The 57,671-nt window shown below is 72.7% G+C and carries 48 protein-coding genes and 1 rRNA gene (1 of these 49 running past the window's edge); 37 read left to right on the top strand and 12 right to left on the bottom strand.

The window, feature by feature from the left end:
• Positions 1-93 (top strand): 5S ribosomal RNA (gene rrf / locus DFQ13_RS20970); the annotation flags it as partial.
• 300 nt (positions 94-393) lie between these two features.
• Here rrf and DFQ13_RS34000 read toward each other — a convergent pair.
• Positions 394-2,403, bottom strand: coding sequence for a hypothetical protein (locus DFQ13_RS34000; RefSeq protein ID WP_181400108.1), 2,010 nt, complete (start codon positions 2,401-2,403; stop codon positions 394-396).
• A gap of 12 nt (positions 2,404-2,415) precedes the next feature.
• Between DFQ13_RS34000 and DFQ13_RS35170 the strand changes: the two genes are divergently transcribed.
• The 11 genes from DFQ13_RS35170 to DFQ13_RS21025 all read left to right on the top strand — a co-directional run bounded on the left by DFQ13_RS35170 (position 2,416) and on the right by DFQ13_RS21025 (position 14,547).
• Positions 2,416-3,507, top strand: a complete 1,092-nt coding sequence (locus DFQ13_RS35170; RefSeq protein WP_181400109.1) for a tetratricopeptide repeat protein — start codon at positions 2,416-2,418, stop codon at positions 3,505-3,507.
• Entirely contained in the window at positions 3,504-4,502 is a 999-nt protein-coding gene (locus tag DFQ13_RS20980; RefSeq protein WP_110081043.1) for an HAD-IIA family hydrolase, read from the top strand. Before DFQ13_RS35170 ends, DFQ13_RS20980 begins: the two co-directional genes overlap by 4 nt.
• A gap of 10 nt (positions 4,503-4,512) precedes the next feature.
• Positions 4,513-4,692 carry a hypothetical protein gene (locus tag DFQ13_RS20985; RefSeq protein ID WP_110081044.1) on the top strand — a complete coding sequence of 60 codons (180 nt, stop codon included), beginning with the start codon at positions 4,513-4,515 and terminating at the stop codon, positions 4,690-4,692.
• A 4-nt stretch (positions 4,693-4,696) separates the two neighbouring features.
• Positions 4,697-5,503, top strand: coding sequence for a TlyA family RNA methyltransferase (locus DFQ13_RS20990; RefSeq protein ID WP_110081045.1), 807 nt, complete (start codon positions 4,697-4,699; stop codon positions 5,501-5,503).
• The gene (locus DFQ13_RS20995) at positions 5,500-6,390 is read left to right on the top strand and encodes an NAD kinase (protein ID WP_110081046.1); all 891 of its coding nucleotides are present in this window, start codon (positions 5,500-5,502) and stop codon (positions 6,388-6,390) included. The genes DFQ13_RS20990 and DFQ13_RS20995 overlap by 4 nt, the downstream gene beginning before the upstream one ends.
• A 99-nt stretch (positions 6,391-6,489) precedes the next feature.
• A complete protein-coding gene (gene recN, locus DFQ13_RS21000; RefSeq protein WP_110081047.1) occupies positions 6,490-8,271 on the top strand; it encodes a DNA repair protein RecN in 1,782 nt (593 codons plus the stop codon).
• Positions 8,272-9,093: 822 nt separating this feature from the next.
• Positions 9,094-10,278: a putative cytokinetic ring protein SteA gene (gene steA, locus DFQ13_RS21005; protein WP_110081048.1), complete on the top strand. Its 1,185-nt coding sequence runs from the start codon at positions 9,094-9,096 to the stop codon at positions 10,276-10,278.
• Positions 10,275-11,216, top strand: a complete 942-nt coding sequence (locus tag DFQ13_RS21010; protein ID WP_110081049.1) for a copper transporter — start codon at positions 10,275-10,277, stop codon at positions 11,214-11,216. Before steA ends, DFQ13_RS21010 begins: the two co-directional genes overlap by 4 nt.
• A 176-nt stretch (positions 11,217-11,392) precedes the next feature.
• A complete protein-coding gene (locus DFQ13_RS21015) occupies positions 11,393-12,040 on the top strand; it encodes a hypothetical protein (RefSeq protein ID WP_110081050.1) in 648 nt (215 codons plus the stop codon).
• Between the two features lie 162 nt (positions 12,041-12,202).
• Positions 12,203-13,900, top strand: a complete 1,698-nt coding sequence (locus tag DFQ13_RS21020) for a CTP synthase (RefSeq protein ID WP_110081051.1) — start codon at positions 12,203-12,205, stop codon at positions 13,898-13,900.
• Positions 13,897-14,547, top strand: coding sequence for an NUDIX domain-containing protein (locus DFQ13_RS21025; protein ID WP_407643186.1), 651 nt, complete (start codon positions 13,897-13,899; stop codon positions 14,545-14,547). The genes DFQ13_RS21020 and DFQ13_RS21025 overlap by 4 nt, the downstream gene beginning before the upstream one ends.
• Before the next feature lie 69 nt (positions 14,548-14,616).
• Here DFQ13_RS21025 and DFQ13_RS21030 read toward each other — a convergent pair whose 3' ends face one another.
• Positions 14,617-15,126 (bottom strand): DUF1707 domain-containing protein, encoded by a 510-nt coding sequence (locus tag DFQ13_RS21030; RefSeq protein WP_035286071.1) that lies wholly within the window; start codon positions 15,124-15,126, stop codon positions 14,617-14,619.
• A 92-nt stretch (positions 15,127-15,218) separates the two neighbouring features.
• Between DFQ13_RS21030 and xerD the strand changes: the two genes are divergently transcribed.
• The 10 genes from xerD (at position 15,219) to DFQ13_RS21080 (ending at position 23,358) form a co-directional block, all read left to right on the top strand.
• The gene (gene xerD, locus DFQ13_RS21035; protein WP_035286077.1) at positions 15,219-16,142 is read left to right on the top strand and encodes a site-specific tyrosine recombinase XerD; all 924 of its coding nucleotides are present in this window, start codon (positions 15,219-15,221) and stop codon (positions 16,140-16,142) included.
• A 16-nt stretch (positions 16,143-16,158) separates the two neighbouring features.
• Positions 16,159-17,196, top strand: a complete 1,038-nt coding sequence (locus tag DFQ13_RS21040; RefSeq protein WP_110081052.1) for a Gfo/Idh/MocA family protein — start codon at positions 16,159-16,161, stop codon at positions 17,194-17,196.
• Between the two features lie 37 nt (positions 17,197-17,233).
• Complete coding sequence (locus DFQ13_RS21045) at positions 17,234-17,581, top strand: ArsR/SmtB family transcription factor (RefSeq protein ID WP_324608979.1); 348 nt, start codon at positions 17,234-17,236, stop codon at positions 17,579-17,581.
• Positions 17,582-17,670: 89 nt separating this feature from the next.
• Positions 17,671-18,597 (top strand): ParA family protein, encoded by a 927-nt coding sequence (locus DFQ13_RS21050; RefSeq protein ID WP_035286070.1) that lies wholly within the window; start codon positions 17,671-17,673, stop codon positions 18,595-18,597.
• Positions 18,594-18,962 (top strand): hypothetical protein, encoded by a 369-nt coding sequence (locus DFQ13_RS21055; protein ID WP_035286069.1) that lies wholly within the window; start codon positions 18,594-18,596, stop codon positions 18,960-18,962. Before DFQ13_RS21050 ends, DFQ13_RS21055 begins: the two co-directional genes overlap by 4 nt.
• Positions 18,959-19,798, top strand: coding sequence for a segregation and condensation protein A (locus DFQ13_RS21060; RefSeq protein ID WP_110081053.1), 840 nt, complete (start codon positions 18,959-18,961; stop codon positions 19,796-19,798). Before DFQ13_RS21055 ends, DFQ13_RS21060 begins: the two co-directional genes overlap by 4 nt.
• A 932-nt stretch (positions 19,799-20,730) precedes the next feature.
• Entirely contained in the window at positions 20,731-21,405 is a 675-nt protein-coding gene (scpB, locus tag DFQ13_RS21065; protein ID WP_110081184.1) for an SMC-Scp complex subunit ScpB, read from the top strand.
• Positions 21,395-22,150, top strand: a complete 756-nt coding sequence (locus DFQ13_RS21070) for a pseudouridine synthase (RefSeq protein WP_052020920.1) — start codon at positions 21,395-21,397, stop codon at positions 22,148-22,150. The genes scpB and DFQ13_RS21070 overlap by 11 nt, the downstream gene beginning before the upstream one ends.
• Before the next feature lie 228 nt (positions 22,151-22,378).
• On the top strand, positions 22,379-22,936 hold the full coding sequence (locus DFQ13_RS21075; RefSeq protein ID WP_146241315.1) for a hypothetical protein: 558 nt from the start codon (positions 22,379-22,381) through the stop codon (positions 22,934-22,936).
• Complete coding sequence (locus DFQ13_RS21080; protein WP_181400089.1) at positions 22,933-23,358, top strand: Imm1 family immunity protein; 426 nt, start codon at positions 22,933-22,935, stop codon at positions 23,356-23,358. Before DFQ13_RS21075 ends, DFQ13_RS21080 begins: the two co-directional genes overlap by 4 nt.
• Before the next feature lie 106 nt (positions 23,359-23,464).
• Here DFQ13_RS21080 and DFQ13_RS21085 read toward each other — a convergent pair whose 3' ends face one another.
• The 4 genes from DFQ13_RS21085 to DFQ13_RS21100 form a co-directional block, all read right to left on the bottom strand.
• Complete coding sequence (locus DFQ13_RS21085; protein ID WP_110081056.1) at positions 23,465-24,088, bottom strand: class I SAM-dependent methyltransferase; 624 nt, start codon at positions 24,086-24,088, stop codon at positions 23,465-23,467.
• A 66-nt stretch (positions 24,089-24,154) separates the two neighbouring features.
• Complete coding sequence (locus tag DFQ13_RS21090) at positions 24,155-25,336, bottom strand: cation:proton antiporter (protein ID WP_110081057.1); 1,182 nt, start codon at positions 25,334-25,336, stop codon at positions 24,155-24,157.
• Between the two features lie 22 nt (positions 25,337-25,358).
• The gene (locus tag DFQ13_RS21095) at positions 25,359-25,841 is read right to left on the bottom strand and encodes a cation:proton antiporter regulatory subunit (RefSeq protein ID WP_035280458.1); all 483 of its coding nucleotides are present in this window, start codon (positions 25,839-25,841) and stop codon (positions 25,359-25,361) included.
• A gap of 58 nt (positions 25,842-25,899) precedes the next feature.
• On the bottom strand, positions 25,900-26,454 hold the full coding sequence (locus DFQ13_RS21100) for a DUF4240 domain-containing protein (RefSeq protein WP_052020919.1): 555 nt from the start codon (positions 26,452-26,454) through the stop codon (positions 25,900-25,902).
• 91 nt (positions 26,455-26,545) lie between these two features.
• Here DFQ13_RS21100 and DFQ13_RS21105 point away from each other — a divergent pair, with 91 nt between their 5' ends.
• From DFQ13_RS21105 to DFQ13_RS21115, 3 genes are all read left to right on the top strand, one after another.
• The gene (locus DFQ13_RS21105) at positions 26,546-27,322 is read left to right on the top strand and encodes a tryptophan 2,3-dioxygenase (protein ID WP_233427487.1); all 777 of its coding nucleotides are present in this window, start codon (positions 26,546-26,548) and stop codon (positions 27,320-27,322) included.
• Complete coding sequence (locus tag DFQ13_RS21110) at positions 27,319-28,494, top strand: aminotransferase class V-fold PLP-dependent enzyme (RefSeq protein WP_233438510.1); 1,176 nt, start codon at positions 27,319-27,321, stop codon at positions 28,492-28,494. Before DFQ13_RS21105 ends, DFQ13_RS21110 begins: the two co-directional genes overlap by 4 nt.
• A 329-nt stretch (positions 28,495-28,823) precedes the next feature.
• Entirely contained in the window at positions 28,824-29,879 is a 1,056-nt protein-coding gene (locus tag DFQ13_RS21115; RefSeq protein WP_110081058.1) for a cation diffusion facilitator family transporter, read from the top strand.
• Here the strand turns inward: DFQ13_RS21115 and DFQ13_RS21120 are convergent.
• Entirely contained in the window at positions 29,856-30,497 is a 642-nt protein-coding gene (locus DFQ13_RS21120; protein ID WP_110081059.1) for a class I SAM-dependent methyltransferase, read from the bottom strand. The genes DFQ13_RS21115 and DFQ13_RS21120 overlap by 24 nt on opposite strands.
• A gap of 250 nt (positions 30,498-30,747) precedes the next feature.
• Here DFQ13_RS21120 and DFQ13_RS34010 point away from each other — a divergent pair, with 250 nt between their 5' ends.
• Positions 30,748-30,897 carry a hypothetical protein gene (locus tag DFQ13_RS34010; RefSeq protein WP_161784403.1) on the top strand — a complete coding sequence of 50 codons (150 nt, stop codon included), beginning with the start codon at positions 30,748-30,750 and terminating at the stop codon, positions 30,895-30,897.
• A 42-nt stretch (positions 30,898-30,939) separates the two neighbouring features.
• Here DFQ13_RS34010 and DFQ13_RS21125 read toward each other — a convergent pair whose 3' ends face one another.
• Positions 30,940-32,208, bottom strand: coding sequence for a DUF3089 domain-containing protein (locus DFQ13_RS21125; protein ID WP_110081060.1), 1,269 nt, complete (start codon positions 32,206-32,208; stop codon positions 30,940-30,942).
• 31 nt (positions 32,209-32,239) lie between these two features.
• A complete protein-coding gene (locus tag DFQ13_RS21130) occupies positions 32,240-33,826 on the bottom strand; it encodes a carboxylesterase/lipase family protein (RefSeq protein ID WP_035277964.1) in 1,587 nt (528 codons plus the stop codon).
• A 285-nt stretch (positions 33,827-34,111) separates the two neighbouring features.
• On the opposite strand from DFQ13_RS21130, the gene DFQ13_RS21135 reads away from it, so the two are divergent.
• From DFQ13_RS21135 to DFQ13_RS21150, 4 genes are all read left to right on the top strand, one after another.
• Positions 34,112-34,825 carry a hypothetical protein gene (locus DFQ13_RS21135; RefSeq protein WP_110081061.1) on the top strand — a complete coding sequence of 238 codons (714 nt, stop codon included), beginning with the start codon at positions 34,112-34,114 and terminating at the stop codon, positions 34,823-34,825.
• 121 nt (positions 34,826-34,946) lie between these two features.
• A complete protein-coding gene (locus tag DFQ13_RS21140) occupies positions 34,947-35,645 on the top strand; it encodes a helix-turn-helix domain-containing protein (RefSeq protein WP_181400090.1) in 699 nt (232 codons plus the stop codon).
• Positions 35,646-36,260: 615 nt separating this feature from the next.
• Positions 36,261-39,176 carry a M28 family peptidase gene (locus tag DFQ13_RS21145; protein WP_110081063.1) on the top strand — a complete coding sequence of 972 codons (2,916 nt, stop codon included), beginning with the start codon at positions 36,261-36,263 and terminating at the stop codon, positions 39,174-39,176.
• A 157-nt stretch (positions 39,177-39,333) separates the two neighbouring features.
• Positions 39,334-39,942 (top strand): TetR/AcrR family transcriptional regulator, encoded by a 609-nt coding sequence (locus DFQ13_RS21150; RefSeq protein ID WP_035281822.1) that lies wholly within the window; start codon positions 39,334-39,336, stop codon positions 39,940-39,942.
• Positions 39,943-40,091: 149 nt separating this feature from the next.
• Here DFQ13_RS21150 and DFQ13_RS21155 read toward each other — a convergent pair whose 3' ends face one another.
• Positions 40,092-40,373: a hypothetical protein gene (locus tag DFQ13_RS21155; protein WP_052021076.1), complete on the bottom strand. Its 282-nt coding sequence runs from the start codon at positions 40,371-40,373 to the stop codon at positions 40,092-40,094.
• Between the two features lie 518 nt (positions 40,374-40,891).
• Here DFQ13_RS21155 and DFQ13_RS21160 point away from each other — a divergent pair.
• The 7 genes from DFQ13_RS21160 (at position 40,892) to DFQ13_RS21190 (ending at position 56,339) form a co-directional block, all read left to right on the top strand.
• The gene (locus tag DFQ13_RS21160; protein WP_035281819.1) at positions 40,892-42,511 is read left to right on the top strand and encodes a CocE/NonD family hydrolase; all 1,620 of its coding nucleotides are present in this window, start codon (positions 40,892-40,894) and stop codon (positions 42,509-42,511) included.
• Positions 42,512-42,623: 112 nt separating this feature from the next.
• Positions 42,624-43,520 carry a R2-like ligand-binding oxidase gene (locus DFQ13_RS21165; protein WP_052021079.1) on the top strand — a complete coding sequence of 299 codons (897 nt, stop codon included), beginning with the start codon at positions 42,624-42,626 and terminating at the stop codon, positions 43,518-43,520.
• Between the two features lie 351 nt (positions 43,521-43,871).
• Positions 43,872-45,665, top strand: coding sequence for a fatty acyl-AMP ligase (locus DFQ13_RS21170; RefSeq protein ID WP_110081064.1), 1,794 nt, complete (start codon positions 43,872-43,874; stop codon positions 45,663-45,665).
• The gene (locus DFQ13_RS21175) at positions 45,662-52,219 is read left to right on the top strand and encodes a type I polyketide synthase (RefSeq protein WP_110081065.1); all 6,558 of its coding nucleotides are present in this window, start codon (positions 45,662-45,664) and stop codon (positions 52,217-52,219) included. Before DFQ13_RS21170 ends, DFQ13_RS21175 begins: the two co-directional genes overlap by 4 nt.
• 60 nt (positions 52,220-52,279) lie before the next feature.
• Positions 52,280-53,881 (top strand): acyl-CoA carboxylase subunit beta, encoded by a 1,602-nt coding sequence (locus DFQ13_RS21180; protein WP_052021074.1) that lies wholly within the window; start codon positions 52,280-52,282, stop codon positions 53,879-53,881.
• Between the two features lie 54 nt (positions 53,882-53,935).
• Positions 53,936-55,012 (top strand): alpha/beta hydrolase, encoded by a 1,077-nt coding sequence (locus DFQ13_RS21185; RefSeq protein ID WP_233427544.1) that lies wholly within the window; start codon positions 53,936-53,938, stop codon positions 55,010-55,012.
• Between the two features lie 322 nt (positions 55,013-55,334).
• The gene (locus DFQ13_RS21190) at positions 55,335-56,339 is read left to right on the top strand and encodes a TerC family protein (RefSeq protein ID WP_110081066.1); all 1,005 of its coding nucleotides are present in this window, start codon (positions 55,335-55,337) and stop codon (positions 56,337-56,339) included.
• A gap of 36 nt (positions 56,340-56,375) precedes the next feature.
• On the opposite strand, the gene DFQ13_RS21195 is transcribed toward DFQ13_RS21190, so the two are convergent.
• Together DFQ13_RS21195 and DFQ13_RS21200 are read right to left on the bottom strand one after the other, a co-directional pair.
• On the bottom strand, positions 56,376-57,119 hold the full coding sequence (locus DFQ13_RS21195; protein ID WP_110081067.1) for an amino acid ABC transporter ATP-binding protein: 744 nt from the start codon (positions 57,117-57,119) through the stop codon (positions 56,376-56,378).
• On the bottom strand, positions 57,116-57,671 hold the 3' portion of the coding sequence (locus DFQ13_RS21200) for an amino acid ABC transporter permease (protein WP_219994570.1). Its footprint extends 275 nt past the window's final position; 556 of the gene's 831 nt are visible here — the last part of the coding sequence; its start codon lies beyond the right edge, outside the window — the gene reads right to left on this strand; the stop codon is at positions 57,116-57,118. The genes DFQ13_RS21195 and DFQ13_RS21200 overlap by 4 nt, the downstream gene beginning before the upstream one ends.

Consider the following 57,671-nt stretch of genomic DNA (forward strand, 5'->3'; position numbering starts at 1 on the left):
ACGCCCGGTCCCATCCCGAACCCGGAAGCTAAGCCTGCCAGCGCCGATGGTACTGCACTCGTGAGGGTGTGGGAGAGTAGGACGCCGCCGGACTATCATTCCCGAAGGGGCCTGTGATGGAACACGTGAAGATCCGTGTTTCCACCGCAGGTCCCTTCGGTTTTTTCATGAGCATGGAGGATCAGGGTGTCGGAGTTCGGGCGTCGTGGCGGTACCGATGGCGGGGATCGGCGGGACGACCGGCGACCAGGGTCGGACCGCAAGGCAGGCAGTGGGGGTGGCCCTCGTCGGGACAGCGGTGCGGGAGCGTCGACCTGGCGCCGTGACGGCCAGGACGGCGGTCGCCCCAACGACCGCAAGTCCCCCCAGGACCGAGGCGGCTACCGCCCCACCTCAACCGACCGCGACCGAGGCGGCTTCAAGTCCGGCGGCGACCGCGACCGAGGCGCCCCCCGAGGCACCTCCGGCGACCGCGATTCCCGCAGCGGCGGCTACCGAGGCAACTCGGGTGACCGCGATTCCCGTGGTGGTTACCGGGGCAACTCGAGTGACGGCGACTCCCGCGGCGGCGGCTACCGGGGCAGCTCTGGTGACCGGGATTCCCGCGGCGGGGGCTACCGAGGAACGTCGAACGACCGCGACTCTCGCGGCGGGGGTTACCGGGGCGGTTCGAGCGACCGTGATTCCCGCTCCGGTGGCTACAGCGGCAGTGCCGGTGACCGGGACTCCCGGGGTGGCGGCTACCGGGGCAACTCGGGTGATCGCGATTCCCGTCCCAGTGGCGGCTACCGGGGCAACTCCTCGGACCGCGACTCGCGCGGCGGCAATTCCACCGATCGCGGCACCCGCAGTGGCGGCTACGGCGGCAATTCGAGCGACCGCGACTCCCGCAGCAGCGGTTACCGGGGCAACTCGAGCGATCGCGACTCCCGGCCCGGCGGCGGGTACCGGGGCAACTCGGGCGACCGGGATTCCCGTTCCGGCGGTTACGGCGGCACCTCGGGCGACCGCGATTCCCGCAGCGGGGGCTACCGGGGCGGTTCGAGCGACCGTGATTCCCGCTCCGGCGGTTACAGCGGCACCTCCGGCGACCGCGACTCCCGCAGCGGCGGGTACCGGGGCAACTCGGGCGACCGCGATTCCCGTGGCGGCGGCTTCCGCGGCGGTTCGAGTGACCGGGGTTCCGGCGGTGGATACCGCGGCGGCTCGGGTGACCGCGACTCGCGCGGTGGCGGTTACCAGGGCAAGTCCTCCGACCGCGATTCCCGTGGTGGCGGCTACCGCTCGGGCGACCGCGGCGGCTACCAGGGCCGCGACGACCGAGGCTCCCGCCCCACCGGCACCCACCCGCACCGCGACAACGACCGCCGCGATGACCGCGACGGCTTCGCCCGCCGCGACAGCAAGCCCCGCGACAACGACCGCGGCGGCCACCAGAACCGCGACGACCGGGGCTCCCGCCCCACGGGCGGCGGTTACCCCCGTCGCGACGACCGCACGACCTCCCGCGACAGCGACCGCACCCCGCGCCGCGACGACCGCCCCCAGTCCGGTGGCTACCCCCGTCGCGACGACCGCGACAACGACCGCGGTTCCCGCTCGACGGGCGGCTACCCGCGCCGTGACAACGACCGCGGTTCCTTCCGCGATGACCGCACCCCGAAGCGCGACGACAACCGCGGCTTCACCCGTGACGACCGCGGCCCCAAGCGCGACAGCGACCGCGGCTTCTCCGGCGACCACCGTGGTCCGAAGCGCGACGACGACCGCGGTTTCCGCCGTGACGACGATCGCGGCCCCAAGCGCGACAATGACCGCGGCTTCACCCGTGACGACCGTGGCCCCAAGCGCGACGACGACCGCAGCTTCTCCCGTGACGATCGTGGTCCGAAGCGCGACGACCGCAGCTTCTCCCGCGACGACCGCGACTCGAAGCGCGACGGCGACCATGGCTCCTCCCGCGAGGACAGCCGCGACTTCCGTACCCCGTCCGGCGATGACCGCGCTCCCCAGCGCGACACCGGCACCTCCCCGCGCGACGACGACCGCGACTCGAAGCCCGAAGCGGACCTCCACCGTCAGGACAACCTCGAACCCCAGCGCACCTCCGACGCCGACTCCCCGCGCGGGGACGACACCGTTGACGGTGAGCCGGGTGGTGGGCGCGCGGACCGCCAGGGCGACTCCGCTGCGACCACCGACGAGCGCGCCGCCGCGCAGGGTGAACGAACCTTTGGTGAGAACGAGGGCGCATCCGCTTCCGGTGCGGTGAGTGGCGCGTCCACAACGGACAGCCGCGATCGCTTCGCCGACCGGGAAAGCCGTCCGCGCAAGGAGTTCGACAAGCCGCGCTCCGGTGACCGGCGTGCTACCCGCAAGGACGACGATGTCGCCCCCGTCCACAACGGACCGGCGGTGCCGGAGGGTGCCGACTACTCGCAACTGGACGTCGAGGCCCGGGCCGGGCTGCGCAGCCTGCCCAAGTCGCTGGCCGAGATGGTCGGCAGGCACCTGGTGGCGGCGGGCATGCTGATCGACGAGGACCCCGCGCGGGCCCTGGTGCACGCCCGCTACGCCCGGGAGCGCGCTTCCCGGGTCGCCATCGTGCGGGAGGCGGCGGGGTTGACCGCCTACCACGCGGGGGAGTGGGCCGAGGCCCTGTCCGAGTTGCGCGCGGTGCGGCGGATGAGCGGCGGCAACACGCACGTCGCCGTCATGGCGGACTGCGAGCGGGCGCTGGGCAGGCCGGAGCGGGCGCTGGAGCTGGCCAAGGAGGCGGGCACCGACCTGGACCCGGAGGTGGCCGTGGAGCTGCGCATCGTCAGCGCGGGCGCCCGCCGGGACATGGGCCAGTTGGACGCGGCCGTGGTCGCCCTGCAGGGCCCCGACCTCGACGTCAAGGTGCGCAAGCCGTGGAGCGCGCGCCTGTTCTACGCCTACGCCGACAACCTGGAGGCCGCGGGCCGCGACCAGGACGCCATCCGCTGGTTCCTCAACGCCGCCCAGGCCGACGACGACGAGGACACCGACGCCGCCGAGCGCGCCTTCGCCCTCGGTGCCGACGAGTCCGAGATCGCCGCCGCCCTCCCGGGTGAAACCGTCGAGATCGAGGACGACGCCGACGACGCCCCCGTGGCCACCGACCGCACCGGCCACACGATCGAGGACGCCGTCCTCCCCGACAGCACCGCCTCCGACAGCACCGCACCGAATGGCAGTGCCCCCGATGGCGGCGCTTTCGACGGTGGCGCTCCGGACGGCACCGCCTCCGGCAGCGGCGCTGTCGAGCGCGGCCCTTCCGAGGGAGATGTTCCCGACAGCGGCGGTCCGGGCAGCGACGCCTCCCCCGCGACCGCTGATCTCCCGAACGGGAGCGACCTCCCGGCGGAAGACGACCTGCCCCGGGGCAGCGACCTCCTCGACGGCGACGACCGCCCCCGGGTCGACAGCCCCGAGGGTCCCGAGGGCGCCGAGGACCGGACCGCGGGTCAGCCGGAGAACCGATGAGCGACGGCCTGCTCGACCGCTACGACGCCCTGCTGTTCGACCTCGACGGCACCGTCTACCGCGGCGGGCAGGCCCTGCCCGCCGCGGCCGAGGTCGTGGACCGCGCGCACGCGGCGGGCGTCGCCGTCCGGTTCGTGACGAACAACGCCTCCCGGGCCCCGGAGACCGTCGCCGAGCACCTGCGGGGCATGGCGGTGCGGGCGGACGCCGCCGAGGTGTCCACCAGCGCGCAGGCGGCGGCCGCGGTGCTGCGGGGCCGGTTGGCGCCCGGTGACCACGTGCTGGTCCTGGGCACCGACGCCCTCGCCGACGAGGTCACCGCCGTGGGCCTCACGCCCGTGCGCGGGTTCTCCGCCGACGTCAAGGGCGTCTGCCAGGGCCTTTCGCCCAAGATGACCTGGGAGGACCTGGCCGAGGGGGCGCTGGCGATCCGGGCGGGCGCGTTCTGGGTGGCGTGCAACGTCGACCGCACGCTCCCGACCGACCGCGGTCTGCTGCCCGGCAACGGTTCGCTGGTGCACGCCCTGCGCGTGGCGACCGACCAGGAGCCGGAGGTGGCGGGCAAACCGGCCACCCCGCTGATGGACCAGTCGATCCGCTCCGCGGGTGCCGCGCGCCCGCTGGTGGTCGGCGACCGGCTCGACACCGACATCGAGGGCGCGGTCAGCGCCGGGGTCGACTCGCTGCTGGTCCTCACCGGGGTCGCCACCGCCGCGGACCTCCTGGCTGCCGGGCCGCACGAGCGCCCCACCTACGTCGCGGCCGACCTGACCGCGTTCGACCGGCCCGCGGACGAGCTGGCTATCCGGGCCCGGCCCGGGTGGGCCGTGGCCGTCGACGGCGGCCGGGCCACCATCACCGGCGACGGTGATCCGCTCGACCTCCTGCGCACCCTCTGCGCCGCCTGCTGGGCGGCGGGCGACGACGCGCGGGCGCTGCACCCGGACCCCGCCGCGGCCGCCGCCCTCACCACCCTCGGCTTCCGCATCGGCTAGCGTGGAGCCCGTGCACCCAGCTCCACTCCCCGGCCCTCCCGGGCCCCCGCCGGTCAGCGACGAGGCGATCGCCGACGCCGTGGCCGGGCTCGACGGGCTCGACCGGTTGCCGGTCGACGAGCACGTGGCCCGGTTCGACGCCGTGCACGTGGCGCTGACCGCCGCGCTCGCCTCCATCGACAAGGTCTGAGCCGGTGCCCAGGAGGGCGCGACTGGACGCCGAGCTGGTCCGCCGCGGGCTGGCCCGCTCCCGTGACCACGCGTCGCAGTTGATCGCCGACGGCCGGGTGACCGTGCACGGGACCGTGGCCACCAAACCCGCCACCGGTGTCGAGACCGGTGCCGCGCTGGTCGTGCGCGAGGTGGTGGACGACCCGAACTGGGCCTCGCGCGGCGCGCACAAGCTCATCGGCGCGCTGGACGCGTTCGACCTGTCCCCGGACGGCAAGCGCTGCCTGGACGCGGGTGCCTCCACCGGCGGGTTCACCGACGTGCTGCTGCGCCGGGGGGCGCGGCAGGTGGTGGCGGTCGACGTGGGGCGGGGGCAGTTGGTGTGGCGGCTGCAGACTGACGACCGCGTGGTGATCATGGACAAGACGAACGCCCGCGAGATCACCCCGGAGGGCATCGGCGGGGCGGCGGACATGGTCGTGTCGGACCTGTCGTTCATCTCGCTGCGGTTGGTGCTGCCCGCGCTGGCCGCCTGCGCCACCGACGAGGCCGACGTCATCCCGATGATCAAGCCGCAGTTCGAGGTGGGCAAGGAGCGGTTGGGCGCGGGCGGGGTCGTGCGCGACCCGGCGGACCGCGCCGACGCCGTGCGCAACGTCCTGCGGGCGGCCGGTGAGGCGGGCCTGCGGGTGCACGGGGTCGCGGCCAGCCCGCTGCCGGGGCCCGCGGGCAACGTGGAGTACTTCGCCTGGCTGCGCCGGGGCGAGCCGTTGGCGGCCGAGGTGGCCGCCGAGCTGGTGGAGACCGCTGTCCGGGAAGGTCCGCAATGAGCCCTGCACGGGAGATCCTGCTGGTCGTGCACACCGGTCGCACCGAGAACCGGCGCACCGCCGAGAAGGTGGCGGGGTGGTTCGGGTCGGCCGGGGTGCTGCTGCGGGTGCTGGAGAGCGAGGCGCCCGACCTGGACCCGTCCTGCTACAGCCGGGTGGTGCCGGTGGGGCCCAAGGCCGCGGAGGGCGCCGAGCTGGTGTTCGTCCTCGGCGGTGACGGCACGTTCCTGCGCGCCGCCGAGCTGGCGCACGCGACCGGGGTGCCGGTGCTGGGGGTGAACCTGGGCCGGGTGGGGTTCCTGGCGGAGGCGGAGTCGGACGCGCTGGAGGACGCCGTGCAGCGCGTCGTCGAGCAGACCTACCGGGTGGAGGAGCGGATGACGGTCGACGTCACCGCCACCGTCGACGGCGTGGTGGTGGCCGACACCTGGGCGCTCAACGAGGCCAGCGTGGAGAAGAGCAGCCGGGAGCGGATTCTGGACGTGATGATCGAGGTCGACGGGCGCTCGGTGTCGTCCTTCGGTTGCGACGGGGTGCTGTGCGCGACGCCCACCGGGTCCACCGCGTACGCCTACTCCGCGGGTGGGCCGATCGTGTGGCCGGACGTGCAGGCCATGCTGGTGGTGCCGAGCAACGCGCACGCCATGTTCTCCCGGCCCATGGTCGTCGGCCCGCACTCGCGGGTGGCGATCGAGGTCGACCCGGAGGGCCACGAGGCGGTGCTGTGCTGCGACGGCCGCCGCACGGTGGAGATCCCGCCGGGGGCGCGGATCGAGGTCCGGGGTGGGCGCACCCCGGTCCGGCTGGTCCGCCTGGGTGACGAGCACTTCACCGACCGGTTGGTCGACAAGTTCGACCTGCCGGTGCACGGGTGGCGCTCGCGGTGACCCCGCCCACGTGCCCGACCCGGTGTTCGGCCCGGCTGCGGGGTGCGAGCCTGCCGGCTGACGGTCCCAACCGCTAGGGTGCGCTCTGTGCTAGCCGAGATGCGCATCCAGGACCTCGGCGTCATCGATGAGGCCACGCTCGAGCTCCACCCCGGTTTCACCGTGGTGACCGGGGAGACCGGTGCGGGCAAGACGATGGTCGTCACCGGGTTGCACCTGCTCTCCGGTGGCAGGGGCGAGGCGTCGCGGGTCCGCAGCGGGAAGTCCAAGGCCGTGGTCGAGGGGCGGTTCGAGGGGCTCACCGGGTCCCCCGCCGCCACCGTCGCGGGCAACGCGGGAGCAGAACCGGAGGACGACGGCAGCCTGATAGCGCTGCGCAGCATCAGCATCGACGGCCGGTCCCGGGCCCACCTGGGCGGCCGGTCGGTCCCGGTCGGCGTGCTCGGTGAGCTGGCCGAGCAGCTCATCGCCGTGCACGGGCAGAACGACCAGTTGCGCCTGCTGCGCTCCGCCGAGCAGCGCGCGGTGATCGACCGCTTCGCCGGTGAGGACGTCCACGAGGCCCTGTCGGCCTACCAGCGCGTCCGCGACGAGTGGATCTCGGTGTCGACCGAGCTGGCCGACCGCACGAACCGGGCGAAGGAACTCGCCCGCGAGTCCGAGGTCCTGCGCCTGGGCGTGGAGGAGATCACCGCGGTCGACCCCCAGCCCGGCGAGGACACCGAGCTGGTCGAGCGCGCCCGCCGCCTCGCCGACGCCGACCAACTGCGCGAGGGGGCCACCGGCGCCTCCTACGCCGTCTCCGGTTCCCCGGACGGCGACCCGGACGTCCCCGGTGCCCTGGGCCTGATCGGGGAGGCCCAGCGCCGCCTGGCCGCCTCCGAGGACCCCCGGCTGCGCGAGCTGGAGCCCCGCCTGGCCGAGGCGGCGGTCCTGCTGACCGACGTGGGCGCCGAGCTGACGGCGTACCTGGACGACCTGGACGCCGACCCGGCGGTGCTGGAGCAGGTCCTGGCCCGCCAGGCGGAGCTGAAGGCCCTCACCCGCAAGTACGCCGCCGACGTCGACGGTGTGCTGGCCTGGGCGCGGGACGCGGTGGACAGGCTGGCGGGCATGGACACCTCGGAGGAGGCCCTCGCCGAGCTGGCCGCCCGCCGCTCGGCCCTGGCGGTGGAGCTGGCGGACATCTCCACCGGCCTGACCGCCTCCCGCACCGAGGCCGCCGAAGCCCTGGCGAAGGCCGTGACGGACGAATTGGGCGGGTTGGCCATGGGCCAGTCCAGCCTCCAGATCAGCGTCCGCCCCCGCCCCGCCGAGGCGAACGACCCGCTGGCCCTGGAGGTCAACGGGACGCTGCTGCACGCGGGCACCGGCGGCGTCGACGAGGTGGAGATCCTGCTCGTCGCCCACGACGGCGCCCACCCCCTCCCCATCCACAAGGGCGCCTCCGGCGGTGAGCTGTCCCGGGTGATGCTCGCCATCGAGGTCGTCCTCGCCCACTCCGACCCGGTCCCCACCCTCGTCTTCGACGAGGTCGACGCGGGCGTGGGCGGTCGGGCGGCGGTGGAGATCGGCCGCCGCCTGGCCCGCTTGGCCCGCAGCCACCAGGTCATCGTGGTCACCCACCTCGCCCAGGTCGCCGCCTTCGCCGACCGCCACCTGATCGTGGACAAGGGCATGCGGGGCGGCGTCACCCGCAGCGACGTCCGCACCCTGGACGAGGGCGACCGGGTGGTGGAACTCGCCCGGATGTTGGCGGGCATGGAGTCCACCGAAACCGGCCGCGCCCACGCGGAGGAACTCCTCGCCCTGGCCGAGGGCGAGAAGCACGACTGGGAACTGACGGGCAAGCCCCGCCCGTCCCGCCGCAAGCGCACCTGATCGGTCCTGCCCACCGCCCGGGTCCGCGAAGCCACGCTTGGCGGACCCGGGCGGTGGTGTGTTCGGGGTCGCCGCGCCCGGGGCGGGTGGACGGAGGTGATCCACCGCCACGCGCACCCGGAGCGGCAGGCGTCGGCGCGAGCGGGCGGCCACGGCGCGGCAACGCGGTGAAGCGCTGGATCGGGTGGTTGTTTTTGGTTGGGGGAGAAGACCCTCTGCCAAGCTGGCCAGCGACGGTGGGCATCCCTTCGCCCACTCACGCGCACCGCGGCAGAGGGTCTTCGTAGGGGCCCCGACCAAGAACAACCACCCGATCCAGCACCCCGCACGCAGCAGAACCGCGCCAAGCAGCCCCCGAACCACCCCAATCAGGGCGCACCGACGGAAAGCCGATCCTGTCAAGCAGCCATCCACAACCCGGCGCAAGAAGCCCCCGAATCAACCCAAGCACGAGGCACCGACAAGAACGGCCAACCGAGCCGCAGCCATCCACAGCCCGGATCAAGCACCCCCCGAATCAATCCCAGCACGCAGCACCGACAGAAACGCTGAGCCGGTCCGGAGTTGTCCACAGCTCGATCGACGAAGCCCCCGAATCAATCCCACCGCAGCACACCGACAGAAACAGCGGGCGAAGCCGAGTCTGTCCACAGGCGATCAAGTCGGCCACCCGACCGGGCGCGGCCTCAAACCCTAACGGGTGAAAGGAAAGTACGCGCCGTAGTAAATCTGCGCACAGGCAGGTCCACCATGGACTGGCGTGCGGGAGAACCCCGGCGTGGCAGCTCGGTGGAGGGGTGTTCGTCCGCCACCATCGCCCCCATGAAGCGCTCCGGTCTCCTCAGTCGGTCCCAGCCGTCCCTGCCCGGGGTCACCGGGATCGCCCGGGTGGACCGGCGGACGACCGATCTGGTCCGCAGGGTTTCGCACGGGGACATCGCCGTGCTCGACCAGTTGGACCTCGACCGGTCCACCGCCGCCGCGCTGGTGGAGGCGCAGGTGGTCGGGGTGGTCAACGCCTCGCCGTCGATCAGTGGGCGGTTTCCGAACATGGGGCCGGAGGTGCTGGTCGAGGCGGAGATCCCGTTGATCGACGACGTGGGGCAGGACGCGTTGCGGGTGATCCGGGAGGGCAGTGCGCTCCGGTTGCACGAGGGGGTCGTCTACGTCGGGGACAAGGAGGTGGCCCGGGGGGTTCGGCAGACCGCCTCGACCATCGCCGACCAGATGATCGAGGCGAAGGCGGGGATGTCGGCGCAGTTGGAGGCGTTCTCCGCCAACACCATCGAGTTCCTGCGGCGGGAGCGCTCGCTCATCCTGGACGGGGTGGGAGTGCCCGAGCTGCGGACGCCGGTGCGCGACCGGCAGGTGCTCGTGGTGGCCCCGGGCAACGGGCACGTGGCGGACCTCAAGCAGCTCAAGCGCTACATCGGGGAGCACCGGCCGGTGCTGGTGGGGGTGGAGTCCGGGGCCGACGTGCTGCGCAAGGCCGGGCACACCCCGCACGTCGTCGTCGGGGACCCGGACGGCATCTCCACCGAGACGCTGCGCAGCGGGGCCGAGGTGATCGTGCCCGCCCAGGTCGACGGGCACGCCCCGGGGCTGGAGCGGGTGCAGGACCTGGGCATCGGCGCGGTGACCTTCCCCGCGTCCGGCAACGCCGAGGACCTGGCGCTGCTGCTGGTCGACGTGCACGGGGCGAACCTGGTGGTCACCGTGGGGTTCCAGGCGACGCTGCGGGAGTTCCTGGACCGGGGGCGGTCCGGGTCGAACCCGTCGACCTTCCTGACCCGGTTGCGGTTGGGCAGCAAGCTCGTCGACGCCAAGGCGGTGGCGACGCTGCACCGCAGCCGGGTGTCGGTGTGGGCGGTGCTGCTGCTCGTCGTGGCCGCCCTGGTGGCGATCGGGGCCGCGGTGGCGGTGTCCGGGGTCGCCGAGGCCTACACCGACTGGGTGCTGCGCACCTGGCAGTCGTCCGTCACCTGGTTCGAGGGGCTGTTCTCGTGATCTCGCTGCGCTACCACATCGTCTCGATCGCCGCCGTCTTCCTGGCGCTGGCCGTGGGGGTGGTGCTCGGGTCGACCACGCTGAGCCGCACCCTGCTGTCCGGGCTCAACACCGAGAACAACGACCTCGGCGGTGAGGTGTCGCGGTTGGAGGAGCAGCGCAACGCGCTCGGCGCCCGCCTCGACGACGCCGACTCCTTCGCCGCCACCGTGGGGCCGCTCGCGGTGAGGGGCGCCCTGGACCAGCGCACGGTGGTCATCGTGACCACCGCCGACGCCCGCCCCGGCGACCGCGACTCCCTCAAGGGCCTGCTGACCGCCGCCGGGGCCGCGGTCACCGGTGAGCTCCAGCTCACCGACGCCTTCGCCGACCAGGCGCGGGCCGACGAGCTGACCGACATCGTGACCCGGCTGCTCCCCGCCGGGGTGCAGTTGCCGACGGCGACCGACCCGGGCACGCTCGCCGGTGGCCTGCTCGGGCCGCTGCTGCTGATCTCCAAGGCGACCAACCAGCCGCAGGTGTCCGCGCCGGAGTCGGCGGCGGCGCTGGCCGGGCTGACCGACGGCGGGTTCGTCAAGGCCTCGCCCGACCTGCGACCCGCGCAGTTGGCGGTCGTGCTGACCGGCGGCAAGGTCTCCGGGGACGGCGCGGGCGACCGGGCGGCGACCGTCGCCCGGTTCGCCACCCAGGTCGACCGCTCCGGCGCGGGCGCCGTGCTGGCGGGTGCGGCGGGCTCGGCCGAGGGCACCGGCGCGGTCGGCGTGGTCCGCGCGGACACCGCCGCCACCACCATCCTGTCCACTGTGGACAACGCGGACACCCCGGCGGGGCGGGCGGTGGTCGTGCTGGCGCTGGCCGAGCAACTGGCGGAGAAGGCGGGCCGCTACGGCACCGGGGGCAACGCGCAGGCCGCCGCGCCCGGTGCGCCCGTCGAGTAGTCGAGGCTCCCCGGGCGGGTGACGGGGTGGCCGGGTGTCACCAGGGCCGTCCCCGTCCGGGGGAAGGTGTGTTCCGCACGGGTGGGACCGGTGGCGGGTCGGTCATGTCCCGGCCCGCGCCGCCGATGGTGCCGGTGGCGGAGTCCCCCCCGCCACCGGCCACAAGGGAGCAGTGGATGACACGCAAGGCACGACTCGGGTTCGTCGCGGCGGCGCTGGCGGCGGCGTTGACCGCGGGCGCGGTCCCCGCGCTGGCCGCCACCCCGCCCGGGGTGGCCTCCGGTGGTTCGGCGGCGTTCACCAGGGCGGGGGTGCGCACCACGATCCCCGAGGTCGCGCGGTGCGCGGTGAACGGGCCCACCTCGGCCACGTCCGACACGATCACCCAGGGCGGCGTCGAGTTCGACGGGGTGACCTCCACCTGCGCCACCACCGTCGTCGACCCCGCGCACTCCGTCACCACCACCAAGTCCGAGGCCACCGGCGACCGGTTCGAGCTGTCCGCGCTGATCGCCTCCGGCGGCCCGCGGGTCGTGATCACCGACTACCGGGTCACCTGCACGGCCACCCGGGACGGTTCCGCCGTCGGCTGGGCCGTCGGCGGCCTCGCCGGGCTGACCGGCCTGCCCAGCCCGGTGCCGCGCGACTACGTCCGCGAGATCCGCGGCGACGGCGGCCTGCTGGCCACCGCCACCTTCAACGAGATCACCCTGTCCCGCGGCGGCGGCATCGCGCTGAACATGCTGCACCTGCGGTTCCAGCCCGGCTCCGGGATGGCCGGTGACGTGGTCGTGGGCGCGACCGCCTGCGCGGCGACCCCCTGATCCGGGTGCGCCCACCGGACCCGGCACCCCGGGTCCGGTGGGCGGCGGTCCGCCGCCCTGGTGTTATCGTGAAACCCCGTGGACCGGTGTGGTGCTTCCGCCCACCGCCATCAGACCGACCTGCAGGTCGGCCCAACTGATCGACCACGGGGAGCCTCGTTGGTGCAGCACGCGCGCACGACCAAGCACGTCTTCGTCACCGGAGGCGTCGCCTCCTCGCTGGGCAAGGGCCTCACCGCCTCCAGCCTCGGCCAGCTCCTCACCTCCCGGGGCCTGCGGGTCACGATGCAGAAGCTCGACCCGTACCTCAACGTCGACCCCGGGACGATGAACCCGTTCCAGCACGGTGAGGTGTTCGTCACCGACGACGGCGCCGAGACCGACCTCGACATCGGGCACTACGAGCGCTTCCTCGACCGCAGCCTCGCGGGCACCGCCAACGTCACCACCGGGCAGGTGTACTCGGCGGTGATCGCCAAGGAGCGGCGCGGGGAGTACCTCGGCGACACCGTGCAGGTCATCCCGCACATCACCGACGAGATCAAGTCCCGCATCCTGGCCATGGCCGCCCCGGACGGGTCCGGCGGCGCCCCGGACGTGGTGATCACCGAGGTCGGCGGGACCGTGGGCGACATCGAGTCGCTGCCGTTCCTCGAGGCCGCCCGGCAGGTGCGCCACGACGTGGGCCGGGACAACATCTTCTTCCTGCACGTGTCCCTGGTGCCGTACCTGGCGCCGTCGGGGGAGCTCAAGACCAAGCCCACCCAGCACTCGGTGGCCGCGCTGCGCAACATCGGCATCCAGCCCGACGCCATCGTCTGCCGCGCCGACCGCGAGATCCCGGCCGGGCTCAAGCGCAAAATCGCGCTGATGTGCGACGTGGACACCGACGCCGTGGTGGCCGCGGTGGACGCCCGGTCCATCTACGACATCCCCAAGGTGCTGCACGGCGAGGGCCTCGACGCCTACGTGGTGCGCAAGCTCGACCTGCCCTTCCGCGACGTGGACTGGGCGGTGTGGGGCGACCTGCTCGACCGGGTGCACAAGCCGCAGGAGACGGTCCGGATCGCCCTGGTCGGCAAGTACGTCGACCTGCCCGACGCGTACCTGTCGGTCACCGAGGCGCTGCGCGCGGGCGGCTTCGCCAACCGGGCCAAGGTCGAGGTGGTCTGGGTGGCCTCGGACACCTGCGCGACCCCGGCCGGTGCGGCCGCCGCCCTGTCCGGTGTGGACGGTGTGCTGATCCCCGGCGGGTTCGGCGTGCGCGGCATCGAGGGCAAGATCGGCGCCATCACCCACGCGCGGGTCAACAAGATCCCCATCCTGGGCCTGTGCCTGGGGTTGCAGTGCATGGTGATCGAGACCGCGCGGTCGCTGGCGGGCATCGCCGACGCCGACTCCGCGGAGTTCGACGACGCCACGGCGCACCCGGTGATCTCCACCATGGCCGACCAGCAGGACGTGGTGGCGGGCGAGCGCGACATGGGCGGCACCATGCGGCTCGGCGCCTACCCGGCCAGCCTGACCCCCGGGTCGGTCGTCGCCTCGGTGTACGGGGAGCGGGAGGTGTCCGAGCGGCACCGGCACCGCTACGAGGTCAACAACGCCTACCGCGACCGGCTGGCCGAGGCCGGTGTCGTGTTCTCCGGCACCTCCCCGGACGGGCGGCTGGTGGAGTTCATCGAGCTGGCGCCGGAGGTGCACCCGTTCTTCGTGGCCACCCAGGCGCACCCGGAGCTCAAGAGCAGGCCCACCCGCCCGCACCCGCTGTTCGCCGGGTTCATCAAGGCGGCCGTGGGGTACCTGAGGGCCGGTCGGCTGCCCGTCGACCTCGGTGACAAGGAGCCGGTTTCAGCGTGAACACCCCTGACTCGGAACTGGACGACAGCACCCGGCACGCGTTCGAGGTGGTGTCGTCGCGGGACGTGCACGTCGGCAAGATCCTGGCGCTGCGGGTCGACGAGGTCCGGATGCCCGGCGGCGGCACCGCCCGGCGCGAGGTCGTCGAGCACCTGCCCGCGGTCGCCGTGGTCGCCCTCGACGACGACGGCCGGGTGGTGCTGATCCGCCAGTACCGGCACCCGGTGGGCGAGCGGCTGTGGGAGCTGCCCGCCGGGCTCGTCGACCACGACGGGGAGGACCCGTTGGCGGCGGCGAAGCGGGAGCTGGTCGAGGAGGTGGGCCTGGAGGCGGCCGACTGGTCGGTGCTGGTCGACGTCGCCGCGTCGCCGGGGTTCACCGACGAGGCGGTGCGGGTGTACCTGGCGACCGGGCTCTCCGAGGTCACCCGGGTGGAGATGGGCGAGGAGGAAGCCGACATCGTCATGCGGCGCTTCCCGCTCGAAGAGGCCGTGCGGATGGCCCTGGGCGGGGAGATCGTGAACGCTTCCGCGGTGGCGGGGGTGTTGGCGGCGTCGGCGGTGGACTCCGGTGCCGCGCCGCCTCGGCTCGCGGACGCGCCGTGGCCGGGTCGGTCGACCGCTTTCGGTGCCCGCCAAGAGGACTAGGCCACGGGACCGGCGTCGGGCCGGTCGTTCGGGCTGCCGCCCGGCGACCGGCCCGCGCGGTGGTCCCGGTCAGTCGCGCAGGCGCCTGCCGTAGCCGTCGGTGCCGCCGTTGACCAGGAGCACGATGCCGTCGACCAGGGTCCAGATGCCGAAGCCACCGCAGGTGAGCAACTGGGCGAGGCCGACGCCGGTGTGGCCGATGTAGAAGCGGCCAAGGCCGAACGGCGTGATCAGTTGCAGGATGCCCGCCACGACCTTCGACTTGTCCGACACCCCCAGGTCGTGCCGGGGGGCCAGGCCGGGGTACACCGGGATGGCGCCCGGGGGTGCGCCGACCGGGCGCGGGGGCGGTGCGGACCAGACCGGCGGCGCCATGAACGGCGGGTACGGGGCGGGCAGGTCGGTGAACAGGACCCGCAGGTGGGCGCGGGTGGTGGCGACGGTGGCCTGGTTGACCCGCTGGTCGTACTCGTCGACCTGGAGGCGGCCCGCGGTGAAGTGCTCGCCCAGGATGCGCATCGCGTCCTCGCGCTCGAGGTTGCCGATGCGGACGGCGTCGGGGTCGGCAGGTTGGCTCACGGGTGTCACGGTACTCGGACGCGTCCGGTCGCCCGGTGGTTTCGCCGCGCGTCGACCTGTCGGGCGCACCCCCGGCCACTAGCATCCGGCCGGTGTCCGCCGCCCCCGAACCGGTCCTGCGCACCTACCTCGACCACCTCGCCGTCGAGCGGGGCACGTCGGCGAACACCCTCGACGGCTACACCCGCGACCTGCTGCGCTACCTCGACCACCTCGCCGCCCTCGGCCTCACCGACCTCGGCGACGTGCGCGAGCAGCACGTGTCCGGGTTCCTCGCGGTGCTGCGGGAGGGCGACGCGGAGCACCCGCCGCTGGCGGCGTCCTCGGCGGCCCGGGCGCTGGTGGCCGTGCGCGGGCTGCACCGCTTCGCCGTGCTGGAGGGGCTGACCGAGACCGACGCCGCCCGCGAGGTCAAACCCCCCACCCCGCCGCGCAGGCTGCCCAAGGCGCTGCCGGTCGACGACGTGCTCCGCCTGCTCGGCACCCCGCCCGGCGACGGCCCCGGCGGGCTGCGCGACCGCGCCCTGCTGGAGCTGCTCTACTCCACCGGCGCCCGCATCTCCGAGGCCGTCGGGCTCGACCTCGACGACGTCGACGCGGTGGAGCGGGTCGTGCGGCTCGACGGCAAGGGCGGCAAGCAGCGGCTGGTGCCCATCGGCCGCCCGGCCCTCGACGCCCTCGACGCGTACCTGGTGCGCGCCCGCCCCGACCTGGCCGCCCGCGGCCGGGGCACGCCCGCGGTCTTCCTCAACCTGCGCGGCGGCAGGCTGTCGCGGCAGAGCGCGTGGACCACCCTCCGGGTGACCGCCGAGCAGGCGGGCATCGCCGTCGCGGTCTCCCCGCACACGCTGCGCCACTCCTTCGCCACCCACCTGATAGAGGGCGGCGCGGACGTGCGGGTGGTGCAGGAACTCCTCGGCCACGCGTCGGTGACCACCACCCAGATCTACACCCTGGTCACGGTCACGACCCTGCGCGAGGTGTACGCCACCGCCCACCCGCGCGCGATCCGCTGACGGCAGACTCGGTGCCGTGCCGACACCAACACCGAAATCAACACCGACACCGCTGACCCACGACGGACCGGTCCGCTGGGGGATTCTCGGGGCCGGGGTCATCGCGGGCAGCGCGGGCGCCGACCTGCGCGACACCCCGGACAACACCGTCCACGCCGTCGGGGCCCGCGACCTCGACCGGGCCCGGGCGCTCGCCGACACCCTCGGCGCCCCCACCGCGTACGGGTCCTACGCCGAGCTGGTCGCCGACCCGGACGTGGACGTGGTCTACGTCGCCACCACCCACGGCCAGCACCACGAGCACGCGCTGCTGGCCGTCGAGGCGGGCAAGCCCGTGCTGGTGGAGAAGGCGTTCACCCTGACCGAGCGGCAGGCCCGCGAGGTCGTCGACGCCGCCGGGGCGCGCGGCGTGTTCTGCATGGAGGCCATGTGGACCCGGCTGCACCCGCTGGTCCGCCGGGCGCGGGAGATCGTCGCGGCGGGCACCATCGGTGAGGTCGTCTCTGTCACCGCCGACCACGGCTGGGCGTTCGACTACGACCCGGCGCACCGGCTGTTCGACCTCGCCGCCGGTGGGTCCGCCCTGCTCGACCTGGGCGTCTACGCCGCCACCTTCCCGTGGCTGTTCCTCGGCGCCCCGGACGACGTCGTGGCCACCGGCCGCCGCTCGCCGACCGGGTCGGACTCCACCGTCGCCATGCTGTGGAGCTACGCCGACGGCCGGTACGCGAACGTCTCCTGCACCGTGGAGGCGTTCAGCCCGTGCGAGGCGACCGTCGTCGGGACCGGTGGCTGGCTGACCTTCCGCAGGCCGCTGTTCCGCCCCACGTCGCTGCTGGTGCACGTCGGGTCGCCGCGCGACGGCGTGGAGGAGGAGCTCACCGCGCCGGTCGAGGGCAACGGGTACCGGCCGCAGTTCGCCGAGGTCGCCCGCTGCCTGCGGGCCGGGCTGGTGGAGAGCCCGCTGGTCCCGCACGCCGACACGGTGGCGATCATGGGCCTGATGGACCGGGCCCGGCTGGCCGTCGGCGCCCGGTTCCCCGCCGACGACTGAGCGCCCCGGGTCCCGGTCGGGTCGTACTGTGGTCGGCGTGGACGAGCCGAGGATCGACCAGGTCCGACTGCCCGGGGTGCTGCACGCGCTCAGCGACCCCACCCGGCTCGCCGTCCTCGCCCAGCTCGCGGGCGCCGGTGAGCTGTCCTGCGGCGACCTGGACGTCTCCGTGGCCAAGTCGACCCTGTCGCAGCACCTGCGGGTGCTGCGGCGGGCCGGGGTCACCCGCACCCGCCCGGACGGCAACCAGCGGTGGCTCTCGCTGCGCCGCGCCGAGCTGGACGAGCTGTTCCCCGGCCTGATCGGGGCCGTCCTCGACGCCCTCGCGGGCCCGGGCGCCGAATCCGCGGGCAGGCCACCCGACCGCGCTGCGGCAAACGCTTGACTCGCGGGCGGCGAGCCGTGTTGGAGGCCAACGGCCGCCCCCTTACGCTGCGGTGGTCAGCACCGCAGGCGACAAGGAGCTGGATCGCCATGTCGACACTTCCGCATTCGGAACAGCGTCGGGTGGAGCTCAGCATCGCGCCGAGGGACTCCGACGACGACGGGATCGACGAGCCGCCCGTCGCGGGCACCATGGGCCCCACCGGCCGCCCGCGCAGGCACGTCCCCGAACCCGAGCCGGTCGCCGTCCACGGTCCGGCGCAGGTCCTCGCCGTCTGCAACCAGAAGGGCGGGGTCGGCAAGACCACGTCCACCATCAACCTCGGCGCCGCGCTCACCGAGTACGGCAGGCGGGTGCTGCTGGTCGACTTCGACCCCCAGGGCGCGCTGTCGGTCGGCCTGGGCATCCCCCCGCACGACCTGGAGCGCACCATCTACAACGTGCTCATCGAGGGCTCGGTCGGGGTGCGCGACGTGGTCATGGAAACCTGCGTGGAGAACCTGCACCTGCTGCCCAGCAACATCGACCTGTCCGCCGCCGAGGTGCAACTGGTGTCCGAGGTGGGCCGCGAGCACTCCTTAATGCGGACCCTGCGTCCGGTGCTGGCCGACTACGACTACATCCTCGTCGACTGCCAGCCCTCGCTGGGTCTGCTGACCGTGAACGCGCTCACCGCCGCCGACGGGGTGCTGATCCCGCTGGAGTGCGAGTACTTCAGCCTGCGCGGCGTCGCCCTGCTCATCGACACCATCGACAAGGTCCAGGACAGGTTGAACCCCAAACTGAGCATCACCGGCATCCTGGCCACCATGTTCGACCCCCGCACCCTGCACTCGCGGGAGGTCATGGCCCGGGTCGTCGACGCGTTCGGCGAGACCGTGTTCGACACCGTCATCAACCGCACGGTGCGGTTCCCGGAGACCACCGTCGCCGGGGAGCCGATCACCACCTGGGCGCCCCGGTCGGCCGGGGCCAAGGCCTACCGCCAGTTGGCGCGCGAGGTGATCGCCAGGTGACCAGGAGGACCCCGCTCCCGGGAGCCGCCGAGCTGTTCCGCCCCACCGCGCGGGCACCCGAGCGGGTCGACCACGCCGGGCTGAGCCAGGCGCGGGCCGACCACGCCCAGCTCGACGGGGTGCTGTTCGAGGTGCCGGAGGGCACGCAGCGGCAGAAGCACACCTCGAAGATCACCGTGTACGTCTCCGACGAGGAGCTGCTGGCGCTGGAGCAGGCCCGGCTGGCGCTGCGCGCCGCGCACGGGGTCGCCGTCGACCGCGGCCGGGTCGTGCGCGAGGCCGTCGCGGTCCTGCTCGCCGACCTCGACGCGCACGGCGCCGAGTCCGTGCTGGTCCGCAGGCTGCGCCGGGAACCCCGCCGGTGACCGCCGTGGTCGACCCGCCCGCCCCGGCCGCCGAGGAGCCGAGCGGGCGGTTCACGGTGCGGCTGTCGAACTTCGAGGGCCCGTTCGACCTGCTGCTGCAACTGATCTCCCAGCACCGGATGGACGTCACCGAGGTCGCCCTGCACCAGGTCACCGACGACTTCATCGCCCACATCAAGTCCCTCGGCGACGACTGGAGCCTGGACGAGACCACCGAGTTCCTGGTCGTGGCCGCCACCCTGCTCGACCTCAAGGCGGCCCGCCTGCTGCCCCAGGGCGAGGTCGACGACGAGGACGACCTGGCGCTGCTGGAGGCCAAGGACCTGCTGTTCGCCCGGTTGTTGCAGTACCGGGCCTACAAGCAGGTCGCGGCCCTGTTCGGCGAGCTGGAGTCCACGGCGCTGCGCCGCTACCCGCGCTCGGTGGCCATGGAGGACCGCTTCCAGGACCTCATGCCCGAGGTGATGCTCGGGGTCGACCCGGACAGGTTCGCCAAGATCGCCGCCGCGGTGTTCCGGCCCAAACCGCCGCCCACGGTGTCGCTCGACCACATCCACCAGCGGCAGGTGTCGGTCCGCGAGACGGCGGGGGAGCTGCGGCTCATCCTGGCCGAACTGGGCAAGGCCACGTTCGCGCAGCTCGTCGCCGACTGCGAGAACACCCTGGAGGTCGTGGCCAGGTTCCTGGCGCTGCTGGAGCTCTACCGCGAGGCGACGGTCCTCTTCGAGCAGGAGGACCCGCTCGGCGAGCTGATCGTGGAATGGACCGGCGAACCGGACCCCGCGGCCGTGGCCGCGGCGGCGCCGCCCGCCGGGGAGGAAGAGGAGTACGGGTGACCGACACCCCCGAAGACGACCACCTGCGGGTCAGCGACGAGGTCGCCGAGCGCCTCGCCAACCTGTTCACCCCCGACACCCCGACCGACGCGCCCGCCCGGGACGCGGCCGAGTCGACGCCGGGCGCGGTCGAGCCGCCCGCGGCGGCGGAGCCGGGCGGCGACCCCGAGGCTGCGGCGGCCCGGGGAAAGGGTGCGGCGGGCAGGCGCGGGCGGGCCGAGCGCGCCACCGCCGACGCGGCGCCGGGTGCCGGGGAGGACAGCCGAACCCCGTCCGCGGACTCCGCTGCGACCAACGGCGCGGCAGCCCCGACGGGCCGCGCCAGGAGGAAGGCGCCCGCCGTTCCCCCCGTGCTGCGCCCGCGCGAGGCGGGCACCGACACGGCGGCGCAGGCACTCGCGCCCGCAGACCCGGGACCTGCCCGGGCAGGTCGCTCCGAGTCGGGGGGGTCGAGCGTGCCGCCGGTGGGGCCGGGTGGAGCGGGCACTGACGTGGGGGCGTCTGCGCCCGCAGGTCCGGGGCCTGCTCGGGCAGGTCGCTCCGAGTCGGGGAGGTCGAGCGTGCCGCCGGTGGGGCCGGGTGGAGCGGGCACTGACGTGGGGGCGTTTGCGCCCGCAGGTCCGGGGCCCGCCCGGGCAGGCCGCTCCGGGACGAAGAAGCCGAGCGTGCCGCCGGTGCTGCGGTCGGAGGAAGCGGGCGCCGATGCGGAGGCGTCTGCGCCCGCCGATCCGGCGCCTGCCCGGGCGGGTCGTCGCAAGGCGAAGAAGTCGGGCGTTCCGCCGGTGCCGTGGCCGGACGAGGCGGGCGCCGACGCGGCGGGGGCGCCCGCGGGTCCGGGGCCCGCCGGGGTGGGCCGTTCCGGGGGCGGGGTGCCGCCGGTGCTCTGGCCGGACGAGCCGGACGAGGTCGAGCCCGCCCCGGGCGGGGGCGTCCTGGACGAGTCCGCGGCGGACCTGGTGGACGGGGTGACCGAGGAGGCCGTGGCCACCCTCGCCGCCGACCTGCCGCCGGAGGAGGCGGTGGACGGGGAGTCCGCGACCAGCGGGCAGCGCTTCCCCGACCTGCGCGCCGACGCCGACCTCGACTCCGCCCTGGAGGCGGTGCTGCTGGTGGTCGACGCCCCGGTCGAGACCGAGGTGCTGGCCGCCGCCGTCGACCAGCCGGTCGGCCGCACCCGGCAGGCGCTGCGGCGGGTGCAGGCCCGCTACACCGAGGCGGGCAGCGGCATCGACCTGCGCCGGGTCGGGGCGGGGTGGCGGTTGTTCACCCGCGACCGGTTCGCCCCGGTGGTGGAGAAACTGCTGCTCGACGGGCAGCGGGCCAAGCTGACCAGGGCCGCCCTGGAGACCCTGGCGGTCATCGCCTACCGCCAGCCGGTGTCCCGGGCGCGGGTCGCGGCGGTGCGGGGTGTGAACGTCGACGGCGTCATCCGTACCCTCGTGGTGCGCGGCCTCATCGAGGAGAGCGGGACCGACTCGGAAACGGGTGGCATCCTGTACGTGACTACCGAGTTGTTCCTGGAGCGGTTGGGCCTGTCCTCGTTGGAGGACCTCCCCCCGATCGCCCCTCTGTTGCCGGAAGTGGAAGCGATCGACGATGTCTCCTAGGTCCCAGCCCAACCCCGCCGCCGACGGTGTGCGCCTGCAGAAGGTCCTCTCCGGTGCGGGGGTGGCCTCGCGCCGCGCCGCCGAGGACCTCATCGACCAGGGGCGGGTGAGCGTCGACGGTGAGGTCGTCCGCGAGCAGGGCAAGCGCGTGGACCCGGACAACGTGGTCATCCACGTCGACGGTGTCCGGGTCATCGTCCGCGAGGACCGCGTGTACCTGGCCCTGAACAAGCCCCGAGGCGTCCACAGCACGATGGACGACGACCGCGGGCGCCCCTGCGTCGGCGACTACCTGCGCGAGCGGGTGGACAAGCTCTTCCACGTCGGCCGCCTCGACGCCGAGACCGAGGGCCTGCTGCTGCTCACCAACGACGGCGACCTGGCCCACCGGCTCATGCACCCGTCGTTCGAGGTCGCCAAGACCTACCTGGCGGAGGTGCCCGGCCCGGTCGCCAGGGACATCGGCAAGCGCCTGCGCGACGGGGTGACCCTGGAGGACGGTCCCGCCCGGGTCGACTCGTTCCGCATGGTCGACAACTACGCGGGCAAGGCGCTGGTGGAGGTCGTGCTGCACGAGGGTCGCAAGCACATCGTCCGCAGGCTCCTGGAGGAGGTCGGCCACCCCGTCCTCAAGCTGGTCCGCACCCAGATCGGCGACGTCCGCCTGGGCAACCAGCGCCCCGGCTCCCTGCGCGCCCTGAGCCGCCCCGAGGTCGGTTCCCTCTTCGCCGCCGTGGACCTCTGACCCGCCCACCGCCGGTTTCCGGAAACAGGGCTGTGCCCGCACGGTCCTGTCCCGTGGGATGTGACGCCGGGCGATGGGCAGTCCGGACTCATCCGGACCCCAGCCCCGGTCCACCGCCAGGGGGTGACGCACCCACCTGGCGACCCACGAAGCGAACGCAGCGGCCATGAACGCGCAGAGAGTGGCCTTACGCATCGCGTTCGGGTGCTGTGGACGTCCTGCTGTGTGATGGTCGTCGTCGTTGTCGGCCCGGCGTTCCAGGATGGTTCGATGTCCGCGGGAGAGTTGGCCGCAGCGCTGCACGCGGTGCCGGCGAAACTGACGGCGGTGCGGGAGTGCCTCGTCGTCGCGGCGGACGTGATCGAGAAGGCCGCAAGCATCATCGGCTACATGCCGCCCTCCTACGCGGCCGTGCTGGAGGAGTTGCGCGCGGTGTGGCGGAGCGTCGCTGAGACCGAACAGCTCATCGACGCCCACCTCGCCTCAGTGGCAGGCCCGGGGCACGGTGCGGTGTCACCGGGTGCGCCACAGGCCCCGGCGCCAGAGGGGCCACGTCCGACCTTGGCGCGACTGCGCCCGATCCCGGTTTCTGCGTCGCCCCCACCGGGGGTGGAGAACAAGCACGGCGACCGCTACCCGGCGGCAGCGCTGCCCTACTGCGATGACCTCCCGCCACGGGTGCGCCGAGGCACGGGCAATGTTTCCATCGTGGGGTATGTGGAGATCGACGGCCGCGCCTTCGGCACGCTCACCGCACACCGGTCGGATGGGTGGGCGCCGCTGTGATCGAACCCGTGATCCACTTTCCGTTCCTCGACTTCGACATCGTTCCCCCCGGGGTTGATCTGGTGGCCGAGGTGCGCACCTTGAATGAGGCCGGGGTTGAGATCCCATGGGCCTGGGTGTTGTCGCGGAAGCCGTTGAACCGCGAGAACCAACCCCAAGGCGCACTCACGTTCGGCGTGTACAACGATGTGGGCGTGCTGGAATGGGCTGTGGAGATGGAAAGTTATGTTCCTGCCACCGGCACCAGGAGCACGTGGTCGGACTACTTCCTCGCGGGTCTCGATGAAACCAGCATCCCCCCACACGCCGAAGTGCCGGTCGAAACCGTCTATGCCGCTGTAGCTGAATTCCTGGTAACCGGACAGCGGCCGACGTGTGTCGAATGGCAGGAGGCGGCATCGCTGCTGTCCCGGTTCGAGTGACGCTGTGGTGTGCCCACCAACAGACCTCCACGCCGAGCGCGGCGCCTCGGTGCCCTGAGCCGCCCCGAGGTCGGTTCCCTCTTCGCCGCCGTGGACCTCTGAGCGCTCACCGCCGGGTCATCAGGAACCCGTGCTCCACCAGGTAGTCCAGCCCGAACTCCGTCATGAGCCGGTGCTCCGGGCGGGGTTCGGCGTGGGCGTGGTCGATGGAGAACGCCTCGGCGAAGTGGCCGTGGACCTGGTCGGCGCCCACGCTGAACGGGGGTTCCGACGCGGTGGGGCGGTATTCCAGCGTGGTGAGGAAGTACCGGGTCCCCGGGGCGCACAGCGAGGTCAGGTGCGCGGCGTACCGGTCGCGCGCGTCGTCCGGGAAGGCGGTGAGGGCGTTGCGGTCGTGGACCAGGTCGACCGGGCCGAGGTCCGCCGCGCCCAGGTCGAGCAGGTCGCGGCACCACACGGTCACGTTGCCCGCCCGGTGCACGCCGTCGGTGACCGTCGGGGTGAGGCCCGCTGAGTCGAAGAGTTCGGTGACCGCTCGGGGGGTGGCCTCGACGCCGACGACCTCCGCCGCGTGCTCGGCGAGGAAGAGCAGGTCCGCCGACCCGCCGCGCAGCGGGACCAGGACCCGGGCGCCGGACAGGTCGGTCGACGCGGCCAGTTCGGCCACCCAGGGGTGCGCGGTGGGGGTCGTGCCGAGGTCCCGCGGGTCTTGCCGGAAGGTCAACTCCATCGAGGAACCGTATGCCGCAGCCCCGCGTGGGCCAATCGGCCGACCGGGTGAGCACGTGAATGCGCCTCAGGTTGTGGCCGGGGCGCCCACCTTGCGCTGCACGGCCCTGGCGACCGGTTCGACCACTCGGGCCGCGACCGGGCCCAGGATCGCCATCAGCAGCACGTAGGCCGTGGCCAGCGCCGCGAGCTGCTCGTCCACGGCCCCCGCCGCGACCGCCAGGCCCGCGATGACGATGGAGAACTCCCCTCGGGCCACCAGCGCCGCCCCGGCGCGGGCCCGGCCCATCCTGGCGATGCCCTGGCGCTTGGCGGCGTACCAGCCGGTGACGAGCTTGGTGAGCGTGGTCAGCACCGCCAGCCCGACCGCGTAGGCGAGCACCGGGGGGATCGACCGGGGGTCGGTGTTGAGGCCGAACACCACGAAGAAGATCGCCGCGAACAGGTCGCGCAGCGGCTCCAGCAGCTTGGTGGCGTTCTCGGCGGTCGAGCCGGAGATGGCGATGCCCAGCAGGAAGGCGCCCACCGCGGCGGAGACCTGCAACTGCGAGGCGATCCCCGCCACCAGCAGGGCCGCGCCGAGCACCCGGAGCAGGAAGACCTCCGGCTCGGGGCTGTCGACCACCATCGACACGTACCTGCCGAAGCGCAGCGCGATGACCAGCACGACCGTGATCACCACCAGCGAGATGCCGACGGCGGTGAACCCGCCCAGCAGCGTCGTCCCGGCCAGGACCGCGGTGAGGATCGGCAGGTAGAGGGCCATCGCCAGGTCCTCGAACACCAGGATCGACAGCACCACCGGGGTCTCCCGGTTGCCGAGCCTGCCCAGGTCGCCGAGGACCTTGGCGACGATGCCGGAGGAGGAGATGTAGGTGACCCCGGCCATGGCCAGCGCCCCGACCGGGCCCCAGCCCAGCAGGAACGCCACGACCGCGCCGGGGGCGGCGTTGAGCACCAGGTCGACGATCCCGGCCAGCCAGGAGCGGCGCAGGCCGGTGACCAGCTCGGCGGCGGAGTACTCCAGGCCCAGCAGCAACAGCAGCAGCACCACCCCGATCTCGCCCGCGAGTTCGGTGAAACCCTCGATGCCCTCCAGCGGGACCAGCCCACCCGCGCCGAAGGCGAGGCCGCCGACCAGGTAGAGCGGGATGGGTGAGATGCCGATCTTCCAGGCGAGCCGTCCGAGGATGCCCAGGCCGAAGAAGACCGCTCCCAGCTCGATCAGGGAGATGGCGGTGTTGTGCAAGTTCTCGGGTTCTTCCTCGTGCTCAGCCGTTTTCGAGGACGTCGACGGCCTTGGCCAACCCCTCCGCGGTGCCGACGGTGATCAGCAGGTCGCTGCCGCGGAACACGAAGTCCGGCCGCGGCGAGGGGTGCACGGTGCCCGCCCGCACCACCGCGACGACGGAGACCGCCGTGCGGGTGCGCAGCGCCGTGTCGCCCAGGGTGCGGCCGTCGTACGGGGAGTTCGGGGCCAGCGGGAGCTGCCGGGTGCTCACCCCGGCGACCTCCCGGTTCTGCTCCTCCAGCAGCGCGACGAGCTGCGGGGCGCCGAGCAGGTTGGCCAGCGCGCCGGACTCCTCGACGGTCAGCGGGATCGATGCCACGCACGAGTCCGGGTCGTCGTGCTTGGACACGATCAGGTCGAAGTGCCCGTCCCGGTAGGTGATCACCCCGATCCGGCGACCGGAACGCGCGACGAAGTCCTGGCGTGTGCCTATCCCGGGCAGCGGGGTCACCTCGACGTTCACCACACCACGGTAACAAGCCCGGCGCCCGATTCGTTCCCCCTGTTCACCCGGGCACCGCTCAGCCCCGGACGGTCGCGCCCTCGAACAGCTCCGCCAGCCGGGGCAGCCGCACCGGATCGCCGGGCGGGACCGGGCCGGTCGAGTCGGCCACGCCGAGCCTGGCCAGTTCCTCGGCCAGTGCGCAGTCGCGGCCGGTGGACTCGTCGAACGCCTCGTGCGCGGCGAAGTCGAGGCTCTCCCACTCCGGCCAGTCCTGCGCCGACCACTCGCGCATCGGCCGGGCGGCGAGCGCGCGCACCCGCTCCACCCCGGCCAGCCCGTCCGGGTCGGCCACGACCGCGTCGAAGGTCTCCCGGCCCAGGGTGAGCAGCCACAGCCGGAACGACCGGAACGAGTACTCCGAGCAGGACCCGGCGTGGATGAGGTGGGCGGCGGCGAGCAGCTCCGGGGTGTCGGCGCGGGCGCGCACCGCGGCCAGCCGCACCGCGAAGTCCACCACCTGGGCGAGCGGGAGCCTGGTCAGCTCCTCGGTCAGCCACTCGGCGTGCTCGTCGCGGTCCCCGGGCTGCTCCACCGCCCGACCGATGAGCTGCCAGAACGCCTCGTCCGTCATGGCCCGATTCTGGCAGCCGGGACCGACACTCCACGACTCGTGGACACGTGTGAGGCTGTGGGCACCGCACCCGATGGAAGCGAGGACGACCGTGGCGCACGACGCGACGTTGACCTACACCTCCTACCTGGCCCTCGACGAGGTCCTCGGCGCCCAGCGCCCGCGCTCCGACGAGCACGACGAGCCGCTGTTCATCACGATCCACCAGGTCTACGAGCTGTGGTTCAAGCAGATGCTGCACGAGCTGCGACACCTCCAGGACGTGCTGGTCAAGGGCGACACCGCGCACGCCACCAGGACGTTGCGCCGGGTGTTGTCGGTGTTCAAGGTGATCGTGGCCCAGGTCGACGTGCTGGAGACGATGACACCGAGGCAGTTCACCAGCTTCCGGGCCCGGCTGGACGCCTCCAGCGGCTTCCAGTCGGCCCAGTTCCGGGAGCTGGAGGCGGTTCTGGGCCGCCGCGACCCCCGCGTCCTGGCGCACCACTCCGAGGCCCCGGCGCTGGCCGCGGCGATGTCGCGGCCCTCGGTGTTCGACTCGTTCCTGGCCTACCTGGCGGCGCACGACTACCCCGTGCCCCCGTCTCTGCTCACCCGGGATTTCACCCGTTCGTGGGAAGAATCGGCGGAGTTGCAGGAGGTGCTGCTGCGCGTCTACGCCGACGACAGCGGCCCGTCGACCGTGGCGGAGCACCTGGTCGACCTGGACGAGGGCTTGCAGGAGTGGCGGTACCGGCACGTGAAGATGGTCGAGCGCACCATCGGCACCAAGTCCGGCACCGGCGGCTCACCCGGAGCCGCCTACCTGCGCGGCACCCTGTTCACCCCGGTCTTCCCCGACCTGTGGGCCGTCCGGAGCGAGCTGTGACGGCCGAGGCGGGAACGCTGCGCCCGGAGGACCTGGCCCCGCACTACGCCCGGTTCCGGGTGGCCGAGCGGCTGCTGCTGACCGGCCACTCGCACCAGGCGTGGCCGGACGCGGCCCTGGACGGCCAGGTCGAGGCGTTCACCGACGCCGCCGAGCGGGTCGACGGCAAGTGGCCCCGCGCCTTCGCCAAGGCCGACCGCCTCCGCGCCCACTACGCCACCCTGGTCGGCGGCGGCGAGGTCGCCCTCGGCGCCAACACCCACGAACTGGTGCTGCGGTTCCTCTCCGCCCTGCCGCTGCGCGCCCGCCCCCGCCTGGTCACCACCGACGGCGAGTTCCACACCCTGCGCCGCCAACTGGGCCGCCTCGGCGAGGGCCTGGTGGACCTGGTCCGCGTCCCCGCGCACCCGGTGGCCGACCTGGCCGAGCGCCTGGCGTCCGAAGTGGACGCCCGAACCGCGGCGGTCCTGGTCTCCGCCGTCCTGTTCGAGACCGCGCACGTGGTCCCCGGCCTGGACACCCTCGCCGCCGCCTGCGCCCGCACCGGCGCGGAACTCCTCGTCGACGCCTACCACGCCCTGGGCGCCCTCCCCTTCGACGCCACCGGCCTCGAAGCGGCGTGGGTGGTCGGCGGCGGCTACAAGTACCTTCAACTCGGCGAGGGCAACTGCTTCCTGCGCCTGCCCCCGCACGCCGACACCCTCCGCCCGGTGATCACGGGTTGGTACGCCGAGTTCGACGCCCTGGCCGACGAGCGCAACCCGGACCTGGTCCCCTACGGCACCGGCGCGGCCAGGTTCGCGGGCGCCACCTACGACCCGGTCAGCCACTACCGCGCCTGCGCCGTCCTGGACTTCTTCGACAGCCGGGGCCTCACCCCGCAGGTCCTGCGCACGATCTCCCTGCGCCAGAACACGATCCTGGCCGAGGAGTTCGACGCCCTCGACCTCCCCGAGCACGTGGTCACCCGCGACCGCACGACCCCGCGCACGGCTTTCGGCGGCTTCCTGTCCCTGCGCACCCCCGACGCCGCCCGCCTGCACACCGCCCTGGCCGGAGCCGGGGTCGCCACCGACAGCCGGGGCGAACACCTCCGCTTCGGCCCAGCCCCCTACCTCCGCGACGACCAACTCCGCGCGGCCATGACCACCCTGGGGAATCTGGTGGAGTAGGGGCAGGCAGGCAGCAGGCAGCGAGAACACACCTCGAACAAAGCCACCTCACCACCCGCCGGTCGGGATGTGCTTGGCCAGCCGACCACCCAAGAAGCCGCCGGCCGGCTACGCAGAGGCCCGGGTGGGTGGATGTGTTTGGCCGGGGGTGGCGATCATGTGACAGCCTGCCTGGGCGGTGGGGCATCTTTTCAGCCCCACCTGACGCACTGGAGCACATGATCGCCATAGGGGCCCCGGCCAAACACATCCACCCAGCCGGGCACCACCCACAAACAACCGGGCTCGGCCACCCGGCGGGGGCGCGGCGCCGGGCTTAACCTCGGCCGGTGGCCGAGAAGAAGACCGAGCTCCCCGACTCGGGCGAGAGCACCCTGACCGTCGTCCTCGCGGGATCGGTGAACCTCGCCATCGCCGTGCTCAAGCTGATCGCCGGGCTGATCACCGGGTCGGCGGCGATGCTGTCGGAGGCGGCGCACTCGGTGGCCGACACCTTCACCGAGATCCTGCTGCTCACCGCGCTCAAGGCGTCCACCAGGCCCGCCGACCGGGAGCACCCGTTCGGCTACGGCAAGGCGCGCTACTTCTGGTCGCTGCTCGCCGCGGTGTCCATCTTCACCTCGGGTGCCGTCTTCGCCCTGTACGAGGGGTTCTCGACGATCTTCGGCGAGCCCGAGGAGCAGACCTCACCGCTGGTGGCCTACATCGTGCTGGGGATCGCCTTCCTGCTGGAGGGCACCTCGTGGTTGCAGGCGCTGCGGCAGGTCCGCGGTGAGGCCAGGGACACCGGCCGCTCGTTCGGCGACGAACTCCGCCACAGCGACGACCCCACGTCCAAGACCGTGCTCTACGAGGACTCCGCCGCGCTCGTCGGCCTGCTGCTGGCCTTCGCCGGGGTCGGCCTGCACCAGTTGACCGGGTCCTCGGTGTGGGACGGCGTCGCCTCGGTGGCCATCGGCGTCCTGCTCGCCGGGGTGGCCTTCCTGCTCGGCCGCACCAACGCGGGGCTGCTGATCGGCAGGCAGGCGGACCCGAGCCTGGTGTTCGCCATCCGGGACGCGTTCAACTCCGCCCCCGAGGTGGACGCGGTGGTGGACCTGCAGACCATGCTCATCGGCACCGACCGGGTGCTCGTCTGCGCCAGGGTCGACTTCGACGACACCATCACCGCCGGTGAGCTGGAGCGGGTCTGCGTGCGGATGGCGACCGACCTGCGGGCGGCGCAGCCCGACGTGGCGGAGGTCTTCATCGAGCCGGTGCCGCGCTCGGACGAGGAGTTGCGCGCCGCCGTGCTCGCCCGCTACGGCCGGGGCACCCGGCCCGCGCAGGTCTCCGCGGAGCAGGTCGCCGGGGCGCGCGCCTCAGGCGAGGAACCGACCGGCTGACCACGCCCGGTCGCCCGGCGCCTCGATCCGGGCGACCCGCCTGCCGTCCACGTAGGACTCGTCGACGACCAGCAGCCCGGTGTCGGCGGCCTCGGTCCACGCCCGCGTCGGCCCGACGCCCCACGGGTACCAGGGCACCAGGTCGTCGATCACCACGTGCCCGCCGGGGCGGGTCACCGCGCGGGCGTTGCGCAGGTCGGCGGCGGCCACCTCGTAGTCGTGCCCGCCGTCGACGAAGATCAGGTCGGCCCGCTCGGGGCGGTCGGCGGCGAACGCGGTCACCGTGCTCAGCGAGTCGCCCAGGACCAGCTCGTGGCGCCCCGGGTAGCGCTCGTCGACGAACTGCTTGGCCAGCAGCACGCTCGGCCGGTCGTCCAGCTCGAAGGAGACGACCCGGGTGTCCGGACCGCTCTCCAGGAACGCGATGGCCGAGAAGCCGAGGTTGAAGCCGATCTCGAAGACCAGCCCGGCCCGGTGCCGGGTCGCCAGGTCGCGCAGGTACGTCGCCTCGGCGACGCTGGCGCCGCCCTCGCTCATGTCCGCCCCGCCGTCGCGGACGTGGTGGTACACCCGCCACATCAGGTCCGACAGCGCCGCGCTTTCCTCGATGAGGTCCATGGCCACGTCTTCCGGGAGGTGGGAACGCCTGAGGAGGTGATTGTCGCTGGCTGACGTTGCGATCGGGTGAAGCCGAACGCGCACCGTGACAAATTGTCATCCGAACGGGTATTGCTGAGTACCGGTTTGCGCGGGGGCGCAGGTTACACAGTGGCGCGGGTCACGGTGAGCGGTGGGTTCGTCACCGACCGGCGCGAGCGGGTGGCACGATCGAACCGTGTCGATCTCTACACCGAATCGTGAGACTCCAGTGTCAGCAGAGCAGACCGTGCGCTTCTCGCCCATCCCCCGGGCCACGAAGCCGACCCTCGCACCCCCCGCGGCGACCCGCCCGCGCAAGTCGCTGCTCAAGCGGATCGCCCGCCGGATCGTCGGGCAGGGCCTGCTCACCAAGCGGTAGGGCGGTGGTGGTGCCCGGCGGGCGGCCGGGCACCACCGCACCTCACCCGCGCCAGGCCGCGACCTGGGCGCCGAGCAGGCGGTCCAGGTCACCGGCGAGCAGGTTGTAGTCGCCGACGTGCAGGCCGAACGAGGTCGCCCCGCTCTGCGGGGGCGCCACCTTCGGGCTCGCGTCCACCTGCATCCAGGAGCGGTTCGCCGTCTCGTCCCCGGTGAAGCGGCAGCCCCCCTGACCGTCGCCGGGGTAGTGGGCGAAGCCGGTCTTGAGGTCGGGGACCGGGACACCGGTCAGGATCAGCGACAGCGGGCCCGCGTGGGCGAACGGGTTGCCCTTGAGCAGGGTCCTGGTCGGGAGGTACGGGTCGATCGGCGTGGTCGCGTCGGCGGGGGCGCCCGCCAGCAGGGCGGCCGGGTTCACGCACAGCGACTTCACCCCCGGTGCCAGGTTGCCCGCGAACATCGCCCCCGGTGACTGGCCCTGCTCCACCGCGAACGCGGAGTACCCGACCAGGCAGCCCCGCTCGGTCGTGCTCGCGCACGGCCGCAGCGTCCGGAAGGACGCCCCGGGGTTGTCCTGGTCGCCCGCGGACACCGGCACCTGCACCGAACCGCCGAGCAGGTAGGCGCTGATCAGCCTGTCCCGCTCCGGCGTCGGCCCGTCGAACTTGGCCTTGATCAGGTCGGTGAGCACGAAGGTGCCCTGCGAGTGCCCGAGCAGCACCACCCCGCGCCGCTCCCCGGTCGCCGGGTCGACGTTGTCGTGCGCCCAGTAGTCCTCGAAGGCCGTGCGCACGTCCAGCGCGGCGCGCTCGCGGTCCGGTCCGGTGACGCCGCCGAGCAGACCGGCCAGGGGGATCTGCCGGTAGCTGGGCGCGAACACCCGGCAGTGGTGGGTGAACCGGGCGACCTGCGCCAGTGTCACCGCGGTGCCCTCCTCGCGGCGCTCCGGCGGGACGTTCCCGGCCTGCACCAGCGGGTTCGGCAGCGCGTCGACGGTGGGGTAGACGTAGAAGCAGTCGACCGGTTTCGGCCCGCCCGGCGCGAACGGCTCGACGCCGACCGGCCTGTCGTCGGCGGACATCGTGCTCGCGTCGAGGTTCACCGCCCGGCCGTTCGGGTAGTGCGGCGCCCTGTCCTGCGTGCCGTCGAGCGCCTGGCCGCACAGGTTGTCGGTCAGGCCGGGCTTGCACAGCCACACCGTGCGGGCCAGCGGCTCGGCCGCGCTCGCGGTGCCCGGTTCGGCCACCACGACGGCCGCGGTGGTGGCCGCGGCCAGCACCGCCGCCGCGGCCAGGGTCAGTCGAATCCGCACTGGGGGGAACTCCTCGCTCGAAGATCGGGGCTCAGATGTTGGGGATCATGCCGTCGTCGTACATCTGCTTCCAGAACCCGCACCGGTGGTCGGCGCCGAAGGAGGCCGCCGGTCCGACGAAGGTGGGGCTCAGCCGCTGCACCACGTCGCGGCCCGGGGTGACCGGGGCCCACGGGGCGGGCCCGGTCGGCACGCCGGTCCTGGCGAAGGACGTCCAGTAGGACATCATCGCGGTGGAGAGCTCCCGCTGGTCCGGGGAGAAGAACGGCGGCAGCTTCGTGCCCACCGAGCGGCCGAACACGTACGGCAGCTCCGCGGCGTGCGAGGAACCCGACGGCAGGTAGAACGGCAGGTCCGGGGGCAGCGCGGCGGGGTCGTCGAACTCGTAGGCGAACACCGGGACGTGCTGGGCCAGCGCCTGGTTGGAGTACTGCGCCGAGCAGGCGAACACCGCGTCGGTCACCGCCCCGCTGATCGCCTCCGGGGGGCTGGGGAAGCCGCCGAGCGGGTACTGCTCGGCGATCCGCTCGACGAAACCGCCGCCGAAGCGCTCGCTGAGCCGGGTCAGGTAGTTCACCGCGGTCACCGTCGTCCCGGCCAGCGCCTTGATCGCCACGAACAGCGACGCCTCCTCCCGGTTCGTGCCCTGCAGCAGCGGAACCCGGTTGACCCGGCCGGACTCGAACGCGTCCTGGATCGCCAGCGGCACGAGGCCGCCGCCCACCGGCGGGGTCCAGCGCAGGTTGATGTCGCTGAGGGTGATCCCCGCCCCGGCGAGCAGTTCGTCGGTGGACTTGCCGCGCAGGCACGCGTCGGTGGTGCTCCCCGGGCAGCCGACGCCGCGGGCGAAGCCCTCGCCGAGGTTCTCGGCCTGCGCGACGGTGGGGGCGGGCACCGCGCAGCCGCTCTCGGCGATGCCGCGGGCGAACAGCCCGGCCGCCTGCGGGGAGGCGATCTGCGAGCACACGCTGCCGCCGCCCGCCGACTCGCCGAAGATCGTGACGTTGGCCGGGTCCCCGCCGAACGCGGCGATGTTGCGCTGCACCCAGCGCAGCGCCGCCTGCTGGTCCATCAGCCCGAACTGGCCGTCGCCGTCGAGCGCCGGGTGCGCGAGGAACCCGAAGGGCCCCATCCGGTAGTTGATCGTCACCACGACGACGTCACCGAACTTCGCCAGCTCCGAGGTCTCGTACTCGCTGCCGGACCCGATGACGTACGCGCCGCCGTGTATCCACACCATCACCGGTTTGCCCGCCGCGCCGCCGCGGGGCACGTGCACGTCGAGGTACAGGCAGTCCTCGGTGGTGATCCTGGTGAAGTCGATGCCGTAGGTCTGCGCGCACTTGTTCCCGGATTTCTCCGCGTCGCGCACCCCGAACCACCCCGCCGCCGGTTGCGGCGCCCGCCAGCGCAGCGGGCCCACCGGCGGCGCGGCGAACGGGATGCCCCGGAACTCGTCCACCCCGTTGTCCGACCGGCCGAGCAGCAGCCCGCCGTCCACCCGCACCAGCGGGAACCCGAACGCCTGCGCGGGCATCGCGGACAGCACCGCGACCCCCACCAGCGCCGCAACCACGGCGGCGCACACCACCCGCCACACCCGTCGGACCCGAATCATCGGCTGACCTCTTCCCGCCCGGAAAACGTCGCTGTTTCCGCTGCTCAATCGACGGTAATGGCGATGTGGGGGCGCGGCAAGAATCAATAGTTGTCACCCGGGGAAAGGCCATTCCGGGACAAATGGTGGGTCGGTACCGGTTCGGTGGAGGATCGCCCGGTGGCGGGTGGGCGGCCCGCGAGCGGGACCCGGTCGCACCCCGCGCCGGGGGCGCTGATTAATCTCCGCATCCGCCGATCCGGACATGCCGCGATCGGTCGGGCACGGGCAGAGGAGCAGAAGACGGTGGCGGTTTTATCGGGCACGGCGCAGCAGCGGTACCAGGGCATCGGCTCCCTGATCGTGTCGGCGCGGCGGCTGGGGGAGTACCGGGAGATGTTCGCGCTCTCCGACGCCGACCTGCTCGGCGGTCCGGTCCTCGACGTCGCGGGCGGCGCGTCGAGCTTCCTGGCCGACCTGGTCGCCCTGGGCGGCACCGGGTGCGCGGTCGACCCGCACTACCACCGGTCCGCCGCCGAGCTGACCGCCGCGGCCGACCGGGGGGCGGCGCTGGCCCGCACGGCGATCACCACCTGGCCGGAGCTCTACGCCGAGCACGTCGCCGACGCGCCGGTGGCGTACCTCGCCGAGTGGCAGCACAACCTGCGCCGCTTCGAGGCCCACTACCGGCCCGACTCCGCGCACTACCGCGCGGCCTCCCTGCCCGTCCTGCCGTTCGCCGACGGCGAGTTCCGCATCGCCCTGTCGAGCCACCTGCTGTTCTCCTACCCCGACGACTTCGGCCACGACCTGCTGCTCGCCTCGATCGCCGAGATGGTCCGCGTGAGCGCCCTGGAGGCCAGGGTCTACCCGCTGGTCGACACCATGGGCAGGCCGTACCCGGAGCTGGACCGCCTCCGCGCCGACCTCGCCGAGCGCGGCGTCGACACCGAGCTGCGGCCGGTGCCGTTCCGGCTGTTCAGGTCCGGCACCCACGCGTTCGTCGCCCGCGCTGCCTGAATGAGCGGTGGAACTGGGAAAGAGCTGTTTATTTCCCACCGCTGAGCAGCCCTTATCGCAGCGCGTCCGCCGGTGTTACGTTCCGTGTGCACCCGGCGACCGGCCGGGCCGGGGAGGGGTTGTGGCGGCCGAGTTCGGGCGGGCGTTGCGGGCGCACCGGCGGCGGGCCCGGTTGACGCAGGCGCAGGTGGGGGAGCGGGTGGGCTACCACCACAGCCTGATCTCGAAGGTGGAGAGCGGTGCCAGGACCCCGCCGCGCGGGTTGGCGGCGGCGCTGGACGAGGTGCTGGGCACCGGCGGGGAACTGGCCGCACTGGACACCCAGGACAGTCCACAACAGACACTGCTGTCGCTGTTGCCGGGAGCGGCGGCCGACGGGGTGCGGATTCCGCTGCGCCACTGGCCCGCCGTGCTCCCGGCGGGGATCGGCTGCCCCGAGCACGGGGCGGTGGCCTGCCGGGTGCCCGTGGCCGCGAGCGCGCACGCGCTGCTGGCCCGGCTGGGGCGCGACCGACCGGGACCGGACCTGGTGCACGTGCTCACCGCGCTGCTGCACGACTGCGCCGCCACCGACGCGCTGGCCCCGGTGGAGTGGGCGCTGCACCGGTTGGCCCCGGCCGATTCCCGGGCGCTGCTCACCCTCGCCGCCCACTACGCGCGGGTGGCGGGCAGGATGCGCGCCGCCCGGGGGCAGGACGCGCTGGGCATGGCGTGGCTGGGGCAGGGGCTGACCTGGGCCGCCGCCGCGGGGGACGCCGCCGTGACCGGCCGGCTCCTGCGGGACGTGGCCGCGCTGACCCGGGTGGGCGTCCCGGCCTGAGGGCTGTTGTGGGTCCTCGAAGCCGGGGTCCCATTGGGGTGCTCGGGTGGATGTGCTCGGCCTTGTTGCCAGGCCCGGGTTTTGGTGGGTGTGCCCGGGTGGGTGTGCTCTGCCGTGGCTCTGGTTTCAGAACCCGGTTGTTTGCCGGTGGGTGCCCGGCTGGGTGGATGTGTTTGGCCGGGGCCCCTATGGCGATCATGTGCTCCAGTGCGTCAGGTGGGGCTGAAAAGATGCCCCACCGCCCAGGCAGGCTGTCACATGATCGCCACCCCCGGCCAAACACATCCACCCACCCGGGCAGGGCCGCAGCCGGGCCAGCGGTTTCGGGGGTGGCCGGCTGGCCAATCGCATTCGCCTGCCCGGCGTTTGTGTGGCCGAGTCGCCGGGCCGTCGGTGTGTCGGTGTGTCGGGTGGTCGGCGGCTATGTTGGCGGGTCTCGGTGTCGGATTTGCCGTGTTGACCGGTTTGCGTTGTGCCGTCAGGGGGTTTGACGGTTCTTTGACGGATTCCGCCGCCGCGTTGACCCGTGCTGTGCCGGGTGTGGATGCTCGTGGGGCCCGGTTGGGGCGTGTCCCCGCTCGACCCGGGCGTGCAACCCTGCCACGAGGAGCATCGATGACACGCAGAACGGTGACGGCCGGGCTCGCCCTGGTCGTCCTCGCTGGTTCGGCGGTGGGCACCCCCGCCTCCGCCGCCCCGGTCGTCCCGGACGTCCCGGACGCGCAGACCCGTGCCCTGGGCGCGGCCGACCGGGTCGCGGCGACCGCGCTCGGCGCGGGTCCGGACGAGGTCTACCGGCGGGGTCTGGTCACCCCGTGGGTGGACGGCCTCCACTCCGTCGCCTACGAGCGCACCTACCGCGGCCTGCCGGTCGTCGGCGGTGACGCGACCGTGTTGACCGACGGCAACGGGTCGGTGCGCGCCAGTGCCAAGGCCAGCGGTGTGACGGTGCGGATCGGCACCGCGCCTGCGGTCACCGGTGAGGCCGCCGAGGCCACCGCCAGGCGTGAACTGGCCAGGGTCGACGCGGTCGAGTCCCGCTCGCTGGTGGTGAAGCTGACCGGCGACACGCCGAAGCTGGCCTGGCAGACCGTGCTCGGCGGCGCCACCGCCGAGGGCGAGAGCCACCTGACGGTCTGGGTCGACGCGGTCACCGGCACCGTGCTGGACCGGCACGACGACGTCGAGCACGGCACCGGCACCAGTCAGTGGAACGGCCCCAGCCCGCTGGCCATCACCACCAGCCAGTCCGGCGGCCGGTACCTGCTCAAGGACACCACCCGCCCGGGCCTGCAGTGCGCGGACTACAGCACCGGCCAGGTGTTCAGCAAGACCACCGACACCTGGGGCACCGGCAACGCCACCAGCAAGGAGACCGGCTGCGTCGACGTCATGTGGGCGGCGCAGAAGGAGTTCGACATGCTCAAGAACTGGTTAGGCCGCAACGGCCACACCGGTTCCGGCGGCAGTTGGCCCGCGCGCGTGGGCTACAACACCACCAACGCGTACTGGAACGGCTCCAGCGTCACCATCGGGCGCAACAGCGCGGGCCAGTGGATCGGCGCCATGGACGTCGTCGGCCACGAGTACGGCCACGGCCTCGACCAGTTCACCCCCGGCGGCGCAGGAGGCGAGGCCGGGCTCGGAGAGGGCACAGGGGACATCTTCGGCGCGCTGACCGAGGCATACGCCAACGAGCCCGCCCCGTACGACACCCCGGGCGACTACCTCGTCGGCGAGAAGGTCAACCTCACCGGCAACGGGCCGATCCGCAACATGTACAACCCGTCGCTGGTCAACAACCACCCCAACTGCTACTCCGCGTCGATCCCGAGCACCGAGGTGCACGCCGCGGCCGGGCCGCTGAACCACTGGTTCTACCTGCTGGCCGAGGGCTCGAACCCGGGCGGCGGCAAGCCGGTCAGCCCGACCTGCGACAGCAGCTCGGTGACCGGGATCGGCATCCAGGCGGCGGGCAAGGTCTTCTACGGGGGGATGCTGCTCAAGACCAGCGGCATGACCTACAAGAGGTACCGCACCGCCACCCTCACCGCGGCGAAGAACCTCGACGCCACCTGCAACCTCTACAACCGGACCAAGGCCGCGTGGAACGCCGTCAGCGTCCCCGCGCAGACCGCCGACCCGACGTGCACCGCGTTCGCCAGGGGCTCCACTGTGGACTCGATCGGTGCGGTGGACGTCCTCGGTGGCGTCTCCGCGCAGGCCGCGCCGAACGTGGACGTGGCCAAGGTGCAGGCGCACCTGACCCAGTTCAACGCGCTGGCCACGCAGAACGGCGGCAACCGGCGCGCGGGCTCGGCGGGCTACACCGCCTCCGTCGCCTACCTCAAGGGCAAGCTCCAGGCGGCGGGCTTCACCGTCGCCGAGCAGACCTGCACCAGTTGCAACTACCGTTCCAACAACCTGATCGCCGACTGGCCCGGTGGCGACACCAACCAGACGGTCATGTTCGGCGCGCACCTCGACAGCGTCTCGGCCGGTCCGGGCATCAACGACAACGCCTCCGGGTCCGCGGTGCTGCTGGAGAACGCCCTGCAACTGGCCGCGGCGAACCCGACGATGACCAAGCACGTGCGGTTCGCCTGGTGGACCGACGAGGAGTCCGGTCTGCTCGGCTCGCGCTTCTACGTCAACTCGCTCACCTCGGCGCAGCGGACGGCCATCAAGGCGTACTACAACTTCGACATGGTCGGGTCGCGGAACGCGGGCTACTTCATCAACAACATCTCCACCGCCGTCTCCGCCCCGATGAAGGCGTACTGGGACTCCCTGGGCCTGGCGCCCGAGGAGAACGTGGAGGGCGCGGGCCGCTCGGACGACTACTCGTTCAAGAACGCGGGCATCCCCTCCTCCGGCTACGCCACCGGCGCCTCGGCGCGCAAGACCAGCGCCCAGGCCGCCAAGTGGGGCGGCACCGCGGGCGCCGCGTACGACGCCTGCTACCACAGCTCGTGCGACACCACGGCGAACATCAACGCCACCGCCCTGGACCGCACCGCCGACGGCGTGGCGCACACGATCTGGGCGCAGGCGGTCTCCAGCGGCGGCGGCACCACCTGCACCCCGGCGGAGCTGGTCGTCAACGGCGGCTTCGAGTCCGGCACCACGCCGTGGACCCTCAGCACCGGGGTCCGCGACAGCTCCACCTCCCAGGCGCCGCGCACCGGCACCTGGAAGGCGTGGCTGAACGGGAGCGGCAGCACCAACACCGAGAGCGCCGCGCAGACGGTGACCATCCCCGCCGGGTGCACCGGCGCGGTGCTGACCTACTGGGCGCACGTGGACACCGCCGAGACCGGCACCCGCGTGTACGACCGGCTCACCGTCACCGTGGGCGGCACGTCGGTGGCCACCCTGTCGAACGTGGACGCGGCGGCCGGTTTCACCCAGCGGACCGTCCCCGTCGGCCAGTTCGCCGGGCAGACGGTGGCGCTGAAGTTCACCGGTGTCGAGGACGCGTCCTTGCAGACGAGCTTCGTCCTCGACGACATCTCCCTGCGGTCGGCGTAGCGACCCCGCGCGTGCCCCTCCGACCACCGGTCGGAGGGGCACGCGCGTTCCTGGCCACTGTGGTCCACGACACACGGGTCGATCGTGGCTTCGATGCCTCGACGCACTCGGTGCCGAGTGGTACCGCGTACCGATTCGTACTCGATACACTCCCGCCATGGACGACCGGCCACCACTGCGCGAGCGCAAGAGGCAGCGGGCCCGGCAGGAGATCGTCGCCGCGGCCTACGCCCTGTTCGCCGAACGCGGCTACGCGGGCGTCACCGTCACCGACATCACCGACCGGGCCGAGGTCGGCCGCACCACGTTCTTCCGGTACTTCGGCGACAAGCAGGAGGTCGTGTTCGCCGGGGAGCAGGAGCTGCTCGACGAGGTGCGCGCCCGCTACGAGCCGGTGCCGGTGCAGCGCGCCCCCGACCTGCGCACCGCCCTGGAGCTGATGCGCGGGCTGGTGCTGTCCATCTGCGCCGAGTCGGTGGTCGACGGCGAGAACTACCGGCTGCGCGAGCAGCTCATCGGCGACAACCCCGAGCTGGCCGACCGCGGTGGGCGCAAGCTGGACCGGCTGGTCGAGCTGGCCCGCGACATCCTGCGCGGGATGCGGGCCGACCAGCGGACCGCGGTGCTGGCTCCGTGGCTGGCCAGGGCCTGCTTCCAGGCGGGCCGGGAGCAGGCCGGGAGCGACCCGGACGCGCTCACCCCGGCGGTGGCGGCCGCCTTCGACGCCCTGCTGGGCGAGATCGGCGGCGGGGTGGGGCACCCGTGACGGCGGTCCCGCCCGGTGCGCTCGACCTGGTCGGGCGGGTGCGCGCCTGCTCGGCGGTGGCGGCCGGGCCCGGTGGGGCCGGGTGCGCGGGCCGCGCCTGCAGCGCCCACACGCCCCGCGACGGCCGTGCGCGCCCGGGTCGCGGGGCGTCAGACGGTGATGACGGCGTTGCCGTCCTCGTCCCGGTCGGCCACGTCCGGGTCGTCACTCCACGTGCCGTCCGCGGCCAGGTAGCGGAACGAGACGGTGGAGCCCGCGGGCACCACGACGGTGGTCGAGCGCAGGCCGCCGGTGCGGTTGCGCAGCCGGTGCGAGCCCGGGGTCCAGTCGTTGAAGCAGCCCACGACGCTGACCGGGCCGGGCGGGTCGTCGCGGTCGAGGGTGAAGGTCACCCGGTACTTGTTGAACGGCAGTGCCTTGGTGCTGATCACTCGTAACCTTTCCGTACGGTCGACGGCAGCCAGGATGCCGGGGATCGGGCCGCCCCGCTCGCTCTGGCCCGGGCGCGTCGCGGTTGCTTACACAGTCGTAACGCCTTTCGTAACGCTGTGATCTTTTATCCGATCTTCTCGGTGAAAATGAGACTGTGCGGTACCCGAACGGACCGCTTGGTACCCCAACCCTGCGCCGCTGGTCTCGGCCGGTGTGTCCGAGGTGACTCCGCGTGGCGACAACCGGTCGGAAGTGAAGACCACTCGGGTTTTTTTCACGTTTTGGGCTGCTTCGATCGTGAGCAGGGTTCGGGAGTTTTTTGTGTGTCAACCGCAAGATCTGTATCGGTCTCTCCTCAGTCTTGACCCAAAATTTTACCGATGCTACCTTTCCATTGTCGGTGTTTTATAAAGGAATGCGGTTTGTTCCTGTGCCTTCTCTGAATGCTTTTGGCCGAATCGTCAATGCCATTCACGGCGGCGTGGGAATTCTTCGTCACATCGGAATGGGTGTTCGGATGTCGCGCAAACGTGCCGCGGTGCTCGCGGCGGTCGCCATGCTCGCCGCACTGGTGGCCTGGGTGCCCGGTGCCTTCGGGGCGCAGGCGAGCGGGTTCGACACCCGCTTCGTGGACCTGCCCGCGCGGGACGGTGTCCTGCTGCGGACGATGGTGATGGAACCGAAGTCGCCCGGTCCGCACCCGCTGGCGATCGTCATCAGCGCCTGGGGCGGTGGGGTCACGCAGAACACCGTCCCCGCGGTGAACCTGGCGAACAAGGGCTACACCGTGCTCGCCTACGGCACCCGCGGTTTCGGCGAGTCCGGCGGCGAGGTGCAGGTCGCGGGCAGGCAGGACCTCACCGACGTCTCCGACGTCATCGACTGGGGCCTGGCCAACACCGAGTCCGACCCGAACCGGATCGGGGTCGCGGGCGTGTCCTACGGCGCGGGCATCGGCGTCCTCGCCTCCGGCACCGACCCGCGGATCAAGGCCGTGGCCTCGATGAGCGGCTGGAGCGACCTGGTGCGGTCGCTGTCGACCGAGAACACCCGGCACAGCCTCACCGCCCTGGTCCTGCACCTGTCCGGCAAGCAGAACGGCAGGCTCAGCTTCGAGTCCGACCAGATGCTCGCGGGCATCTACGACCCGAACCTCACCGACGCGCAGGACGACGCGATCAAGGCGTGGTCGCAGCAGCGGTCGCCGATCAACCGGGTCGCCGAGATCAACCGCAACCAGCCCGCGACGCTGATGATCCAGACCTGGAGCGAGACCGTCTTCGAGCCCGGTCAGATGGCCGACCTGTACACCCAGCTCACCGGTCCCAAGCGCCTGGAAATCCTGCCCGGCGACCACGCCGCCACCGAGTCCGGTGGCCTGCTCGGCCTGCCCAGCGGGGTGTGGAACTCGGTCTACCGCTGGTTCGACGCCCACGTGGCGGGCACCGACACCGCGATCGCCGCCGAGGCCCCGATCCAGGTCGTGCCGCGGCCGGGCACCAACAAGGCCGAGCCCGCGGGCGACTGGGCCGCGGTGCAGGGCCAGCGGCAGCAGAAGCTCTACCTCGGCGCGAAGCCCGCCGGGATGTTCGGCGGCGACGCCCAGCTACTGCCCTCGGCGCCCCCGGCGGCGTGGAAGACCGAGGTCAACGCCAACAAGGACACCCTGGCCAACGGGGGCATCCCGCTGGCGACCTACAGCCTGGAGGCGCTCAGCGGCAACCCGCCCACGGCGATGCTGCAGGTGCTCGACCGCTCCAGCGGCGGCATGTGGAACGGCCCCAAGGCGGCTTCGGCGCAGAAGATCCGCGGCTACATCACCGCCCACCTGGTCGTGAGCCCCCCGAAGGCGCAGGGCACCGTCGTGGCCTACGTCTACGACGTCGACCGGTTCGGCACCGGCAAGCTGATCAACTACACCCCCTACACCTGGCGCGGCGCGACCCCCGGCGCACCGCTGCCGCTCGACCTGCGGTTCACCCCCACGGCGTACAACCTCGCCGCCGGGCACCGGCTCGCGCTGGTGGTCGACTCCAAGGACGCGCTGTTCATCGACAAGAACACCGACGGCGGCAAGCTGGGCTTCCTGTCCTCGCCCGCGGACCCGTCCTGGATCGATGTCCCGTTCGCCGGGTGACCCCGCTCGACCCTCCCCGAGAACACCTGAAGGAGTTAGTCCCGTGACCGACGTCAGCGAGCAGGCCGCCACCGAGCGCCGGACGCAGTTCCACTCACTGAGCAAGGCCGGAATGGACTGGGACTCCCTGCCGCTGCGGTTGTTCGCCAAGGGCAACCGCCGCTTCTGGGACCCCGCCGCCATCGACTTCTCGCAGGACGCCGAGGACTGGGCCAACCTCAACGACGAGCAGCGGTTCATCGCCACCATGCTCTGCGCCCAGTTCGTCGGCGGCGAGGAGGCCGTCACCCAGGACATCCAGCCGTTCATCCAGGCCATGGGCGCCGAGGGCCGCTTCGGCGACGAGATGTACCTGACCCAGTTCCTGTTCGAGGAGGCCAAGCACACCCAGGCCTTCCGGCTGTGGCTGGACGCGGTGGGGGTCAAGGAGGACCTGCACTCCCACGTCGAGGAGAACCCCGGCTACCGGGCGATCTTCTACGACGCCCTGCCCAACGCGCTGCACCGGCTCTCCTCCGACCCGAGCCCGGCCAACCAGGTGCGCGCCTCGGTGGTCTACAACCACGTGGTCGAGGGCGTGCTGGCGCTCACCGGCTACCACGTGTGGAACGCGGCCTGCCGCAGCAACGGCATCCTGCCCGGGTTGCAGCAGCTCATCCGCTCGATCGGCAACGACGAGCGCCGCCACATGGCCTGGGGCACCTTCACCTGCCGCAGGCACGTGGCCGCCGACGACGCGAACTGGCAGATCGTGCAGGACGAGATGCAGCGGCTGCTGCCGCACGCGATCACCCAGATCGAGTGGACGACCAAGCAGTTCGACGGCGACCCGTTCGACATGAAGCTCGACGGGGTCATGGAGTACGCGGGCAACCACGCGCTGCGCAGGCTCGGGGCGATCGAGGGCGCGCGCGGCATGTCCGTGGCCGCGATCGACCTGGACTACAGCCCCGAGCAGCTCGAAGAGCAGTTCCACACCGAGGACACCGCCGCGGCGGCCCAGGGGTGATCGGCGGCACCCCGCGGGCGCGCCCGCGGGGTGCGGCGGGGCGCGTGGGTCGTACGAGTGGTCGGGAGGGTGGATGACTTGTCACCGCGTTGACAACGAGGGCGCGAGTTTTCACCTCCGAACGCTAAGAAACATTGTTTTATGCAATTGGGCGTTTGTGGCGTAAACCCGAATGGTTGACACCCCGTGGCACCGGAAAATATGGTGGCGGTGGGTGGTCGAATTCTATTCTCAGATCGACCGGATCTGTCGGACCTCAATTGTCGATTCACATTTGGCCGCAATCTGAATTCCGGTCGAATGTTCAGCGGCGGGCGTTCGAACCCCTGACAACCCCGAGGACGGGACACGATGACTTCTGGTGGTGTGCGGACCGACAGCCCCGTGGCGGGGCCGGTGGTCGGCAACGACTCCCTGGCGACCCTGCTGGCCTGGTGGGCGCAGGAGCACGGCGACGAGGTCGCCATCACCTACCTGGACTACCGCTTCAGCGTCGACGGTGTCGCCACCTCGCTGACCTGGTCGGAGTTCGACACCAAGGTCAGCGCGGTCGCCGCTGAGGTGCAGGCGCACACGGCCGAGGGCGACCGGGTGGTCATCCTGGCCCGGCAGTCCACCGAGTACGTCGTGGCGCTGCTCGCGGCCATGCGCGCGGGCCGGATCGCGGTTCCGCTGTTCCAGCCGGACCTGCCGGGGCACGCCGACCGGCTGGCCGCGGTGCTCGCCGACTGCTCCCCGACCCTGGCGCTCACCCTGGACGACCAGCGCGAACTGCTCGACTCCTACTTCGCCGAGAAGGGCATCGGGGTCGCCCACGTCACCTCCATCGACACCGTGCCCGACTCCAGGGCCGCCGACTACGCGCCGTTCGTGCCCGAGCCCGACGCCGTGTCGTACCTGCAGTACACCTCCGGGTCCACCCGCATCCCGGCGGGCGTGATGATCACCAACCGGAACGTGGTGACCAACGCCCGGCAGAACACCGAGTGCTACATGACCGACGAGGACGACTACGGCACCCTGGTGAGCTGGCTGCCGCTGTTCCACGACATGGGCCTGGTGCTCGCGGTGGCCGTGCCGATGTGGTCGGGCCGCCCGGTCGTGATGATGGACCCGATCGCCTTCCTGGAGCGCCCGATCCGCTGGGTCGCGGCGATGGCCAACGCGGAGGGCGCCACCACCGCCGCGCCGAACTTCGCCTACGCCTACGCCGCGTCGCGGGTCAGCGACCGGGAGAAGGCGTTCCTGGACCTGTCCGACGTGGTGTCGCTGGTGGACGGTTCCGAGCCGATCAGCATGAAGTCGATCAACCGCTTCGCCGACGCGTTCGCCGAGTGCGGCCTGCCGCGCACCGCGCACCGCCCGTCGATGGGCATGGCCGAGGCGGTCGTGCTGATCTCGTCGGGCACCCCGGGCGAGCTGCCCAAGGCGGTCACCTTCGACCGCGAGGCGCTGACCCGCGGCCTGGCCGTGGTCGCCACCGCCGAGACCCCGAGCACCACCGAGCTGGTCTCCTGCGGCCGGGCGTTCGACCAGCAGCTCCGGATCGTCGACCCGGAGTCGGGCAAGCTGCTCGACGAGGGCGTGGTCGGCGAGCTGTGGCTCAGCGGCGTCAACATCGCCCAGGGCTACTGGAACCGCCCGGAGCAGACCGCCGAGTCCTTCGGCCAGACCCTGGAGGACGACGGCTTCGACGGCTCCGGCGTCGACGGCCGCGGCTGGTTCCGCACCGGCGACCTCGGCGTGCTGCACGAGGGCGACCTCTACATCACCGGCCGGATGAAGGACCTGATCATCGTCGACGGCCGCAACCACTACCCGCAGGACATCGAGGCGACCGTGGAGCAGGCGCACCCGGCGGTGCGCAAGCACTCGCTGGTGGCGTTCTCGGTGTTCGACGGCCAGTCCGAGCAGGTCATGGTGATGGTGGAGCGCTCCAAGGTCGTCGAGGCCGCCGACCTCGACCGCGACGAGGTCACCAGCGCGGTCAAGGCCGCGGTGTCGCACCACCACGGCCTGTCCCTGCACGACGTGCTCATCGTCGAGCCCGGTGGCGTCCCGCGCACCTCCAGCGGCAAGGTCAGCCGCGCGGTGTGCCGCAAGCGCTGGGCCGAGGGCACCCTCAAGGACGGACGCCCCGCATGACCTCCCAGGAGAACCTGCTCGCCTGGCTGGTGGGTCGGGTCGCCGAACTGCGCAACCTCCCGGTCGGGGAAGTGGACCCGGACCGGCCGCTGACCGAACTGGGGATGTCCTCCCGCGACGCGGTGACGCTCTCGGGTGACCTGGGCAAGCTGCTCGGCAGACCACTCCCGCCGACGCTGGCCTGGGAGAGCCCGACGATCTCCGCGCTGGTGGCGGCGCTCACCGGCGAGGACACCGGCCGCGACCAGCCCCTGGTCGCGGCCGCGGTCGCGCCCGGCGAGCCCGTCGCGGTCGTCGGCCTCGGCGTGCGGCTGGCCGGGGGCGTCGACTCGCCGGAGGCGTTCTGGTCGCTGCTGTCCGCGGGCCAGGACGCCATCTCCGAGGTGCCCGCGGGCCGGTGGGAGGACTTCGCGCCCGCCGCCGACCTCGACGGCCTGCCCCGCCTCGGCGGCTTCCTCGACGACGTCGCCGGGTTCGACGCGGCGTTCTTCGGCATCACCCCGCGCGAGGCCGAGGCGATGGACCCGCAGCAGCGGCTGCTGCTGGAGGTCTCCTGGGCGGCGCTGGAGGACGCGGGCATCGCGCCCGCCTCGCTGCGCGGCAGCCGCACCGGTGTCTTCGTGGGACTGTCCGCGACCGAGTACGGCCACCTGACCATGGTGGACCTGCCCACCATCGACGCGTGGTCGGGCACCGGCGCGGCGGCGAGCATCGCCGCCAACCGGCTGTCGTACCAGTTGGACCTGCGCGGCCCGAGCATGACCGTCGACACCGCGTGCTCGTCGTCGCTGGTCGCCGTGCACCACGGCGTGCAGAGCCTGCAGCGCGGCGAGACCGACCACGCCCTGGTCGGCGGGGTCAACCTGCTGCTCTCGCCCGCGGTGTTCGCCAACTTCACCAGCGCGGGCGTGCTGGCCGCCGACGGCAGGTGCAAGGCGTTCGACGCCGCCGCCGACGGGATCGTGCGCGGCGAGGGCTGCGGCGTGGTCGTGCTCAAGCGGCTGACCGACGCCCGCCGCGACGGCGACCGGGTGCTCGCGGTCATCCGCGCCAGCGCGGTCAACTCCGACGGCCGCTCCAACGGCATGATGGCGCCCAACCCCGACGCGCAGGCCGCGCTGCTGCGCGACGCCTACTCGGTGGCCGAACTGGACCCGTCCGGTGTGGACTACGTCGAGGCGCACGGCACCGGCACCTTCCTCGGCGACCCGATCGAGGCGGGCGCGCTCGGCGCGGTGCTCGGCAGGGACCGCGCCGCCGACCGCCCGCTGCTGCTGGGCTCGGTGAAGTCCAACCTGGGGCACCTGGAGGGCGCCGCGGGCATCGCGGGCCTGATCAAGGTCGTGCTGGCGATGAAGCACGGGCGGCTCCCGGCCAGCCTGCACTACACCGCGCCCAACCCGAACATCGACTTCGACGGCAACGGCCTGCGGGTCATCCCGGAGCCCACCCCGTGGCCGCGCTACTCCGGCCTGGCCCGCGCGGGCGTGTCCGCGTTCGGCTTCGGCGGCACCAACGCCCACGTGGTGCTGGAGGAGTGGCCCGCCAAGCGCAAGCGCGTGCCGCGCGGCGACGACCGGGACACGCACGTGCTGGCGCTGTCGGCCCGCTCGGCGACCGCGCTGGCCCAGCGCGCGACCGACCTGGCCGACTGGCTCGCCGCCGAGGAGAACGCGGGGGTCGCGCTCGGCGCGGTCGCCTCGACCCTGGCCCGCCGCCGCGAGCACCTGGCCGTGCGCGGCGCCGTCGTCGGCACCGGCCGCGAGTCCCTCGTGGACGCCCTGCGCGCGCTCGGCGCCGGGGAGCCCCGCTCGGACGTGCGCACCGGCACGGCCCGGCGCGATGACAGCGACGTGGTGTTCGTCTTCTCCGGCTACGGCTCGCAGTGGGACGGGATGGGCCGCACCCTGCTGGCCACCGAACCCGCCTTCCGCGCCGCCGTGGAGGAGCTGGACCCGGCCTTCGTCGAGGTCACCGGCTTCTCGCTGCGCGCGGTGCTGGCCGGGGAGCAGCAGCTTCCCGACCTCGCCGCCACCCAGCCCACCCTGTTCGGCATCCAGGTCGCCCTCGCCGCGCTGTGGCGCGCGCACGGCGTCGAACCCGCCGCCGTGGTCGGGCACTCCATGGGCGAGGTCGCCGCCGCGGTCGTCGCGGGCGCGCTCACCGTCGCCGACGGCCTGCGGGTGATGACCACCCGCGCCCGGCTGCTCTCGGGCATCGACGCCTCCGGGGTCGGCGCCATGGCCGTGGTCGAGCTGTCCCCGGCGGAGCTGGCCGAGCTGGAGGCCCAGTGGCCCAGCATCACCGTGGCCGTCTACGCCTCGCCCACCCAGTGCACCGTCAGCGGCGACGCCGACCAGGTGGGCGCGCTGGTGGCGCACGTGGAGGGCATGGGCCGCCTGGCGCGGCGCCTCAAGGTCGGCGGCGCCGGGCACTCGCCCGCGGTGGACGTGGTGCTCGACGAGTTCCGCGCCGGGCTGGCGGACCTGGAGCCGAGCCGGGCCACCGTGCCCTGCTACACCAGCGTGCTGGACGACCCGAGGGAAGCGCCCACGTTCGACGTCGAGTACTGGGTGAAGAACCTGCGCCGCCCGGTCCGCTTCGCGCACGCGCTGTCCGCGGCGATCGAGGACCGGCACACCCGGTTCGTCGAGGTCTCCCCGCACCCGATCGCCCTCGCGGCACTGGAGCAGACCGCGGGTGACGCCCGCAACGTCACCGTGCTGGGGCTGCCCAGCGCGCACCGCAAGGACGACGAGCGCACCACGTTCCTCACCAGCCTCGCCGCCCTGCACACCACCGGGCACCCGACCGCGCTGGCCGCCCGGCACGCCGCGGCCCCGCCGGTCTCGCTGCCCGGCCCGCGCTGGGAGCACCACACCTTCTGGCCCAGGAAGCGCGCCTCGGCGACCACCCCGGCCGGGCGGCACCCGCTGCTGGGTGTCCACATCGAACTCCCCGAGGGCGACCGGCACGTCTGGCGCGCGGACGTCGGCACCGACGCCCACCCGTGGCTGAGCGACCACGCCGCGCACGGCGTGGCGATCTTCCCCGGCACCGGCTACCTGGAACTCGCGCTCGCCGCCGCCGGGGAAGCCTTCGGGGGCAAGGTCCTCGTCGAGGTCCGCGACGTCGAACTCACCCAGGTCCTGCCGCTGGCCGCGCACACCGAGATCACCACCTCGCTGACGCTGACCGGCAAGCACGCGGGCGTCGTCACCGTCTCGGCCAAGTCGGCGGCGGGCACCTGGACCCGGCACGCCTCGGCCACCGTGCGCCGCGGCGACACCGCCGTGACCCCGCTGGGGGAGACCACCGACGGCCGGGCCGTCGACCTCTACCCGGCGCTGGCCGAGATGGGCCAGGCCTACGGCCCCGCCTTCCGCGGCCTGCGGTCGGTGGTGGCGGGCTCCGGCACCGCCTCCGCCGCCATCGCGCTGCCCGAGGAAGCCGGGCGGGCCACCGGTCACGTGCTGCACCCGGCGCTGTCGGACGCGAGCCTGCACGCGCTCGCCGCCGCCGCGTTCGACCGGATCAGCGCGGGCGGCGGCACCTACCTGCCGCTGTCGCTCGGCGCGGTCCGGGTCCTCGGCGACCCGGGCACCGCCGTGCGCGTCGACGCCCGGCTGGACTCCCTCGACGAGGGGCTCGACGGCCTGGTCGGCGCCGTGCAGTTGGTCGACGCGGACGGGGCGGTCGTCGTCGACGTCGCCGGTGTCTACGTGCGCCGGATGCAGCGCTCCTCGGTGCCGCTCCCGTTGTCCGCCAAGGCCTTCGAGGCCTCCTGGGAGCGGGCGGACCTCGACGGCACCGCCGCCGACGGGCAGACCTGGGTGGTCGTGGCCGAGGGCGAGCCGGGCGACTGGCTGGGCGAGCTGCGCGACCGGCTCCCCGGCGGCGAGGTGCTGTGCCTGCCGCGCGTGGACCAGCTCACCCTGGCCGGGCGCACCCCGGCGGGCGTGGTGTTCGTGGCCGAACCCGGCACCGGGCCCGGGCCCTCGCCCGAGGCGGCGCAGGCGCACGTGCTCGCCGTGTCGAGCCTGGTGGCGCAGCTCACCGACCAGGTCGACCCCGGGTGGCAGCCGCCGCGCCTGTGGATCGTCACCCGCGGCGGTGCCGCGGTCGGCGCCGACGAGGCCGGTTCGCCCGACCTCGCCGCCCTGCGCGGCCTGGCCAGGGTGCTCGCCTTCGAGAACCCCGAACTGCGCGCCACGGCCCTGGACCTGGATGTCGAGGGGGACTGGGTCGCCGAACTGGCGGCCGAGCTGACCGCCGACGACGCCGCCGACGAGGTCGCCTGGCGCGGCGGCGCGCGGCACATCGCCAAGCTCGCCAAGGCCGAGATCGATGAGCAGGTCGACGAGCGCGGCGAGGGGCACACCGTCCGCGACGGCGGCTACGTCGTCACCGGTGGTCTCGGCGGACTGGGCCTGCTCGCGGGCAAGTGGCTCGCGGAGAACGGCGCCACCCGCGTCGTGCTCTCCGGCCGCCGCGGCCTGACCGAGGAGACCGAACCGCTGGTCGCCGAGCTGCGCGGCCTCGGCGCCGAGGTCGAGGTCGTCGCGGGCGACGTCGCCGAGGCCGGGGTGGCCGACCGGCTGGTCGCCGCCGCCACCGCCGGTGGTGTCCCGCTGCGCGGTGTCCTGCACGCCGCCGGTGTCCTCGCCGACGGCGCCACCGCCACCCTGGACGGTGCCGACGTCGCCAAGGTCTGGCACGCCAAGGCCACCGGCGCCCTCGCGCTGCACGAGGCGACCCTGGGCCACGACCTGGACTGGTGGCTCATGTACTCCTCGGCCGCCGCGCTGTTCGGCTCGCCCGGCCAGGGCGCCTACGCCACCGCCAACGCCTGGCTCGACGCGCTGGTGACCTGGCGCCGGTCCCGGGGCCTGACCGCCACCACCGTCAACTGGGGCGCGTGGGCCGAGGTCGGCGGCGCCGTGGGCCGGGACAACCCGGTGCTCGACCCGCTCGGCCCGCAGGAGGGCATGGAGGCGCTGGAGGCGGTGCTGGCCAGCGGCCGGGCCGCGACCGGCATCGCCCGGCTCGACCTGGGCACCACCATGTCGCTGTTCCCGCAACTGGCCACTCGCCCGTTCTTCGAGCTGGTCCGGCCCGCCGAGCAGGCGGCCGAGACCGGCGGCCCCGCCTGGGCGGGCATGTCCGAGCTGCGCGCGCTGGAACCCGCGGCGGCCCGACAGGCGCTGGAGGACCACCTGGTGGCCATCATCGCCGAGCTGATGGGCTTCGCCGCCGAGCGGATCGACCGGTACGTGCCGCTGACCCAGCTCGGCCTCGACTCGCTGCTGGCCATGCGGGCCCGCGGCGCGGTCGAGCGCGACTTCGGGCTGCCGCTGCCGGTGCCGCTGCTGCTGCGCGGCGCCAGCCTCGCCGAGATCGCCGACCACCTGGCCGAGGCGTCCGGCCTCGGCGAGGCCGACCCGGCCGACCGGGCCGCCCGCAGGCCGGGCAGCGCCCCGACGAAGGTCGGCCCGCGCGACCCGTCCGAGCGGTGGGTTGCCCGGATCTGGCAGGACGTGCTGGAGAGCGGGGAACCGGGGGTCGACGACAACTTCTTCGCCCTCGGCGACGCCGCCCAGGCCGACGCGGTCTACGCCGCCATCGAACGCGAACTGGACTCGGTGCCCGACTACGGCACGCTGTTCAGCGAGCCCACCGTGGCGGCCATGGCCGACCTGCTGCGCGACCAGGTGGAGGGCAACGGCGGCAAGCCGCTGCGCGTCCTGCGGGCCTGCGAGACCGGCACCCCGGTCTTCCTGTTCCACCCCGCGGGCGGCCCGACGAGCGTCTACCGCTCGCTGGTGCAGCTCATGGGCGAGGGCGTGCCGGTCTACGGGTTCGAGCGGCTCGACGACGTGGACACGCTGGAGGAGAAGGCGCGGCGCTACCTGGAACTGCTGCGCGAGGTCCAGCCCAGCGGGCCGTACCGGCTCGGCGGCTGGTCCTTCGGCGGGATGCTGTCCTACGAGATCGCCCAGTTGCTCACCGCCGCGGGCGAGCACGTCGAGCTGGTCGCCATGATCGACACGATCCTGCCGCTGGAATCGGCCGAGCCGATCTCGCAGCAGGACCTGATCCTCGACCGGTTCAGCCGCTTCGCCGAGCACATCGAGGAGACCTACGGCGTCAAGCTCGACCTCGGCGCGGACAAGCTCGGCGGCCTCGACGACGAGCAGCAGATCCGCTACATCATCGACACCCTGGCGGCCAACGTCTCCGGCATGGGCGCCGCGGTGCTGCACCACCAGTACACGTCCTACGTGGACGCCCGGGTCGCGGAGAACTACCAGCCGCGCCCCTACGGCGGCCGGGTCGTGCTGTTCCGCGCCAAGGAGCCGCACCCGCTCACCACGCAGCTCGACCCGCGCTACAAGCGCACCGACGACACCCTGGGCTGGGACGAGTTCGCCCCCGCCCTCGAGGTGGTCAAGGTCCCCGGCGACCACCTCAGCATGATCGACCCGCCGAACGTCGCCGTCATCGCGCGGGAGCTGCGCGCCGCACTCGACCACCCGCGCTCACCAGCTCACTAGGAACAACGGAACACCCCACCCGAGTGCCCCTGATGACCTGAGTGAGGAAGGAAGGCTGTGATGTTCGGAGAAGACAAGTTCGACGGACGCTCCTTCGCCCCGACGACCGCCGACCGCATCGCCGACCTGACCGGCAGGCAGGACGAGGTGGTCCGCCTGGCCGAGAAGCGCGCGGCCGACCGGCAGCACGCCAAGGGCAAGCTCACCGCGCGCGAGCGGATCGACCTGCTGGTCGACCCCGGCTCGTTCACCGAGCTGGACATGTTCACCCGGCACCGCACCACCGACTTCGGCATGGACGCCCAGCGCCCCTACGGCGACGGCGTGGTCACCGGTGAGGCCACCATCGACGGCCGCCAGGTGTGCCTGTTCTCCCAGGACTTCACCGTCTTCGGCGGCAGCATGGGCGAGGTGTTCGGCGGCAAGGTCCTCAAGGTGATGGACCTGGCGATGACCCTGGGCTGCCCCATCATCGGCATCAACGACTCCGGCGGCGCGCGCATCCAGGAGGGCGTGGTCTCCCTGGCGTACTACGCCGAGCTGGGCAGGCGCAACGCGCACGCCTCCGGGGTCATCCCGCAGATCTCGATGATCCTCGGCCCGTGCGCGGGCGGGGCGGTGTACTCCCCGGCGATGACCGACTTCACCGTCATGGTCGACGACACCTCGCACATGTTCGTCACCGGCCCCGAGGTGGTCAACGCCGTCACCGGGCAGCGGGTCACCCAGGACCAGCTCGGCGGCGCGGGGGTCAACAGCGAGGTCTCCGGGAACGCCCACTACCGCGCGGTCGACGAGCCCGACGCCATCGAGTGGGTGCAGACGCTGCTGGGCTACCTGCCCGCGAACAACGTCGAGCCCGCCCCGGTCTACGACTTCGACGGCGACCCCGAGGTCACCGCCTCCGACCGGGTCCTCGACCGGATCGTCCCGGACTCGCCAAACCAGGGCTACGACATGTACGAGGTCATCAGCCGGGTCCTCGACGACGGCGAGTTCACCGAGATCCACGCGGGCTTCGCCAGGAACATGATCTGCGCGTTCGGCCGCGTCGAGGGCCGCACGGTGGGCGTGGTGGCGAACCAGCCGCTGCACCAGGCGGGCGTCATCGACATCGACGCCTCGGAGAAGGCAGCTCGCTTTGTTCGCTTCTGCGACGCGTTCGACATCCCCCTCGTGACCTTTGTCGATGTTCCTGGTTACATGCCCGGTATGGACCAGGAGCGCGGCGGGATCATCCGGCGCGGTGCCAAGCTGATCTACAGCTACTCCGAGGCGACCGTGCCGATGGTGACGGTCGTGGTCCGCAAGGCCTACGGCGGGGGGTACGCGGTGATGGGGTCCAAGCACCTCGGCGCCGACGTCAACATCGCCTGGCCCACCGCCGAGATCGCGGTGATGGGCGCGCAGGGCGCGGTGCAGATCCTGCACCGCCGCGAGCTCAACGCCGCACCCGAGCCCGAGCGGGAAGCGCTGCGCCGCAAGCTGACCGACGAGTACCAGCAGTGGCAGACCACCCCGTACGTCGCCGCCGAGCGCGGCTACGTCGACATGGTGATCCCGCCGTCGCGGACCCGCGTCCAGGTCGCCCGCGCGCTGCGCTCGCTCCGCACCAAGAAGCAGACCCTTCCCGCGAAGAAGCACGGGAACATCCCCCTGTAGGGGAATGTGACAAGAACGGAGTGCCAGCCCATGCCACGGACACAAAGAGGTGACGTGTCGCGCCCACGCCGCTTACGCCGCAGCGTGATCGCGGGCGCGGCGGTCGTCCTGACCACTGTGGTGTCGGCGACCCTGGTGCAGAGCCCGGCGAACGCCGCGTGGCCGTGGTGGCCCACCAAGCCCACCCCGACCACCACGACCGCGGCCCCCGCGGCCACCCTCCCCTCCGGCGCCCCCCAGGTCACCGCCGACGACGGCGCCAAGGTCGTCAAGGAGACCCGGATCGACGAGCGCACCCTGGACCTGGAGATCCAGAGCCCGGCGCTGCTCAAGAACGGCATGGTCCGCGTCTACCTCCCCACCGACTGGTCGGCGACGGCCACCCGCACCTGGCCGCAGCTCTGGCTGCTGCACGGCTGCTGCGAAGACCTCGACTACAAGTCGTGGGACTCCATGACCGACGCCAAGGCGTTCACCGCCGACAAGGGCGTCATCACGGTCATGCCCACCGACGGCCCGGCGGGCATGTACTCCGAGTGGTGGAACCTCGGCCTGCGCAAGACGGCGAACTGGGAGGCCTTCCACATGAAGGAGGTCCTCCAGATCATCGAGCGCGGCTACAAGGGCGGCACCAAGCGCGCCGTCGCGGGCGTGTCGATCGGCGGCTACGGCGCCCTGGCCTACGGCTTCCGCTTCCCCGGCACCTTCGCCTCCGTCGCCTCCTACAGCGGCATCCCGAACACCATGTTCGTCGGCACCGCGGGCGTGATCAAGGGCATCCTGGTCCGCGAGGGCTTCTGGAACCCGGCCGACCTGTGGGGTGACGAGATGGTCACCTTCTGGATCTGGCAGGCGCACAACCCGTACAACAACATCGAGAAGTTCCGCGGCACCAACCTCTACATCAGCTCCGGCAACGGCGAGGTGGGCCCGCTGGACCCGCCCGGCAAGGGCGGCGACCCGCTGGACGCGTCCACGCTGCTGACCTCGCGCAGCTTCACCGACCGGCTCAAGCAGCTCGGCATCCCGGCCACTGTGGACTACTACGGCAAGGGCACCCACAGTTGGCCCTACTGGGAGCGCGCACTGCACAACTCCTGGCCGGTCCTGGCCAAGGGCCTCGGCATCTGAGCCCACCCGCGCCACGCGAAGGCCGTTCCCCCTCGGGGGAGCGGCCTTCGCCGTTCCCGGCCCACCCACCCGGTGGGCGGGCCGGGGCCCGGGAGACCCGCCGGGAAGTCCGGTGTGGACTCGCGGCACCACCCCCTCACGGCCCGTGCTCCCCTGCCGCGCCACCACGCCGTTGCCCCCTCACCCGAGTCGATCAAGGGTTTGCCCGCCGCCTGCTGCTCAGAGCACCCGAACGGGCCCTGTCAACCCCCGGGCGCGGCGCATTTGTCCGAATTCAACTACCCTCGGCAGCGTCGGTGCAGGTCGGACGCGGAGGTTGTCGGTGCTGGAGGTCAGTGGGCTCGCCTGGGCGGGAACCATCGCGGTGATCATCGCGTTGTTGGCCCTGGACCTGGCGGTCGCCGCGTGGCGACCGCACCGGGTGGGCTTCAAGGAGGCCGTCGCCTGGTCGGTGTTCTACATCCTGGTGGCCGTCGCCTTCGGGGTGGTCTTCACCGTGGTCGCCGGGGGAGAGTTCGGCACCGAGTACTTCGCGGGCTACATCGTCGAGAAGAGCCTCAGCGTCGACAACCTGTTCGTGTTCGTGATCATCATGTCCACGTTCGCGGTCCCCGAGGAGCACCAGCACAAGGTGCTGACCTTCGGCATCGTCCTCGCGCTGGTCATGCGCGCCATCTTCATCCTGCTCGGCGCGGCCCTGCTCAACCTGTTCTCGTTCATGTTCCTGATCTTCGGCCTCCTGCTCATGTTCACCGCGGTCCAACTCTTCCGCCACCGCGACGAAGAACCCGACATCGAGGACAACGCGGTCGTCAAGGTCGCCCGCAAGGCCTTCCCCGTCTCTGACGAGTACGACGGCGGCAAGCTGTTCACCAAGGTCACCGGCAAGCGCGTCGCCACCCCGCTGTTCCTGGTCTTGGTCGCCATCGGCGGCATCGACCTGCTCTTCGCCCTCGACTCCATCCCGGCGGTCTTCGGGGTGACCGAGGAGGCCTACATCGTCTTCACCGCGAACGCCTTCGCCCTGCTCGGCCTGCGCGCCCTCTACTTCCTGGTCAAGGGCCTGCTCGACCGCCTGGTGTACCTCTCGACCGGGCTGGCGATCATCCTGGCGTTCATCGGCGTGAAGCTGGTGCTGCACTGGGCGCACGTGGACATCAACCCGAGCGTCCCGGAGATCTCCACCCCGGTCAGCCTCATGGTGATCATCGGCATCCTGGTCGTGGTGACGGTGGCCAGCCTGGTCAAGACCCGCAACGACCCGGCGGCGAAGGCCAAGCCGGGCTCCCTGCGTGCCTCGAAACCCCGCGAGGGGGAGCAGGGCTGACCCGGCCCGGCCCCGGCCGCCGGGCTCCTTGCGGGCCTAGAGGCGGCCCGCGTCGATCACGCGGCGCAGGAATTCGCGGGTGCGCGGCTGCTCCGGGTTGCCCAGGACCTGGGCGGCGGGGCCGGACTCGACGACCCGCCCGCCGTCGAGGAAGCAGATGCGGTCGGCGACCTGGCGGGCGAAGCCCATTTCGTGGGTGGCCATCAGGATGGTGCGGCCCGCCGCGGCGATCTCCCGGACCAGGCCCAGGACCTCGCCGACCAGTTCCGGGTCGAGGGCGCTGGTGATCTCGTCCAGCAGCAGCAGTTTCGGGTCGTAGGCCAGTGCGCGTGCCAGGGCCACCCGTTGCTGCTGGCCGCCGGAGAGCCGGTCGGGGTAGGCCGTGGCGCGGTTGGCCAGGCCGACTCGGGTCAGGAGGTCCATGGCGGTGGCGGTGGCCTCGGCGGGGGGCACGCCGTGCACCACGCGGGGGGCCAGGGTGATGTTGTCCAGGACCGTCATGTGCGGGAACAGGTTGTACGCCTGGAAGACCACGCCCATGTCGCGGCGGGCCAGGTCGGGGTCGACCCTGGGGTCGGAGACGTCGCGGCCGAGCAGGTGGATCTGTCCGTCGTCGATGTCCTCCAGGAGGTTCACGCAGCGCAGCAGGGTGGACTTGCCGGAGCCGGAGGCGCCGATGAGGGCGACCACCTCGCCCTCGGCGACCTCCAGGTCCACCCCGTCCAGCACCCGTTTGCCGCCGTACTCCTTGACCAGTCCGGTGACGCTCAGCACGGTCACAGCGCCCCCTGCCTGCGCGCCGCCCGGCGCGCGACCCGGTCGGCCAGCCTGCCCGAGGGGACGGCCAGCAGGACGAACAGCAGCCCGGCCACCACGTACGGGGTGAAGTCGTAGGCCAGTGACGACTCGATCTGCGCCGCGCGCACCGCGTCGACCGCGCCCAGCACCGAGATCAGACCGCAGTCCTTCTGCAGCGCCACGAAGTCGTTGAGCAGGGCGGGCAGGACCCGCCGCACCGCCTGCGGGAGGACCACCAAGCGCAGGGTGCGGCGGTGGTCCAGGCCCAGCGACCGCGCCGCCGCCACCTGCGACGGGTGCACCGACTCGATGCCCGCGCGGAACACCTCGGCCACGTAGGCGGAGTACACCAGCACCAAGGCGATCCCGCCGAGCACCACCGGGTCGGTGGGGACGCCGGACAGCCGCAGCCCCGGCAGGCCGAAGCCGACGAGGTACAGGCAGATCAGCAGCGGCAGACCGCGGAACAGGTCCACGTAGGCCGTCGACAGCGCCCGCAGCGGGAACCACACCGGGCCGCGCAGCGTCCGCGCC

Source organism: Actinokineospora spheciospongiae (genome assembly GCF_003182415.1).
GTDB classification, from domain to species: domain Bacteria; phylum Actinomycetota; class Actinomycetes; order Mycobacteriales; family Pseudonocardiaceae; genus Actinokineospora; species Actinokineospora spheciospongiae.

Coding starts and splice junctions, on each gene's coding strand:
- DFQ13_RS20980 (WP_110081043.1), top strand. CDS start 3,504: ATGAGCGACGGCCTGCTCGACCGCTACGACGCCCTGCTGTTCGACCTC.
- DFQ13_RS20995 (WP_110081046.1), top strand. CDS start 5,500: ATGAGCCCTGCACGGGAGATCCTGCTGGTCGTGCACACCGGTCGCACC.
- recN (WP_110081047.1), top strand. CDS start 6,490: ATGCGCATCCAGGACCTCGGCGTCATCGATGAGGCCACGCTCGAGCTC.
- steA (WP_110081048.1), top strand. CDS start 9,094: ATGAAGCGCTCCGGTCTCCTCAGTCGGTCCCAGCCGTCCCTGCCCGGG.
- DFQ13_RS21015 (WP_110081050.1), top strand. CDS start 11,393: ATGACACGCAAGGCACGACTCGGGTTCGTCGCGGCGGCGCTGGCGGCG.
- DFQ13_RS21050 (WP_035286070.1), top strand. CDS start 17,671: ATGTCGACACTTCCGCATTCGGAACAGCGTCGGGTGGAGCTCAGCATC.
- DFQ13_RS21070 (WP_052020920.1), top strand. CDS start 21,395: ATGTCTCCTAGGTCCCAGCCCAACCCCGCCGCCGACGGTGTGCGCCTG.
- DFQ13_RS21075 (WP_146241315.1), top strand. CDS start 22,379: ATGGTCGTCGTCGTTGTCGGCCCGGCGTTCCAGGATGGTTCGATGTCC.
- DFQ13_RS21085 (WP_110081056.1), bottom strand. CDS start 24,088: ATGGAGTTGACCTTCCGGCAAGACCCGCGGGACCTCGGCACGACCCCC.
- DFQ13_RS21100 (WP_052020919.1), bottom strand. CDS start 26,454: ATGACGGACGAGGCGTTCTGGCAGCTCATCGGTCGGGCGGTGGAGCAG.
- DFQ13_RS21120 (WP_110081059.1), bottom strand. CDS start 30,497: ATGGACCTCATCGAGGAAAGCGCGGCGCTGTCGGACCTGATGTGGCGG.
- DFQ13_RS21130 (WP_035277964.1), bottom strand. CDS start 33,826: ATGATTCGGGTCCGACGGGTGTGGCGGGTGGTGTGCGCCGCCGTGGTT.
- DFQ13_RS21145 (WP_110081063.1), top strand. CDS start 36,261: ATGACACGCAGAACGGTGACGGCCGGGCTCGCCCTGGTCGTCCTCGCT.
- DFQ13_RS21150 (WP_035281822.1), top strand. CDS start 39,334: ATGGACGACCGGCCACCACTGCGCGAGCGCAAGAGGCAGCGGGCCCGG.
- DFQ13_RS21160 (WP_035281819.1), top strand. CDS start 40,892: ATGTCGCGCAAACGTGCCGCGGTGCTCGCGGCGGTCGCCATGCTCGCC.
- DFQ13_RS21165 (WP_052021079.1), top strand. CDS start 42,624: ATGGACTGGGACTCCCTGCCGCTGCGGTTGTTCGCCAAGGGCAACCGC.
- DFQ13_RS21170 (WP_110081064.1), top strand. CDS start 43,872: ATGACTTCTGGTGGTGTGCGGACCGACAGCCCCGTGGCGGGGCCGGTG.
- DFQ13_RS21175 (WP_110081065.1), top strand. CDS start 45,662: ATGACCTCCCAGGAGAACCTGCTCGCCTGGCTGGTGGGTCGGGTCGCC.
- DFQ13_RS21180 (WP_052021074.1), top strand. CDS start 52,280: ATGTTCGGAGAAGACAAGTTCGACGGACGCTCCTTCGCCCCGACGACC.